50 protein-coding genes and 3 tRNA genes (2 of these 53 cut by a window edge) are annotated in these 57,671 nt (G+C 47.3%); 22 read left to right on the top strand and 31 right to left on the bottom strand.

What is annotated here, in order from left to right:
* The 11 genes from uvrC to ACXAGC_RS09690 form a co-directional block, all read left to right on the top strand.
* On the top strand, positions 1-1,345 hold the 3' portion of the coding sequence (gene uvrC / locus ACXAGC_RS09740; RefSeq protein ID WP_474844228.1) for an excinuclease ABC subunit UvrC. The gene continues 473 nt to the left of window position 1, outside the view; the window shows 1,345 of its 1,818 coding nt (coding positions 474-1,818); the start codon falls outside the window, past its left edge; its stop codon occupies positions 1,343-1,345.
* Positions 1,346-1,419: 74 nt separating this feature from the next.
* Entirely contained in the window at positions 1,420-1,992 is a 573-nt protein-coding gene (gene pgsA / locus ACXAGC_RS09735; RefSeq protein ID WP_119501408.1) for a CDP-diacylglycerol--glycerol-3-phosphate 3-phosphatidyltransferase, read from the top strand.
* Positions 1,993-2,158: 166 nt separating this feature from the next.
* A tRNA-Gly gene (locus ACXAGC_RS09730) sits at positions 2,159-2,234 on the top strand.
* Positions 2,235-2,238: 4 nt separating this feature from the next.
* Positions 2,239-2,312 (top strand) — tRNA-Cys (locus ACXAGC_RS09725).
* A 54-nt stretch (positions 2,313-2,366) separates the two neighbouring features.
* A tRNA-Leu gene (locus ACXAGC_RS09720) sits at positions 2,367-2,453 on the top strand.
* Positions 2,454-2,607: 154 nt separating this feature from the next.
* Entirely contained in the window at positions 2,608-3,441 is an 834-nt protein-coding gene (locus ACXAGC_RS09715) for a sulfurtransferase (RefSeq protein WP_474844227.1), read from the top strand.
* Positions 3,438-4,172: a Sir2 family NAD+-dependent deacetylase gene (cobB, locus tag ACXAGC_RS09710; RefSeq protein ID WP_474844226.1), complete on the top strand. Its 735-nt coding sequence runs from the start codon at positions 3,438-3,440 to the stop codon at positions 4,170-4,172. The genes ACXAGC_RS09715 and cobB overlap by 4 nt, the downstream gene beginning before the upstream one ends.
* Positions 4,173-4,808: a LysE family translocator gene (locus tag ACXAGC_RS09705; RefSeq protein WP_474844225.1), complete on the top strand. Its 636-nt coding sequence runs from the start codon at positions 4,173-4,175 to the stop codon at positions 4,806-4,808.
* A 61-nt stretch (positions 4,809-4,869) separates the two neighbouring features.
* The gene (locus tag ACXAGC_RS09700) at positions 4,870-5,619 is read left to right on the top strand and encodes a hypothetical protein (protein WP_474844224.1); all 750 of its coding nucleotides are present in this window, start codon (positions 4,870-4,872) and stop codon (positions 5,617-5,619) included.
* Entirely contained in the window at positions 5,612-6,397 is a 786-nt protein-coding gene (locus tag ACXAGC_RS09695; protein ID WP_474844223.1) for a glucosaminidase domain-containing protein, read from the top strand. Before ACXAGC_RS09700 ends, ACXAGC_RS09695 begins: the two co-directional genes overlap by 8 nt.
* On the top strand, positions 6,397-7,035 hold the full coding sequence (locus ACXAGC_RS09690) for a DUF2987 domain-containing protein (protein ID WP_474844222.1): 639 nt from the start codon (positions 6,397-6,399) through the stop codon (positions 7,033-7,035). The genes ACXAGC_RS09695 and ACXAGC_RS09690 overlap by 1 nt, the downstream gene beginning before the upstream one ends.
* 33 nt (positions 7,036-7,068) lie before the next feature.
* On the opposite strand, the gene rssA is transcribed toward ACXAGC_RS09690, so the two are convergent.
* The 12 genes from rssA to ccoN all read right to left on the bottom strand — a co-directional run bounded on the left by rssA (position 7,069) and on the right by ccoN (position 17,885).
* On the bottom strand, positions 7,069-8,004 hold the full coding sequence (rssA, locus tag ACXAGC_RS09685) for a patatin-like phospholipase RssA (protein WP_474844221.1): 936 nt from the start codon (positions 8,002-8,004) through the stop codon (positions 7,069-7,071).
* Between the two features lie 3 nt (positions 8,005-8,007).
* The gene (ttcA, locus tag ACXAGC_RS09680; protein WP_474844220.1) at positions 8,008-8,946 is read right to left on the bottom strand and encodes a tRNA 2-thiocytidine(32) synthetase TtcA; all 939 of its coding nucleotides are present in this window, start codon (positions 8,944-8,946) and stop codon (positions 8,008-8,010) included.
* A gap of 91 nt (positions 8,947-9,037) precedes the next feature.
* Positions 9,038-9,958, bottom strand: a complete 921-nt coding sequence (gene uspE, locus ACXAGC_RS09675; protein ID WP_303574687.1) for a universal stress protein UspE — start codon at positions 9,956-9,958, stop codon at positions 9,038-9,040.
* A 103-nt stretch (positions 9,959-10,061) separates the two neighbouring features.
* A complete protein-coding gene (gene fnr, locus ACXAGC_RS09670; protein WP_474844219.1) occupies positions 10,062-10,805 on the bottom strand; it encodes a fumarate/nitrate reduction transcriptional regulator Fnr in 744 nt (247 codons plus the stop codon).
* 21 nt (positions 10,806-10,826) lie between these two features.
* The gene (locus ACXAGC_RS09665; RefSeq protein ID WP_474844218.1) at positions 10,827-11,495 is read right to left on the bottom strand and encodes a sulfite exporter TauE/SafE family protein; all 669 of its coding nucleotides are present in this window, start codon (positions 11,493-11,495) and stop codon (positions 10,827-10,829) included.
* Complete coding sequence (gene ccoS / locus ACXAGC_RS09660; protein ID WP_119501397.1) at positions 11,488-11,679, bottom strand: cbb3-type cytochrome oxidase assembly protein CcoS; 192 nt, start codon at positions 11,677-11,679, stop codon at positions 11,488-11,490. Before ccoS ends, ACXAGC_RS09665 begins: the two co-directional genes overlap by 8 nt.
* A 4-nt stretch (positions 11,680-11,683) precedes the next feature.
* Entirely contained in the window at positions 11,684-14,065 is a 2,382-nt protein-coding gene (locus ACXAGC_RS09655; RefSeq protein ID WP_474844217.1) for a heavy metal translocating P-type ATPase, read from the bottom strand.
* Complete coding sequence (locus tag ACXAGC_RS09650; RefSeq protein WP_474844216.1) at positions 14,062-14,541, bottom strand: FixH family protein; 480 nt, start codon at positions 14,539-14,541, stop codon at positions 14,062-14,064. The genes ACXAGC_RS09655 and ACXAGC_RS09650 overlap by 4 nt, the downstream gene beginning before the upstream one ends.
* 153 nt (positions 14,542-14,694) lie before the next feature.
* On the bottom strand, positions 14,695-15,654 hold the full coding sequence (gene ccoP, locus ACXAGC_RS09645) for a cytochrome-c oxidase, cbb3-type subunit III (protein ID WP_349586571.1): 960 nt from the start codon (positions 15,652-15,654) through the stop codon (positions 14,695-14,697).
* A gap of 4 nt (positions 15,655-15,658) precedes the next feature.
* Entirely contained in the window at positions 15,659-15,832 is a 174-nt protein-coding gene (locus ACXAGC_RS09640) for a cbb3-type cytochrome oxidase subunit 3 (protein ID WP_119501393.1), read from the bottom strand.
* 1 nt (position 15,833) lies between these two features.
* Positions 15,834-16,439 carry a cytochrome-c oxidase, cbb3-type subunit II gene (gene ccoO, locus ACXAGC_RS09635; RefSeq protein ID WP_303574681.1) on the bottom strand — a complete coding sequence of 202 codons (606 nt, stop codon included), beginning with the start codon at positions 16,437-16,439 and terminating at the stop codon, positions 15,834-15,836.
* Between the two features lie 12 nt (positions 16,440-16,451).
* Positions 16,452-17,885: a cytochrome-c oxidase, cbb3-type subunit I gene (gene ccoN / locus ACXAGC_RS09630; protein ID WP_474844215.1), complete on the bottom strand. Its 1,434-nt coding sequence runs from the start codon at positions 17,883-17,885 to the stop codon at positions 16,452-16,454.
* Positions 17,886-18,115: 230 nt separating this feature from the next.
* Between ccoN and ACXAGC_RS09625 the strand changes: the two genes are divergently transcribed.
* On the top strand, positions 18,116-18,568 hold the full coding sequence (locus tag ACXAGC_RS09625) for a hypothetical protein (RefSeq protein WP_474844214.1): 453 nt from the start codon (positions 18,116-18,118) through the stop codon (positions 18,566-18,568).
* Positions 18,569-18,600: 32 nt separating this feature from the next.
* Here ACXAGC_RS09625 and bfr (ACXAGC_RS09620) read toward each other — a convergent pair whose 3' ends face one another.
* The 3 genes from bfr (ACXAGC_RS09620) to ACXAGC_RS09610 form a co-directional block, all read right to left on the bottom strand.
* On the bottom strand, positions 18,601-19,068 hold the full coding sequence (bfr, locus tag ACXAGC_RS09620) for a bacterioferritin (protein ID WP_119501390.1): 468 nt from the start codon (positions 19,066-19,068) through the stop codon (positions 18,601-18,603).
* Positions 19,068-19,544 (bottom strand): bacterioferritin, encoded by a 477-nt coding sequence (gene bfr, locus ACXAGC_RS09615; RefSeq protein ID WP_119501389.1) that lies wholly within the window; start codon positions 19,542-19,544, stop codon positions 19,068-19,070. The genes bfr (ACXAGC_RS09620) and bfr (ACXAGC_RS09615) overlap by 1 nt, the downstream gene beginning before the upstream one ends.
* A 128-nt stretch (positions 19,545-19,672) precedes the next feature.
* Complete coding sequence (locus ACXAGC_RS09610) at positions 19,673-21,250, bottom strand: cation:proton antiporter domain-containing protein (RefSeq protein ID WP_474844213.1); 1,578 nt, start codon at positions 21,248-21,250, stop codon at positions 19,673-19,675.
* 247 nt (positions 21,251-21,497) lie between these two features.
* Between ACXAGC_RS09610 and ACXAGC_RS09605 the strand changes: the two genes are divergently transcribed.
* Both ACXAGC_RS09605 and ACXAGC_RS09600 read left to right on the top strand, forming a co-directional pair.
* A complete protein-coding gene (locus ACXAGC_RS09605; RefSeq protein ID WP_474844212.1) occupies positions 21,498-23,126 on the top strand; it encodes an FMN-binding glutamate synthase family protein in 1,629 nt (542 codons plus the stop codon).
* A 65-nt stretch (positions 23,127-23,191) separates the two neighbouring features.
* Positions 23,192-23,614 (top strand): universal stress protein, encoded by a 423-nt coding sequence (locus ACXAGC_RS09600; RefSeq protein WP_119501386.1) that lies wholly within the window; start codon positions 23,192-23,194, stop codon positions 23,612-23,614.
* A 21-nt stretch (positions 23,615-23,635) separates the two neighbouring features.
* On the opposite strand, the gene ACXAGC_RS09595 is transcribed toward ACXAGC_RS09600, so the two are convergent.
* Positions 23,636-23,992 (bottom strand): hypothetical protein, encoded by a 357-nt coding sequence (locus tag ACXAGC_RS09595; RefSeq protein WP_474844211.1) that lies wholly within the window; start codon positions 23,990-23,992, stop codon positions 23,636-23,638.
* A gap of 471 nt (positions 23,993-24,463) precedes the next feature.
* On the opposite strand from ACXAGC_RS09595, the gene ACXAGC_RS09590 reads away from it, so the two are divergent.
* Complete coding sequence (locus ACXAGC_RS09590; RefSeq protein WP_474844210.1) at positions 24,464-27,448, top strand: TonB-dependent receptor; 2,985 nt, start codon at positions 24,464-24,466, stop codon at positions 27,446-27,448.
* A gap of 58 nt (positions 27,449-27,506) precedes the next feature.
* On the opposite strand, the gene ACXAGC_RS09585 is transcribed toward ACXAGC_RS09590, so the two are convergent.
* The 5 genes from ACXAGC_RS09585 to ACXAGC_RS09565 form a co-directional block, all read right to left on the bottom strand.
* On the bottom strand, positions 27,507-29,027 hold the full coding sequence (locus ACXAGC_RS09585) for a M20/M25/M40 family metallo-hydrolase (protein WP_474844209.1): 1,521 nt from the start codon (positions 29,025-29,027) through the stop codon (positions 27,507-27,509).
* Positions 29,028-29,149: 122 nt separating this feature from the next.
* Positions 29,150-29,518, bottom strand: a complete 369-nt coding sequence (locus tag ACXAGC_RS09580; protein WP_474844208.1) for a hypothetical protein — start codon at positions 29,516-29,518, stop codon at positions 29,150-29,152.
* Between the two features lie 119 nt (positions 29,519-29,637).
* Positions 29,638-31,164 (bottom strand): S9 family peptidase, encoded by a 1,527-nt coding sequence (locus tag ACXAGC_RS09575; protein ID WP_474844207.1) that lies wholly within the window; start codon positions 31,162-31,164, stop codon positions 29,638-29,640.
* Between the two features lie 1,498 nt (positions 31,165-32,662).
* Complete coding sequence (locus ACXAGC_RS09570; RefSeq protein WP_474844206.1) at positions 32,663-35,776, bottom strand: glycoside hydrolase family 2 TIM barrel-domain containing protein; 3,114 nt, start codon at positions 35,774-35,776, stop codon at positions 32,663-32,665.
* Positions 35,777-35,859: 83 nt separating this feature from the next.
* A complete protein-coding gene (locus ACXAGC_RS09565) occupies positions 35,860-38,640 on the bottom strand; it encodes a TonB-dependent receptor (RefSeq protein WP_474844205.1) in 2,781 nt (926 codons plus the stop codon).
* Between the two features lie 626 nt (positions 38,641-39,266).
* Between ACXAGC_RS09565 and ACXAGC_RS09560 the strand changes: the two genes are divergently transcribed.
* Together ACXAGC_RS09560 and ACXAGC_RS09555 are read left to right on the top strand one after the other, a co-directional pair.
* On the top strand, positions 39,267-42,074 hold the full coding sequence (locus ACXAGC_RS09560) for a glycine betaine ABC transporter substrate-binding protein (protein WP_474844204.1): 2,808 nt from the start codon (positions 39,267-39,269) through the stop codon (positions 42,072-42,074).
* Between the two features lie 150 nt (positions 42,075-42,224).
* Positions 42,225-43,286 carry a tyrosine-type recombinase/integrase gene (locus tag ACXAGC_RS09555; RefSeq protein ID WP_474844203.1) on the top strand — a complete coding sequence of 354 codons (1,062 nt, stop codon included), beginning with the start codon at positions 42,225-42,227 and terminating at the stop codon, positions 43,284-43,286.
* A 13-nt stretch (positions 43,287-43,299) separates the two neighbouring features.
* On the opposite strand, the gene ACXAGC_RS09550 is transcribed toward ACXAGC_RS09555, so the two are convergent.
* The 4 genes from ACXAGC_RS09550 to ACXAGC_RS09535 form a co-directional block, all read right to left on the bottom strand.
* Positions 43,300-43,653 carry a HopJ type III effector protein gene (locus ACXAGC_RS09550; protein ID WP_474844202.1) on the bottom strand — a complete coding sequence of 118 codons (354 nt, stop codon included), beginning with the start codon at positions 43,651-43,653 and terminating at the stop codon, positions 43,300-43,302.
* Positions 43,654-43,702: 49 nt separating this feature from the next.
* Complete coding sequence (locus tag ACXAGC_RS09545) at positions 43,703-46,117, bottom strand: glycosyl hydrolase 115 family protein (RefSeq protein WP_474844201.1); 2,415 nt, start codon at positions 46,115-46,117, stop codon at positions 43,703-43,705.
* Between the two features lie 78 nt (positions 46,118-46,195).
* Positions 46,196-48,895 (bottom strand): TonB-dependent receptor, encoded by a 2,700-nt coding sequence (locus ACXAGC_RS09540; protein WP_474844200.1) that lies wholly within the window; start codon positions 48,893-48,895, stop codon positions 46,196-46,198.
* Positions 48,896-49,136: 241 nt separating this feature from the next.
* Complete coding sequence (locus ACXAGC_RS09535) at positions 49,137-49,931, bottom strand: 3-keto-disaccharide hydrolase (RefSeq protein WP_474844199.1); 795 nt, start codon at positions 49,929-49,931, stop codon at positions 49,137-49,139.
* A 263-nt stretch (positions 49,932-50,194) separates the two neighbouring features.
* On the opposite strand from ACXAGC_RS09535, the gene ACXAGC_RS09530 reads away from it, so the two are divergent.
* The gene (locus ACXAGC_RS09530; protein WP_474844198.1) at positions 50,195-50,545 is read left to right on the top strand and encodes a DUF4870 family protein; all 351 of its coding nucleotides are present in this window, start codon (positions 50,195-50,197) and stop codon (positions 50,543-50,545) included.
* 2 nt (positions 50,546-50,547) lie between these two features.
* On the opposite strand, the gene ACXAGC_RS09525 is transcribed toward ACXAGC_RS09530, so the two are convergent.
* Genes ACXAGC_RS09525 through ACXAGC_RS09515 form a run of 3 tightly spaced genes read right to left on the bottom strand, consistent with a single transcriptional unit; the run spans position 50,548 to position 53,649 of the window.
* The gene (locus ACXAGC_RS09525) at positions 50,548-50,694 is read right to left on the bottom strand and encodes a DUF2256 domain-containing protein (protein ID WP_119501371.1); all 147 of its coding nucleotides are present in this window, start codon (positions 50,692-50,694) and stop codon (positions 50,548-50,550) included.
* Positions 50,681-52,222, bottom strand: coding sequence for a cryptochrome/photolyase family protein (locus ACXAGC_RS09520; protein WP_474844197.1), 1,542 nt, complete (start codon positions 52,220-52,222; stop codon positions 50,681-50,683). The genes ACXAGC_RS09525 and ACXAGC_RS09520 overlap by 14 nt, the downstream gene beginning before the upstream one ends.
* 2 nt (positions 52,223-52,224) lie before the next feature.
* Positions 52,225-53,649: a cryptochrome/photolyase family protein gene (locus ACXAGC_RS09515; protein ID WP_474844196.1), complete on the bottom strand. Its 1,425-nt coding sequence runs from the start codon at positions 53,647-53,649 to the stop codon at positions 52,225-52,227.
* Positions 53,650-53,736: 87 nt separating this feature from the next.
* Between ACXAGC_RS09515 and ACXAGC_RS09510 the strand changes: the two genes are divergently transcribed.
* The 3 genes from ACXAGC_RS09510 to ACXAGC_RS09500 are packed head-to-tail and all read left to right on the top strand — an operon-like array spanning position 53,737 to position 55,632.
* Positions 53,737-55,035, top strand: coding sequence for a DASH family cryptochrome (locus ACXAGC_RS09510; RefSeq protein ID WP_474844195.1), 1,299 nt, complete (start codon positions 53,737-53,739; stop codon positions 55,033-55,035).
* Positions 55,023-55,298: a deoxyribodipyrimidine photo-lyase gene (locus tag ACXAGC_RS09505; protein WP_474844194.1), complete on the top strand. Its 276-nt coding sequence runs from the start codon at positions 55,023-55,025 to the stop codon at positions 55,296-55,298. Before ACXAGC_RS09510 ends, ACXAGC_RS09505 begins: the two co-directional genes overlap by 13 nt.
* A complete protein-coding gene (locus ACXAGC_RS09500; protein WP_474844193.1) occupies positions 55,255-55,632 on the top strand; it encodes an FAD-binding domain-containing protein in 378 nt (125 codons plus the stop codon). Before ACXAGC_RS09505 ends, ACXAGC_RS09500 begins: the two co-directional genes overlap by 44 nt.
* Here ACXAGC_RS09500 and ACXAGC_RS09495 read toward each other — a convergent pair.
* A complete protein-coding gene (locus ACXAGC_RS09495; protein ID WP_119501366.1) occupies positions 55,613-55,873 on the bottom strand; it encodes a hypothetical protein in 261 nt (86 codons plus the stop codon). The two genes, ACXAGC_RS09500 and ACXAGC_RS09495, sit on opposite strands and share 20 nt — an antisense overlap.
* Positions 55,874-56,004: 131 nt before the next feature.
* Between ACXAGC_RS09495 and fabA the strand changes: the two genes are divergently transcribed.
* Complete coding sequence (gene fabA, locus ACXAGC_RS09490; RefSeq protein WP_119501365.1) at positions 56,005-56,523, top strand: 3-hydroxyacyl-[acyl-carrier-protein] dehydratase FabA; 519 nt, start codon at positions 56,005-56,007, stop codon at positions 56,521-56,523.
* Positions 56,524-56,583: 60 nt separating this feature from the next.
* Here the strand turns inward: fabA and rmf are convergent, their stop codons facing one another.
* Both rmf and ACXAGC_RS09480 read right to left on the bottom strand, forming a co-directional pair.
* Positions 56,584-56,760, bottom strand: a complete 177-nt coding sequence (rmf, locus tag ACXAGC_RS09485; RefSeq protein WP_070124638.1) for a ribosome modulation factor — start codon at positions 56,758-56,760, stop codon at positions 56,584-56,586.
* Between the two features lie 345 nt (positions 56,761-57,105).
* Positions 57,106-57,671, bottom strand: the 3' end of a protein-coding gene (locus ACXAGC_RS09480; protein WP_474844192.1) for a DUF3466 family protein. The gene runs 1,195 nt beyond the window's last position; 566 of the gene's 1,761 nt are visible here — the last part of the coding sequence; its start codon lies off the right edge, out of view; the stop codon is at positions 57,106-57,108.

Genomic DNA, 57,671 nt, shown 5'->3' with positions numbered 1-57,671 from the left:
CCGTGCCCGCAGCCGTCCCTGCCTGCAATATCAAATGAAGCGTTGCAGCGCCCCTTGTGTGGAAGGCTATGTCAGTGATGAGGAATATCAGGAGCAGGTCCAGCTTGCGCGCTTATTTCTGAACGGGAAAAATCAGCAGGTCATCGGCACGTTGGTTGATAAAATGGAAAAGGCCAGTGAGCAACTGAATTTCGAAGCTGCTGCACGTTACCGTGACCAGATAAATGTACTGCGTAAAGTGCAGGAACAGCAATGGGTGTCCGGTACACAGGATGAAATGGATGTTTTCGGCTTCGCAGTGCGGGGGAATATGGCGTGCATTCAGGTTATGTTTATCCGCGACAGTCAGTTGCTGGGCTCGAAAGCCTATTTCCCTAAAGTGCCTGCATCTGCCAGTGAAGATGAAATCTTTGAGTCCTTCTTTCTGCAGTTTTATCTTTCAGGCAATAAAATTATTCCGAAACAAATTGTGTTGCCACGCGCATTAACCGAAGAAGACAGTATTCTTGATGTGTTATGCGAAGAAGCAAAACGCAAAGTTAAGATATTTAAAGGTGCACGGGAAGAAAAGCGCCGGTATCTGAAGCTGGCTCAAACCAATGCAGAAAACGCACTGGATGCCCAGTACAGTCAGCAGAAGTCTGTGCATGCCAGATACCTCGATCTGGAAGATATTCTTGAACTTGATACGCCGGTACAGCGTATGGAATGTTTCGACATCAGTCATACATCCGGTCAGCAAACCGTGGCGTCCTGTGTGGTGTTTAACCGTGAAGGGCCCCATAAAAGCGACTATCGCCGGTACAATATCGAAGGTATAACGCCGGGTGACGACTACGCCGCGATGGCTCAGGCGCTGAGACGCCGCTATAAGAACGTTAAAGAAGTCAGTAAAATTCCTGACATCCTTTTTATTGATGGCGGTAAAGGGCAACTGGCACAGGCTGAGTCATTTTTTGAAGACTGGCCGGAAGATAAAAAGCCCATGCTTATCGGTGTGGCGAAAGGCACGACCCGGAAACCCGGACTGGAGACGCTTATCCTGGCCGGTTCTCATGAAACCATTCCTATGGAAAGTCACTCACCTGCGCTGCATCTTATACAGCATATCAGGGATGAGTCTCACCGGTTTGCCATTAGCGGGCACAGAAACCGCCGGCAAAAAGTTAAAACGACCTCCAGTCTTGAATCGATTCCCGGTATCGGAGCAAGGCGCAGACAAAGCCTGCTTAAATACATGGGCGGTTTGCAGGGTTTGAAAAAAGCCAGCAAAGACGAGATTGCAAACGTCCCCGGGATCAGTGCTGAGCTGGCGGAAACCATTTACGATCATCTGCATCTTTAAGCAGGTGAATAATCAGGGACGTGTTACCATGCTTACCTGTGTGATGTCATTGATGAAAATTGAGAAGTAATAATATGTGGACGGTACCAAATATCATCACGCTTTTTCGTGTTGTGCTTATTCCTGTATTCGTGGTGGTGTATTTTCTTGACTGGCGCTGGGCAAAAGAAGCCGGTGCATTTGTATTCTGGCTCGCAGCCATAACTGACTGGTTTGACGGTTATCTGGCAAGGAAGCTGAAACAGTCAACACCGTTCGGTGCTTTCCTTGACCCTGTGGCAGATAAGCTCATTGTTGCAACGGCATTGATCATGATTACCCATACCTATGGTTCTTTGTGGATCACGTTGCCGGCTATCGCTTTGATGGTGCGCGAAATTTATATTTCTGCATTACGTGAATGGATGGCACAGCGGGGTTACAGCGATACGGTAAAAGTCAGCTTTATCGGTAAAGCGAAAACCATGGCGCAGATGCTGGCATTAATCGGATTGTTATCAGGCCTGGAAACGTTTATGGGCTTCCCCATTTATTGGGTAACGCTGGGGCATATTCTGCTTTATATAGCGGCAGTTTTGTCTGTCTGGTCCATGCTTGTGTATACCGGCGCGGCCTGGAAGCATCTCTCCGGACGTCATAAGCCATAAGGGTTGGCTGGTTGTTGTGCAATACGAATAAAAAAAAGGCAAACAGACAGCAAATTAGGTATTTAGGTGTATTTTGATGGTTTTTGCTGTTGACAGTTTTGTCCGTGCAGGTAGAATGCACCCCACGTTTCAGAGAGCAGCAGCGAACTGAAACGGTAGCAAAAATGCGGGAATAGCTCAGTTGGTAGAGCACGACCTTGCCAAGGTCGGGGTCGCGAGTTCGAATCTCGTTTCCCGCTCCAAATTGGCGGAATGGCAGAATGGCTATGCAGCGGATTGCAAATCCGTGGATCTCGGTTCGACTCCGGGTTCCGCCTCCATCATCGCAACAGCGATAACAGGTTCCAACCTGTACCAGTCGAAAGACAACCCAAGCCCGGGTGGTGAAATTGGTAGACACAAGGGATTTAAAATCCCTCGCTGGTAACAGCGTGCCGGTTCAAGTCCGGCCCCGGGCACCATTTCTTAATGGCTTCAATTTTTTAGCAATCATCCTTAGTTTAAATCCGTAAATTTTCAAATTTGTGACGATAATTGGCTGTATTTTTAGGATGAATCTTCGTATAGTGATTGAATCGTGCAGTTTTATTTACAGCCGTTCTAAGCAGGGACGTAATGAATCGATTCTTAATCTCAGCCGGTACACTTCGGCAAACTCTTGATGAAAATGCCATTTGCGTACTCCGTGCCATTATGTCGGATCCTGTAAACGGTACTGCTGATATTACCGGTTCACAAATTATACCCGGCGCCCTTGATATTAATCTTGATGAAGAAGGCAGTGACCATTCAGGAGATTTGCCGCATACAAATCTCTCTCCTGATGCGCTGGCGGTATTACTGGGAAGCTTAGGCATTACCGAAAATAGTGATGTTGTGATTTATGATAATCGTGGCATGTTTACGGCACCAAGGCTTTGGTGGATGCTAAAAGCAGCAGGCCATGATAAAGTGACTGTATTAGACGGCGGCTGGCCAGCCTGGCAAGCGGCGGGCTATCCTGATTCCGGAGCGGTCCCGCAAAGCGGGAATGCACTTTACAATCCGTCTTCGCCTGCCCGCAAATGGTTTGTTAATGCTGAAGAAGTCAGCAACGCACTTTCACAAGATATCCAGATTATCGACGCCAGAAGCGAAGCCCGCTTTTATGGCGAAGTAGAAGAGCCCAGACAAGGACTACGTCGGGGTCACATGCCCGGCGCGTTTAATTTGCCTTTTCAATGTGTCTTAGACAACGGATGTTTTAAATCACCGGAAGCACTCAAACAGATTTTTGCAGACAAAGGGATAGACCTTGATAAACCAATCATCTGCAGTTGTGGCTCCGGTGTTACAGCATGTATTACCGGCATGGCCGCTCTGTTATGTGGTGCCACAGACGTATCCGTTTATGATGGCGCATGGGCAGAGTGGGGAGCTAATTCACACTTTCCTGTGGAGGTTAAATGATGAGCAATAAACCACGTGTCGTCGTGTTAACCGGGGCAGGTATTTCAGCGGAATCCGGCTTGAAGACATTCCGCGACAGCAATGGCTTATGGGAAAACCATAAAGTTGAGGATGTTGCGACACCTGAGGCGTTTGCCACAAATCCTGAACTGGTTTACCGCTTTTATAATGCACGGCGGGCACAATTACAGGAACCCGGTGTGTTACCTAATGCTGCACACAGTGCACTGGCCAGACTTGAAAAGCAGCTTGGTAAAGACTTTCTGCTTGTAACCCAGAACGTGGACGACCTTCACGAACGAGCCGGCAGTCAGCGCATGATTCACATGCACGGAAAGTTACTCTCAGCCCGTTGTACTGGTTCCGGCCAGTCTCACTCATGGGATGAGTCTTTTGATGATCAAACCCCTTGCCCGTGTTGCACACCTTCTGCAGGTCTTCGTCCTGACATTGTGTGGTTTGGTGAGATGCCGCTGCAAATGGACGATATAATCCTGGCTTTGACTAAAGCGGATTTGTTTATCTCAGTGGGGACATCAGGTCAGGTTTATCCGGCAGCCGGCTTTGTGCAGGTTGCGAAGGACAGCGGAGCCAGAACTGTGGAGCTGAATCTTCAACCCAGTGATCGCTGCGACATGTTCGATGAGTCATACCACGGCCCGGCGTCTAAAGTTGTTCCTAACTTTGTCGACAGTCTGCTTGAAGAGTTATCATTGACCGCCACGTTGTAAATGTCGCCGTATCTCGATGAATTTATTACTATCGCTCTGGTACACCTTCTGGCAGTAGCCAGCCCGGGGCCTGATTTTGCTGTAGTAGTGCGTAACAGTGTTGCTTATGGTCGCAGGACAGCCATGTTCACCAGTGTGGGTATTGGCCTGGCAATTCTGGTCCATGTGGCTTATTCACTCGTCGGAATTAGCGTACTACTTAAAACCACACCCTGGCTTTATACTGCGTTTACCTATATTGCAGCTGCCTACCTGTTATATCTCGCTTCGGGAGCGTTGAGAAGCGGCCCTGCACAGGCAAACAATGAAGCAGGTGCTGAAATCGCCGCTAAACAGCCGGCTATCAGTGCTAAAAAAGCGTTCATTCAGGGATTTCTTACCAATGGCCTTAACCCTAAGGCCACTTTATTTTTCCTGTCACTGTTCACTGTCATCATTGACTCACAAACGCCTTCAGATATCCGGTTAATGTACGGGCTTTATCTGTCGTTCGCGACGGGGGCGTGGTTTTGTCTGCTTTCCTATTTGCTCAGCACCAGTCGTGTTGCAGGTGCTATCCGGTCAAAAGGCTACTGGCTCGACCGGGCCATGGGCGTTTTACTCATCGGGCTGGCTGTGAAGTTAGTCTTAGCGTAGTAGGCAATCTGGCCCATTGGGGTATAATCGCCACAACTTATTGAATTAAAGAAGTATCTGAGTGCCTGATATGCAACCTGACAACAAAAAAGCCTTGTACAATGACCGTTTTAACCTGTTGAACGGCAAAGGGTTATTTGATTTCAGAAAACTGGCCTCCACATCAGTAAACCTGCTGAAAAGTAACTTCTGGCCGATTTTTCAGGCGTGCGCGCTTATCATACTGGTCGTGTTTGCGTTTGCCATGGTGATCTCCGGTATTTATCCCATAGAGCAACTTACTGCAATGCCCGCTGAACAACAGGGTATTCTTGATATCGCGATGATCCTGATTGTTGCGCCGTTGTCAGCCGGGTTGTCACTGATGGGAGTTAATATCGCCAGGGGTAACAGAATTAAAACCAGTGATGTATTTCGTTATTTGTCCTGGGTTTTACCGCTGGCTCTGGCACAACTGCTGGTTACAATTCTGGTACAAATAGGGCTGACTGTGCTCATCCTGCCCGGTTTATACCTCTTCGTAGCCACCACCTTTACCTTACCTCTGATTGCAGATAAGAAGCTGGGGGTATTGCAGGCCATCATCACATCCTGCAAAGCAGTGAATCAATTTATACTATCGTTTATTGTTCTTTTTGTTATTTTTCTCGTACTGTTCCTGTTAAGTATTTTTACATTCGGGTTAGCCTTTTTAGTGATTATGCCGCTATATTTTGTGGTGACTGGTATGCTGTATACCACACTGTTTGATACTGCGGAAAATCATCAGGTTAACGAATCAGCGGGACAGGAGTCGACGTTCGATGCATAAAAGAGAAACGATGAAAATTGTACTGATCACAGTTGCCGTATTACTGGTAATTGTTATCAATGCCTGGATCATGTCCTCAAGGGAGCCGGATATTCTGGATATTCCGGTGACAGAACAGGCAAGAAAGCCGGTACCGGACTTCAAAGAGATTGAAAATGTGCAGGAGAAAAAGGAAGCTTTCTTCTCGTATCTCAAGCCTGAAGTCGAGAAACAAAACGAATATCTTCTGTCTCTGCGTCATTATATTCAAACATTGCAGCGACAGTTATCGTTGGGTGAAACGTTAAGTGAAGACGACACCAACCGCATAGCGTGGCTGGTCAATGAGTACAAAGTGGACGAAGGCGCAGATTTAACAGAACAACTTCAGGTACTGATGCGCCGTGTAGATATTTTACCGGTATCACTGGTTCTTGCTCAGGCAGCAAATGAATCTGCATGGGGAACCAGCCGCTTTGCTACTGAAGGATATAACTTCTTCGGACTATGGTGTTTCAGAAAAGGATGCGGTTTTGTCCCGTCACGGCGAAGTGACGGACTCGATCATGAAGTGGCCAGGTTCCCGAACCTGTCGAAAGCCACTTATACCTATATGCGAAACATCAACCGCCACTATGCCTACAAGGAACTGCGCGATATTCGAAATACACTGCGCAGCAATCAGCTTCCTGTTACCGGCGTTGCGCTGGCTGAAGGACTGATGAATTACTCGGAACGCGGGGTCGCTTATGTTGAGGAATTACAGGCGATGATCCGTTATAACAAGGATTATATGTAGTGAAAAAGGCTTTACTGGCAGCAAGCTTTCTTTGTCTGAACATGTATCAGGCGTCGGCTGAAACCATTCAGGTTGAGTACAGCCGTTTCTATAGCCATGTTAAAAAGCTCGATGGTGAAGATACGCAAGCTCTGCAATTTGCATTTGGTTTTGTGCGTGTAGGGGAAGGGTATCTGTGTGGTATTAACGATGCGAAAATCATCACAGAAAAACAGGTGATGCCACTTACTGTTTCGCCGGAAAACCGCTTCACCGTGCCTGATGATAAGATACTTAAAATGGCAGAAGCAGTGGTTGAAATTGATTTGGCGGAAGCGGCGAACTTGTGTGATATGTCCGTTCAGCTCGAGACGAAGCCGGCTTATCTTTCCAAAACCTACACGAAAGAAGAACTGGTATTTCTGCTCGAACAATACAAATCATTCTTCAATGCTATGGGCAGTTTTTTGTCATTCATGATGCCTACTGTCGACGGGCTGAATATACAGTTTGCCGATGATAACATCAGTATGCCTCTTAAAGATGCGCCTTCTATCAATATGGGCATCGTGACGTTACCTGCTGACTGGATAGAACAAAGTAAAGGCCTGACTTTGCCGGATGTGCCGATGAGGATAACGGCAAAAGCCGTGCGCTGAGCCGGTAAGCAGAAAATGTAAAGGAACCGCTTCCTATGAAGCGGTGCCGATTGTCGTATTTTCTTCGATATTATCTTCAATGACTAACTGATATTTAATTTCTTCCGCCAGCCGGTTTACTGTTTTTTCCCCTTCCAGACATAATTCACCAGCACGGTGAAACTCCATCAGTCCTACATCTGAAAGATGAGGCTCTATCAGTACGTCAGGCGGATCTCCGGCCAGTCTGGAGCGGGTCACGCGGGCTTGCAGTATTTCAAGAGAACTGCTCATGACACTCAGGATCCCCGGCGGTTCCGGTTTATCTGACCTGGATTCCGGTGAAAACCACTGCCTGACAATATTTGAACCTTTAGAGAAAAAGTCATCGGTTTTTTTCTGGATTTTTTCATGTTCTGCGGCTGGTCTTTCCAGGCGCTGAGGCTTGAAATCAGCGTTGAGATTCACCGCAATCACAAAATCTGCGCCCAGTTGACGGCAAAGGTTTACAGGTACAGGATTGACGACAGCACCATCCACCAGCCACCGGCCATTATATTCAACCGGACTGAACAAGGCAGGAATTGCGCAGGATGCCTGAATACAATTATCAACGGGCCCTTGGTTGAACATGACTTCGCGGCCGGAGTATAAATCCGTGGCAACCACAGCAAAGGGTTTATTCATCTCTTCAAAAGACGGGGCGCAAAATTCTTCCGCCAGTTTGGTAAACACTTTTTGTCCGCTGGCAATGCCACCTTTGCGGATGCCAACACCCATTAAAGACAGGATTTGCCATTCTGTTAACGAGCAAGCCCACTCTTTGAGGTGCTCAAGCTTACCACTTGCATAGGCTGCACCCACATAAGCACCTATCGAGCAACCCGCAACCACATCTATCTTAACGCCCAGCCGTTCAAGTGCTTCAATGATGCCAATATGTGTCCAGCCCCTTGCAGCGCCGGCACCGAGTGCGAGTCCGATTTTCATGGTTTATTCCGTCAGATTAACAATTTGAACAGGGGATTGTGCATCATCACTGACCGCACTGGTAAAATCCGGCTTGTCGAAGGCTGTATCACCGTCTTCTACCGGTGCGCCTGTGGCCTTGATCCCTTTAAAATCATACAAATTGCCATCAGCGAGGTGTGATGGGGCAACGTTCTGAATTGCACGGAACATAGACTCAATGCGACCCGGAAAACGCTTATTCCAGTCCTGCAGCATCATTTTAATATTTTGTCTTTGCAGATTCTCCTGAGAACCGCAAAGATTACAGGGGATGATCGGGAACTCAGTGGCGTCAGCGTATTTCTGAATGTCTTTCTCACTGCAATAAGCCAGCGGGCGAATAACAATGTGTTCACCATTATCACTTACCAGTTTGGGGGGCATGGCTTTTAGCTTTCCGCCATGGAACATGTTCAGAAACAATGTTTCCAACATATCATCACGATGATGACCGAGGGCTATTTTGGTTGCGCCGAGTTCTTTTGCAGTACGGTACAGGATCCCGCGTCTTAATCTTGAACACAGTGAACAGGTGGTTTTCCCTTCAGGGATTTTATCTTTAACAATGGAATAGGTATCTTCTTCTACAATTTTGTAGTCAATACCCAGAGAATTCAGGTATTCAGGTAACACATGCTCCGGAAAGCCGGGCTGCTTCTGGTCGAGGTTAACCGCGACGATATCGAAATTGACCGGTGCAATTTTGCGTAAAAATAGCAGGATATCCAGCAAGGTATAGCTGTCTTTTCCGCCGGATAAGCACACCATGACCTTGTCGCCGTCTTCAATCATATTGAAGTCTTCGATGGCTTTGCCAACATGTCTGCGCAGTCTTTTCTGCAACTTGTTAAAGTTGTATTTTTGTTTACTTTGCGCACTGTGACTGGCGTTCTCAGATGGCGTAGATGTTACTTGATTCATGGCACTTCAGAATTGGCTGGAAAAATAAAAGTACCATTATACAAAAGCAGACGGAATGCTGCTACACAAGCAGCATTCCGTTATCGCGCATTTACTTAACCGGAGACGTAAACCCGTCAGGTTTAACCGCCAGCACATCGCAATTCAGGTTATCAATAACATGCTCTGCAGTATTGCCCAAAAAGGCGGCTGATATGCCTGTACGTCCCACGGTACCGATGACGACGAGTTCTGCATCCAGCTGTTCAGTCACTTTCGGAATAGCTATATCAGGTAATCCCTCAACAACATGGCAATTTGCTACGCCGATCCCAAATTTAGCGCTGTGGTTTTCCATTTCCTGAACATGATGATTGCGCACAGCGTTATGATACGTCTCAGGATTGAAATCGGGGATCTCAATGGCGATATTCAGTGGGGCAGAAGGATAGGCATTAACCAGATGTACCTGACCGCTCAGTAACTCTGCATAATCCTTTGCGATACCGGTCAACTTGTCATTCAGTTGTGCATGTTCTTTGTCTTCTGTACCCACATTGACTGCCGCAACAATATTACCGTGTTCAGGCCAGGCATGAGCTTTGACAAGTAAAACCGGAGCCGGACATTTTCTTAGTAAGTGCCAGTCTGTTGGTGTAAAGAGCACTGATGCAAAATCATCGTGTTTGCGGGTAGCTTTAACGACCAGGTCAACCTGACGGTTAATGGTGTAGCGGGTAATGGCTTCGTAACGTTTATCACTCCACTCAACAGCAACCTTTACATCATAATCATCGTAGCGGGTCAGATTTTTTTCTGCCCAGGCAATGCGGTCTTTGGTTACCGCATCACGCATGGCTTCACGCTCACTGCGGGTGAGCATTGTTGTCATGTCATAAGAAAAGTCGTATACAACAAGCAGTGCGTGTACTTCTGCACCGGTTTTACGGGCAATTTCGATGGCTCTTGAAAGGGCAGGTTGTTCAGGGTTGTCGGCCTGAACGACGGCGAGAATACGTTTGCAGGTGATCATGGCGTCTCTCCTTATTGATGCAGACAATAAATACTGCCTTCATCTTTAGTATAAGACTTACAGCAGGAGAGACCTTGTTTCAGATCAATATTTCAACGGGATATTAATCCACGCAAAGAGTAGGAATGTCCATAGAGTGCAGCTTTTTATCCATAGCCGTAAAATCCAGAACAGTAATGAGCTTCCCGTCTACTTTGATAATGCCTTCTTTCTGGAAGCGGGTCAGCAAGCGGCTGATCGTTTCTACCGTTAATCCGAGATAATTACCGATTTCGTTGCGGGTCATACTCAGATTGAACTGACGGTGAGAAAAACCCCGTTCTTCGAAGCGACCGGACAGATGGGCGATAAAATAAATCAGACGTTCTTCTGCCGTCCGTTTATTCAGCAGCATCATCATTTCATGATCCTGCTTAATTTCAGCACTCATAAAACGCATGATCTGATGGCGCAATTTCGGGAATTGCTCAGACATTTTTTCAAGGGTGGAATAGGGCAGCTCACACACCATGGCAGTTTCCAGCGCCTGAGTGTAACTCTGGTGAGTGTCGTCACGTAAACCGTCAAAACCGATAATATCGCCCGGGAAGTGGAAACTGATAATTTGCTCTTCACCTTCTTTATCGGTGACAAAAGACTTAAATGAACCTGCCCGCACAGCGTACAGAGAGGTAAATTTATCGCCGGCTTCTACCAGGGTGTCGTGTTTATGCAAAGGCTTTTTGCGTTCAATGATGTCATCCAGTGACTCAATCTCAGTTTTATTGAGGGCCACGGGCAGACACAAATGACTGAAACTGCAATTCTGGCAGTGTATAGAAAAATCCGAACGTTTTTGCATGCTCACTTTCCGCTGTTTGCGATAATTCTAATGTATAGTACTTAAAGCCCGCCACAACAGCAATAATGCGTACAACAGCAAACTCAAAGCAATGATTTGACGAACTACGGGTTGTCTGAAACCTGAGGAAAGCCAGTCTGCACCAGCCCGGACAGCCAGCAACGCCGGTAGCGTTCCTAAACCAAAACCGGCCATGATTACAGCACCGGATATTGCCGTCCCTGAAGCCAGTGCCCATGTCAGGGTGGAATAAACCAGTCCACAGGGCAACCATCCCCAAATCATACCATAGGGAAAGGCGCTGGTAGGAGACCTGAAAGGTAAAAACCGTTTCGACAACGGCTGAATTCTTTGCCAGAGTTTACTGCCGAGGGCTTCAACAGCGGTCAGGCCACGCCACCAGTTACCCAGATAGCAGGCCATGGCAATCAGCATAATGCCACTGATGACGGCGAGTACGGGGCCGGTCACGGGTACAGCTTCTTTCGCTATCTGCCCGATGCCGCCGGTCACAGCGCCGGCAAGTATGTAACTGAATATACGACCAAAGTTGTAGCTAAGCGCATAGGGTAAAGGCGATGAGCCTGCCGGCGTGGCGGCAGACAGTGCCAGCGATACGCCGCCGCACATTCCCACACAATGAACGCCTCCGCCCAGCCCGACCAGCAAGGCAGAAAAAAACGACAGATCACTCATTGAGTTTTTTTCGTTCTTCGGCCAGTTTTTTTTCTTCAGGAGATAAATCATCATCGAAAAGAATACTGTAGCCCTGGCGATCCAGGTCTTCAAACTGGTTAGATTTTACTGCCCAAAAAAATACGCCGATGGCAATGGCCACAATGATCACAGCAAGGGGAATAAGGACGTAAATTATACTCATAGCGTTACTTTAACAGTCTCGTCGAATTTGTTACTACCAGAATACTACTCAGACTCATACCAATCACCGCCATCCACGGCGTCAGGATGCCGGACACTGCAAACGGCAGGATAACCAGATTGTAGCCTACGGCCCATCCCATATTCTGCCTGACTGTCGCTTTTACTCTTCTGGCCATCAGAGTAAGGTGTCCGAGTACAGCCAGCTTATCATTTAATAAAATCACATCCGCGGCACTTTTTGCGATATCCGTGGCATTACCCACTGCAATGCCAACATCAGCCGCTGCCATCACCGGCGCGTCGTTAATACCATCCCCCAGCATCATGACATGACGGCCCTGCCGCTGAAGGGCTGTCACGGCATTTAATTTATCTTCAGGGCTGTTCCCGCCTGTGGCTTTGTCTACAGGTAAATTCGCTGCAATGTCGTCAACATTTTGCTGAATATCGCCACTCAGAATTATCCGCTCCAGTTGCGCCAATTTGCTCAGGCTGTCTGCGGCATCCGCTTTAATTTTATCTGCTACACGAAAGGCGGCAACGGGCACACCGTTTTCGGTAAGAAACACGTTAGCGGGAAAGGGCGACAGGCCGGCATCAACACCGGTGAAAGAAGCCGAACCGGCTTTATAACTGCGGCCATTGCATTGCGCGCTGATGCCCATTCCGGCCACAACGTCAACTTGGCTCAGAATTAATCCCTGATTGTTATCAGAAACAAAGGCAGCGGCAACCGGATGTTCTGAACGGGACTCTATTGCTCCCATCAAAGCACGGATTTCATTTTCCCGTGCCGGCTCAGCAAACCAGCTGTTTATCTGAGCAAACTTTCCTTCGGTCAGCGTTCCGGTTTTATCCAGCACCAGGGTATCTACGTGGTTGATTTGCTCCAGTGCATCGGCTCTTTTCAATAAAATGCCATGCCGGTTAAGGTTTGCCATTGCGCAGGTGAGGGCAGATGGCGTAGCCAGCCCCAGCGCACAGGGGCAGGTTGCTACCAGTACCGCGATGCTGATCCAAAAGGCATTATCATTACCCTGCCAGTGCCAGTAAGCCCATGAAGATGCAGCCGTAATCAGTACTACGGCGACAAAATAACTGGAAAAGCGGTCAGCCATAAGAGCGACCCGGGGCTTCGCAGCCATAGCGGTGGATTGCAGACGGATGATCTGATTTACCAGCGCAAATTTTAACGCCCTGGTTACCGTTACCGTTATTACGCCGGTACGGTTTACCGTACCCCCGAACACCGTATCGCCGGTTTGTTTACGCACCGGATTAAACTCGCCGGTAAGCATCGATTCATCGGTTTCACTGGCACCGTCAGTCACAATACCGTCTACGGGAATGGTCTCTCCGGCTTTGACCACAACAACATCGCCGGTTTTGAGCGATTTCGCCAGTACCTGTGTTACGGTGTTATCCGCAGCCACCTGATTAGCGGTTACCGGAATATACTGCAACATATTCGCTGAGATCTGCGCGGCGCGGTGCCTGCTCCGGTGTTCCAGAAAACGACTCAGTAAAAGCAGGAAAATAAACATGCAAACTGATTCAAAATACACTTCGCCGCGACCGGTAACCGTTGCAAACAGACCGGACAGCCAGGTACCCAACACTGCAATACTCACCGGTACATCCATATTCACGGTCCGGGCCGACAAAGCCTTAAGCGCGCCAACGTAAAACGTACTGCCGGAATACAGCACCACCGGTGTGGTCAGAACCAACGCTATCCAGTGAAAATAAGACCGTGTCTGTGCATCCATTGCATCGAATAAATCAAAATACAGGGCCGCCGCCAGCATCATTACCTGCATGGTCATCAGACCTGCGAGGCCGAGTTTTTTCAAAAAGCGCTTATCTTCCGCTTTGTATGAAGCTTCATGCTGGTCCGGTTGAAACGGCAGCGCCGGGTAACCAATACGCCGTAGCGTAGCCATGATGCTGCTGAGCGATACTGCCTCAGGTTGCCATATAACCACTGCGCGTCGCTGTGCTACATTCACCGCAATCTGGCTGACACCGGTGATACGCGACAATTGCTTTTCAATCAGCCAGCCGCAGGCCGCACAGGTTATGCCTTCAAGAGTTAGCTCAATATGCTTGTTATTACCGTTATCAACGACGAACTCTTCCTGTAAGGCAGGCTCGTCATAGACAGACAGTTTATCCAGTGTTTCGCTTAATGCTGCATCACCTTTAGAGGCCGGTTCAGTGCGGAAGCGGTAATAGTCTTCCAGTCCGTTCCCGGTGATGGCCTGAGCCACGGCCTGACAGCCCGGACAGCAAAAATGACGTTCCTGCCCGAGTACAAATGCAGTATACGGCTTACCGGGTATATTAGGCTCGCCACAGTGGTAACAAGAAGAGTCGTCGCTCACGGGTTAAACTTAATGATACCGGAGGCCGGTAATTGGAGTGTATTCTGGATTTTCCATTCTTCATCCAGCGGTGTGAGTGAAACGCGCCATTTACCCGACAAAACGGTATCCGTTGTGCCGCGGTACACGCCACCGGCATCACGGGTAAGTAATAATTCGGTATCCAGTGATTCCAGGGTTACGTGGAAAAAGGTCAGTTTCAGTGCGGCACCGGATTGGGGAATACCGGAATGAAACTTCAGCGCGACGCGGCTTCCTTCAATGGTGAGATCGGTGGTGATATTCAGCTTTTTCGCCCGTTCGACTTTGTCCAGACGCACATTGATGGCTTTTCCTTCTTTGTAATAGTCGTCAATGACCAGACTGTCTTCACCGGAAGTGGCAAAATGGATGAGAAAACCGCTCATAATGACTGTCAGCACAGGTACCGTGATCAGGAACCAGGGCCAGAATTGTTTATACCAGGGCGTCTGCATATCACCACTTATTTAACTGCGCACATCTGAAGGTGCAAGATTACAGGAAATAAAACTTACTATGATGATTTCCATCAAGTTCTGTTTGTATTTTCACACAAAAAAGCCCTGAAAACAGGGCTTTTTGAATGACAGCAGTGTAATTAACCAGGGTCAGTTAGACAGGCTGTACACGTAGGCGGCGACAACGTGAATTTTGTCATCACCAAGGGTTTTCTTGAATGAAGGCATCACGCCATTACGGCCGTAAGTCAGCGTTTCAGTGACCGATTGTTCAGAAGAACCGTACAGCCAGATATTGTCCGTCAGATTCGGCGCACCGAGTAACTGGTTACCTTTACCGTCCATGCCGTGACAGGCAGCACACACCATAAAGCGGGCTTTTCCGTCATCAATCAGCGCAGTCATTTCAGGCTCCTGTTCCCGGCCACTCAAACTGAGTACATAGGCAACCGTCTCTTTGATACCTTGCTCACCCATGGAAGCAATCCATGCAGGCATAGCGGCCTGACGACCCAGTGTAAGGGTTTCAACAATTTTTGCGCCACTGCCTCCGTAAAGCCAGTCGTCGTCGGTGAGGTTAGGGAAGCCCACATTGGCGCCTCTTGCATCAGAACCGTGACACTGTGAACAGTTTTGTAAAAACAGACGCTGTCCTACTTTTACTGCTTCAGGATCATTGGCCAGTTCTTCAACCGGTACTGCCGCGTATTTTTCGAAAATCGGGTCATACAATTCCGCAGCCTGATCCAGCTCGCGGTCGTATTTAACCAGTAATCCGTTCTCTTTCGCATCAGCACGGGCCTGAGCAGATTCTTCCAGTGACTGGATGTTCTGGTTCGAACTTTTCCAGCCAAGGAAACCCTGCCATGCACCTAACCCCGGGAACAAAGCGAGATACACAAAGCCCCAGACGATACAAACGTAAAATAAAATAGTCCACCAGCGGGGTAACTGGTTATTAATTTCTTCGATACCATCGAAGACGTGCCCCATGCCTTCACCTTCTGCTACACCGGTTTTATTAGCCAGTGCCCAGCGTAACAGGATGAAGCAGCCGATAATGGTACCCAGTGTGATCACTGAGATCCAAATTGTCCAAAACGTGCTCATGAGTTCAAGACTCCTGCTTATTCTTTTGAGATTTCTCTTTCACTTCGTCGGCAAAGGGCAGGTTAGCCGCTTCATCGAACCGCTTTTTATTGCGACCGCTGAACGCCCACCAGACCACACCAATGAAGCAAACAAACACTACGACAGTAAAAATGCTGCCCGCTATTCCCTGATCCATATCAGTTCAGATATGTGCCGAGGGATTGAAGGTAAGCAATCAGGGCCTGCATTTCTGTTTTACCCTTTACTGCCGCCTGTGCACCGGCGATATCATCATCGGTGTAAGGCACACCAAAGCCGCGGAACACTTCCATTTTCTTCGCCGTATCTTCACCGCTGAGCGTATTCTCTGCCAGCCACGGGAAACCGGGCATGTTAGACTCCGGTACCACGTTGCGGGGATTAATCAGGTGTACACGGTGCCATTCGTCACTGTAGCGGCCACCAACACGCGCCAGGTCAGGACCGGTGCGTTTTGAACCCCACAGGAAGGGATGCTCCCATACCGACTCACCGGCTACTGAATAGTGGCCGTAACGTTCTGTTTCAGCACGGAACGGACGAATCATCTGGCTGTGACAGCCAACACATCCTTCACGGATGTAGATATCGCGGCCTTCCAGTTGCAGTGCTGTATAAGGTTTTAATCCTTTTACCGGCTCAAGTACCTGCTGCTGGAACATCAACGGCAAAATTTGAACCAGGGCTCCCAGGCTGATGGCAATCAAAATGAGCACAGTCATCAGGCCAATGTTTTTCTCAATTATTTCATGTGGATTCTTCACAACAACGACTCCTTATGCTGCCTGTGCGGCGGGTTCAGCTGCAATGCTGCCCTTGGGCGCACGTACAGTTTTCCAGGTGTTGTAGGCCATCACCAGCATGCCGGCAACCACAAACACACCACCGATAAAGCGCACCACATAGAAGGGTTTGGAGGCTTCCAGTGACTCAACGAAGCTGTAGGTCAGCGTTCCGTCGGCGTTCACTGCACGCCACATGAGACCTTGCAGTACACCGGACATCCACATGGCAACGATGTAAAGCACCACACCAATAGTAGCCAGCCAGAAGTGCACGTTCACCAGTTTGGTGGAGTACATTGCACGTTGTCCGAACAATACAGGAATGAGGTGATATACAGAGCCGATGGACACCATGGCTACCCAGCCCAGTGCGCCTGAGTGAACGTGACCGATAGTCCAGTCTGTATAGTGAGACAGCGCATTGACGGTTTTGATGGCCATCATCGGACCTTCAAAGGTCGACATGCCGTAGAAAGACAACGAAACAATCAGGAAACGCAGCACCGGGTCAGTACGCAGCTTGTGCCATGCACCTGACAACGTCATGATCCCGTTAATCATGCCGCCCCAGGAGGGCACGAACAGGATAACCGACATCACCATACCCAGTGACTGTGTCCAGTCTGGCAGCGCCGTAAAGTGAAGGTGGTGAGGACCGGCCCAGATGTATAGCGAAATCAGAGCCCAGAAGTGAATAATGGATAAGCGGTAAGAGTACACCGGGCGTCCCGCCTGTTTAGGCACGAAGTAGTACATCATGCCAAGGAAACCCGCTGTCAGGAAAAAGCCAACCGCATTGTGTCCATACCACCACTGCATCATAGCATCCACCGCACCTGCATACAGTGAATAAGATTTCGTGAAAGAAACCGGAATCGCCATACTGTTACCGATGTGGAGCACTGCTACGGTAAGCATAAACGCGCCTAGGAACCAGTTTGCTACATAAATGTGCGATACCTTACGAATGATGATGGTACCGAAAAAGTTTATGATGTAAGCAATCCAGACCAGCGCGATAAGGATATCGATAGGCCATTCAAGTTCAGCGTATTCCTTACTGGCAGTAATGCCGAAGGGCAAAGTGACAACAGCAAGAACGATAACGGCCTGCCAGCCCCAAAAGGTAAAGGCAGCAAGTTTGTCGCTGAATAAACGTACCTGACTGGTACGCTGAACAATATAATAAGACGTTGCAAACAGTGCACATCCGCCGAAAGCGAAAATGACTGCGTTGGTGTGTAACGGTCTTAATCGGGAAAACGTCAGCCAGGGTGTATCGAAGTTAAGTGCAGGAGCAAACAATTGCGCAGCAATAAATACTCCCAGCCCCATGCCGATAATACCCCAGACAATTGTCATGATGGTAAATTGCCTGACTACTTTATAGTTGTAATCAGGTTGTGCTTGGCTTATTTCACTCATTTGATTGATATTCCACTTCAATGGTAAATGGGTTTCCAACTGCCGGATTCCGGTTTTGCGCAAGTTGCAGGCTTAACGCTTGACCTTTTTAATTCTGTTGTAATTATAGACAGGTCAGCTGGTACGCGGATAATAAGATTTTTATTTACAAAAAGATACCATAAACTAGTCGGGGTTGATCTCCGTCAAAGGTAGTAATAAACCGTCGCTATTTACAGTATAATTTTCACATGAAAACAACAAAAAAAGCGCAAAAATTCATCATCCCCACACTCATTCTGATCCTGGCGCTGGGTGTGTATCTTTCAAAGCAACAGGTAACAACAACTGACACAGATAACGGTTTAGGCAATCCGTGTACATTTGTCAATTTGACCTGTGAAATTGGCCATGAACAAAATAAGGTTTCTGCCACATTTGAAAGTATACCGGAGGCAGAAGAATCGATAACAGTTAACTTTTCTTTACCCTTTTCTCAACAAATTGAGAGTGTTTGGATTGAAGGGGTAAACATGTATATGGGCAAGGTGCCGGTGCTGGCTGAACGGATAAAAGAAGGTAGCTGGTCCGGATGGTTTATGCTGGGTAGTTGTTCTGAGCCACAGATGCGCTGGAAAATGTTGATCCATGTAAAAGATAAACCGGACCCCTACGTGATGTTCTTCGAAACAAAAATGCCCTGAACAGGTCAGGGCATTTATCGAAACAATCCGGCTTACATCTGCGAGTGCATGTAAAGCTGCAGACCCAGGCGCTTAATCAGGCCCAGTTGCTGTTCCAGCCAGTGAGCGTGATCTACTTCCGTGTCGTCAAGTAATTCAACCAGGATATCACGGGTAACGTAGTCATTTTCCTGTTCACACAAAGCGATAACTTCTTTCAATTTCGCATCGACTTCGTATTCAACGCGTAAGTCACTTTCCAGCATTGATGGTACGTCGTGACCAACCTTATAGCCGGTACGGGTAACCATGTCAGGCGTGCCTTCTAAAAACAGCATGCGTTCAATCAGTTTCGTGGCATGGCCTTTTTCGTCATCAAACTCATGGTTGATGCGCTCGTAAAGCTTGTTCAGGCCCCAGTCCAGATACATCTGAGAGTGAATGAAATACTGATCCATTGCTGCCAGTTCATAAGACAACAGCTCATTCAGCGCGTCATTAATTTTCGCGTTACCTTTCATTAGTCATCTCCCTCAATCTGTTTTAGCAGGTACGTTTCAAGACCCATTGCATCAATCTGATATTCCTGGGTTTCAATCCAGTCGAGATGCTCTTCTTCGTACTCCAGAATATCTTCGAGCAGGTCACGGCTTACGTAATCCTGCTTTTCTTCACAAAGCTTGATGGCATCTTTCAGCAGGGGAATTTGTTCGAGCTGAAAACGACTGTCGCACTTAAGCATCTCTACGGTATCTTCACCGATATACAGCTTGCCCAGTGCCTGCAGGTTCGGAAGTCCTTCTAAAAACAGTACGCGCTCAATGATAGCATCAGCCTGTTTCATGTCTTTGATGGACTTCTTGTAATTCTTTTCGTTGAGCTCGCCGAAGCCCCAGTTTTTAAACATCCGTGCATGCAGAAAATACTGATTAATGGACGTCAGTTCACTGGTCAATACTTCGTTGAGTTTCGCGATGACTTGTTTATCGCCTTTCATAACGGTATTCCTTAAATTAACTACACACAGTATATGGCAACCTTTGCGTTAAATCAAAAAAATCTTTATAAATCAATGATATGCAAATGATAACAATTTCCATGTCGTCCTGTGTTCTTATTAGTCCTCTATTTACCAGATGAATCATTAACATAAGCCAATGATTCTTCGGCAAAACCCAGGCCTGCCTCGGTAAAAAAGTTAAATACCTTGTCTACACCTTTACTTAATAAGGTTTCCACCTCATCTTCATAGCGGGCGATGGCAGCGATTTTACCGGTGTATCCCGAGAACTGAAGCTGTCGGGTAATATTCACCGCGTCCTCAATAGAAGGTAAAGCAAGCAGGATCAGTTTTACATTGGAGGTATCAAGGTTTTCCCACAAGTCCACGTCTTCACCGTCTCCGCAGATAACATTGAGTCCTTCCTGTTGCAGGCGGTTAATTTTAACTCTGTCGGCATCCATTCCCCATACAGCAGAGTCGGCCAGTTTATGCAGAGAGTTAAATGCACCCAGACCTACACGGCCCATACCGATAACAAGGAACTCGGCATTGGTGACCACCGGATAAATGTCTTCTTTGAGGCGGACAGGACTTTCGAATTTCTGAATGCCGTTTTTGATACGCAGATACCGGCTGTGACTGTTCCGGTACATGATACTGGTGATTACAAATGAAATAGAAACGGCCAGCGCAATAATGACCAGCCAGCTTTCGCTCAGCATTCCCAGACTTACTGCTAATGCGGCGACTATGAGGCCGAATTCACTGTAATTTCCCAGCACCAGTGAAGTGAGATAGCTGGTTCTCGCCCGTAAGCGCAGCCAGGTGAATAAACCAAAGAAAAGCGCGGCTTTAACGGCAAGGAATACACACAAAATAAGTGCAGCCATGATCATATTGAAATCCGGCAGGGCCGTGAGGCCGATAGACAGAAAGAAGCCGATGAGAAACAAATCCTTAAAAGCCAGCAATGATTTGGACAACTCTGTGGCTTTGGGGTGTTTAGCCAGAATGATTCCGGTGAGCAGGGCGCCGAGATCCCCTTTAATATTCACCAGGTCAAACAGGTGGTATCCGCCCAGCGCAAGCACAAACCCGGTAAGTGGCAGTAACTCGCCGTGACCTGATTTATCGATAATACGGTTAAGCAGCGGCATCAGCGGAAATACAGCCAGTAAGCCCAGCGCATAAACAGACGGCAGTTTACCCGTTGCAGCGACAAGGAACACCACAGCAAACACATCCTGCATAACAAGTATGCCGATAGCCAGTTTTCCGTGGCGGGTTTTGCTTTCTCCGCTTTCTTCCAGGACTTTTATAACACAAACGGTACTGCTGAAACTTAACGCAAAGGCAATCAGTAGAGCTGATTCAAAAGATATGTCACCAAACCAGAAAGCAGCGACAGCAGCCAGTATGTAGAGCGCTCCGGCAACGATACCAACCCAGATAAGGGTATGGGCGATACTGCCGGCCCAGACTTCACGTTTGCTGAGATCGCGGACATTAAGCTTCAGGCCGATGGTAAACAACATGATGGTGATCCCGAGATCTGCAATATGTTGCAGCTCGCCGGTCATTTGTTGTCCCGCTGCATTCAGCGCGAAACCGGCAACCAGATATCCTACCAGAGGTGGTATGCCTATCATTTTCACTGAGAGTCCACACACGAAAGCAAAGAGAAGAAATGTATATTCCATGAAACCCGCTGTTCTATTCCGGTTTAAAAAAGCCTGATAAAAGGATGCGATAACAGCATCATTTTGTAAATCTTTGATTGTGCTTATTTATCTGATCTGCCTCAACGATAACGATGGTTCTTTACGGTAAGATGGCGGCATAAAATAAATACCCTGTGAGCGAAAAAATGCCTTTCTTTTCATGATCTTTGTTATGGTCTTGCGCTTAAAAGCGTAATACGGCGCAGTTATTACCGGAACAGGCACTATGCACAAACGAATTATTGTAAGTTTAACCCTTATCTTTTTGATTAATGCCGCTCTGGCAGTGATCTGGCATTATCTCTTGTGGTTGCTTCCTCTCACCGGACTTTGTCTTCTCATTGCACTTTATGATCTGACGCAGAATCACCATTCAATTTTGCGGAATTTTCCTTTTATCGGCAGAGGCCGCTGGCTGGTAGAAGGCTTACGTCCTTTCATCCAGCAATATCTGCTTGAGTCTGAAACTGACGGTAAGCCCATCAGTCGCATGCACCGTTCAATTGTGTATCAGCGCGCAAAAAATGCTACAGACAGTTCACCATTCGGTACCCAACTGGACACCTATGAAAATGGGTATGAATGGATTGGGCATTCTCTTTCAGCGATGGAAATTGATGAAATGGAAGAGGATCCCAGAGTAGTAATCGGCTCTTCAGCCTGTAAGCAACCCTATGCATCCAGTGTGCTGAATATTTCAGCCATGAGTTTTGGCGCACTCAGTGCTAACGCTGTACAGGCGCTGAATAAAGGTGCGGCCAAAGGTGGTTTCAGCCACAATACAGGTGAGGGCGGTCTGACACCGTACCATCTGGACAATGGTGGCGATGTGGTATGGCAAATCGGTACAGGATATTTTGGTTGCCGTAATGATGACGGTACCTTTAATGCGAAATTATTTGAAGAGAAAGCCCGTCACCCGAATGTGAAAATGATAGAAATAAAACTGTCTCAGGGGGCTAAGCCGGGCCACGGCGGTATTTTGCCTGCACATAAGAACACACCGGAAATTGCCCGAGTCAGAGGTGTTGAACCCGGCACTCAGGTGGACTCGCCGCCAAGACATACCGCATTCTCAACGCCTCTTGAAATGATGCATTTTATCCGCGATTTACGGGATATGTCAGAGGGGAAGCCGGTGGGGTTTAAACTGCCACTGGGACGAAAGAGCGAGTTTATCGCCATTTGTAAGGCTATGGTGGAAACCGGTATATGTCCGGATTTTATCACCGTAGACGGCGGTGAAGGCGGAACGGGTGCAGCGCCGCTGGAATATGCCAACTCTATCGGCTTTCCGCTGCGTGAAGCTCTGGCATTTGTGGATGACTGTCTCACCGGATTTGATTTAAGGCGGGAAATTAAACTCATTGCCTCAGGGAAAATAATTACTGCATTTGATTTGGTCAAAAACCTGAGCCTGGGAGCAGACTTATGTAACAGTGCCCGGGGAATGATGTTGTCTCTGGGTTGTGTGCAAAGTTTGTCCTGTAATACAAATAAGTGTCCTACCGGCGTAGCCACCCAGGATCCGAAACTGGCAAGAGGGCTGGTTGTTGAAGACAAATACGAGCGCGTGTACCGCTTTCATAAAAAGACGGTTACTGCTTTTATGGATATTCTGTCTTCCACCGGCCATCAGTCTCATTCGTCGTTGAACCGCACGCATATTTTCCGCAGGGTTAACCAGACACAGGTAATGCGCTACGACGAGATTTTTCCGCTGGTAAAACGGGGCAGTTTTTTAACGGATAAAATTGCTGATGCATTCAAACTGCATGTGGCAGAAGCCAGCCCTATGAGTTTTATGCCTGTGAGTCATCTGGCAAAAATAGAAGAAGACACCAAAGCGGTTTAAATTTGATGCGTATCAAGATTGTTGTCTGACTTTGCTCTATAGTGAAAGAAAAACCGGAGACATTTATGGCTGCTTACGACTCAATACTAGTTGCTATCGATATTTATTCTGATTATGAAGGCGTGGTTCACCGGGCTATGCAACTGGCGGGTAACAACGTGAAGCTGAACCTGCTTTATGTTGTCTATCCCCAAACCAGTATCGAGCCTTACGGGCTGTTTCTCGAAAGTGATTTTTCTGATGAGATCTGCCAGCAGGCAAAAGAGAAACTTGAAGGGATCGCGCACCGGCATAACATTCCGGTTTCTCACACTCATGTGGTTGTGGGCGCTGCAGCCGATGAAATCCATGCCGCAGCGGAAAAACTGGGAAGTGACTTAATTGTCATCGGTACACACGGTCGCAGTGGCATGCGGTTACTGTTGGGATCCACAGCGAATGCGGTGTTGCACGGTGTGAAAACAGACGTGCTGGCCGTGAAAGTTTAACGTCAGGACACCCGGGCGGTGTCACATTGACGCCGCCTTCTTTCCTTCTTCCAACTGGCTGTTAACCAGTTCTGTAACTGTGCTTTCAATAAGCTTAAGATGGGAGTGATGCACTTTCGCCTGCTTTTTGTTTTCATTAGACACGGTCTCAAACAACACATCATCTTCTTCACTCGACACTTTCACCAGTACGTCATTATCGTCACCGTTCACCGGCACTACAACGTAGAGCGGTTCATTATGGGATTCAATGTACGTGAATGCCTCTTCAGCAGAATGGAAGGGTGACTTTTTCTCAGGTTGAAGCTTCCAGTGTGACGACTGGGTAAGGACTTCAGCAAGCAACTTAGCGTGTTTTTCTTTGATTTCCGATGACATAGTAATAGCTCCTGTTTGCAGTTACTTTTGCTACGGCATGATAACGAAAACAGATTGATTTCTTGCTGCATTTGCTATTCTTTTTGAATAATTACGTTATAAATAATGCCGGACATAAGGAATAAAAAAATACTTGCGTACTTCCCATTTATACAGATATTCATTTCATTCTAAAGTCTATAACCTCAGGTTATGATTCATGACCGGCTTCATTCATTACCTAAAACGCTGTTTAATACTTAAACCTTCTAAAAATGGCGTGTTGGCTATGGATATGCCGGCGGCTTCTGATTTTTTTGCCTTTCGTTTCAGATCTGATATTTGAATTGTCGTGATAATTTATTACTGCATAATAAATATTTTTGAACAAAGTATTCTTGACTGGGTGCAATCCTGTCTGTTAAATGTTCAGTCATAATAAAAACGTAACGTTCCGGTAATAATAATTCACACATTACAACAGGTGTCACTATGAAAAAGGAAAAAGCACGTTTCGCGGCACGCTATCTCACCAGACAAATCCGGCAAACATGGAAGACCGCATCTTTCGCCGCGCCTTTATGTCTTGCTGTAGCCGCCGTATCTTCACCCGCTTTAGCGCAACAACAAACAGGTAGCATTAAGGGGCAGGTGACCGCCGGCGACGGCAGTACCAGCGTCGCGGGTATTCAGGTAGTAGCCAGCAGTCCCGTCATGCCAAAAGACCGCTCTGCCACAACCCGGGAAGACGGTACATTCACGATGCCATTTCTTGTACCGGGAGAGTACGAGGTCACATTTACGCTTCCCAATGGCGATACCCGGCAGTTCAGCACCAGAGTGTTGCTAGAGCAGGCTTCAGCAATCAACTTCGTTTATTCGCCGGACAACACAGAGGTAATCACCATTACCGGCAGTCCCTTTGTGACTACCGGCGATTCATCTCTCACCAACTCCTTCGGTGCAGAAGTCATTCAGTCTCTGCCGACCGGTCAGACATACCGTGACATGCTGAAAATTCTGCCCGGCGTGGAGTATTCTGAAAACGGTACTCTCGGTCCGTCTGCAGGTGGCTCCGGTGTTGATAACAGTTACGGCTTTGATGGTGTCGACCTTTCAATGCCCATGTTCGGGAACTTGTCCTCAGAACCTTCAACCCATGATATTGCCAGCGTTTCGGTAGATCGCGGGGGCGCAAAAGCTGTTGGCTTTAACCGTTCAGGCGGTTTTGCAGTTAACTCGGTATCCAAATCAGGGACTAACGAATTTCATGGCAGCGTGGAATACCGTATTCAGCCTTCTTCGTTTTCTGCAACGCCCAAAGACGGTGTTATTGAAGATACAGACAGCAGCTGGATTGTTGCTTCTGTGAGCGGACCGCTGATTGAAGATGAATTGTATTTCTACGGGTCTTTTTACCGTCCGGTTGTCGACGGCAGCAGCAAAGAAACAGCCTACGGCGCCACAAAAGATTATAAAAGTGAACGGAATGAATATTTTGGTAAGCTCACCTGGGCACCTACCGCTGATGTGCTGTTAAATGCCAGTATCCGTGATTCTGAAAGGAACGTGTCCGGCTCGTCAATTGGTGAATTCGAAGCAGACAGTGTATCAGTGGGCTCAGACTCTAACCTGAGTATCTACTCGCTGGACGGCTCCTGGCTGATTGGTGATTCCAGCATTTCCTTCAAATACGGTAAATATAAAGAAGACTTCATCGACACGCCGGACACAGAACTAACCGGAGTTACACCGGTTATCGGCGACTCAATTGATATTGATGCACTGGACGAGATAGGATATTTCAGTGTGCCCAGTATCCGGACTGGCGACCTGACTGCTGATGATATTCAGTTTAATGCTGGTGCGTTACCACTGGTGCAACAATACGGCTACGTGGGCGACGACGGTGAAATGACAGGTGGCGGTGGTGTCGGTGCTTATTCACAGTATAACCGGCAGTCTTTCGAACGTGAAAGTTTTGAGCTTGCTTTGGATACTGAGTCCATGTTCGGAAACACTTATCACACCATTCATGCCGGCTTTAAATGGGAGGAAATTTCCGAAGATCTGGCGAGGCTATCTAACGGCTGGGGTTTCATAGAGTACGTTGGTGGTATAGATGCCGAGTATCCCGGTGCCTACTACGTTGCGCAGGTTCAGCAGATGAGTCTTGCGGTAGACGGATCGGTTACTCCGTCCATTGTGTCTTCGGCAGAGTCCTTCAATTTTGAAATCAACGATACCATTGAACACGGTGATTTTACGTATAACGTGGGCTTACTGGTTTCAAAAGATGTACTGTACGGGCAGGGCCTTGCTGAAAACAGTGAGAATATTTCCGGATATGAAGTTGCGCCGGGAAACCCTTATAAAATGTACACTGTAGACTGGAAAGACATGGTGCAGCCCCGGTTAGGCGTAACCTGGGAATACGAAGATGAGAGCACTGTTTTCGCCAACTATGCCAGTTATAACCCCAGTGCCAGCTCCCTGGCCCGTGCCGCGTCCTGGGACAGAAATTCCCGTGCAACGGTTGAGGTTCAGTTTGATGAAAATGGCGATTATCTGGCATCAGGTAACAAAGCCGGCTCATCAGGTAAGTTCTTTGCCGATAACATGCGTCCCCGCAGAATTGATGAGTACACTGTAGGAACGACCCGTGCTGTGAGCAATAATCTGATGTTGCGTTCACACGTACGTTTCCGTTACGGCAGCCATTTCTGGGAAGATATGCCAAACAACGCCCGCCTGTTTGGTGAATATGAAGGTGGCGCAGTACCTGAAGATATCGCCGCGAAAGGGCTATATATCGACAATCTGGATGAGTTACGTGCAGAAGTAGGCGGCTCTTCCTATGTGGTCGCAGAAGTAGACGGTGGCCAGACCAAATACTGGGAATGGAGTACTGAAGCAGAATGGTATGGTGAACGTACTTACCTGAATGCGTCTTATACCTGGAGTCATTACTATGGTAACTTCGACCAGGACAGCACCACCACGACTAACGATGCGAACAACTTCATCGGTTCTTCGTACTACGGTGACGGTGTAGGCCGTATGCCCTGGGACAACCGCTACGGTAAGCTGATAGGCGACAAACCCCATAAAGTGAAAGTGTTCGGTTATTACACCACTGACTGGGATGCCAATATCGGTGCTTACTTTATCTTCCAGTCCGGTGAAGCCTGGACAGCATGGGATGGCACACCTTACGGTTATACATCAGGGGTCAGCCGTTATGCAGAACCTGCGGGAAGCCGCCGTGGTGCAAGCCACTGGCAGCTGGATATGAATTATACGCAAAACTGGGATGTGAGCGACTATACCGTGAAGTTCCGTGCAGATCTGTTCAACGTGTTTAATAAGCAAACCGGTTACAACTATAACCCGTACGTTGTTTCTGAAGAGTTCGGTCAGCCAAGAGATTATTACAATCCGCGCAGACTGCAACTGTCAGTCACCGTACAATTCTGATCTACCGGAAGCAAGGACAGAAAGTAAGACCGCCGGAAGGCGGTCTTTTTTTTATCTGTTAATCCTGCGTCAACGGCGTTGTGAACATTTGATACAGGGTTTCAGTACCGCTGAAGAAGTTGCCCAGCCTGAGGTTTTCATTCGGTGCATGCTGGTTGTTGTCTGCATTCACAAGGGGAAGCAGAATGACCGGTTTTTGCAAACCGGATACCAGCGGTGAGGTAGGTACAGTGCCTCCCATCATGGGAATAATAACCGGTTCAGAATCACTGACATGAGACAAGGCTGTTAATGCCCATTGTCCCAAAGATTCATCAAGGGGCGTTTGCAATGCAGCCGTGCCGGTATGTGAAATAAAGCGGGCAATACGGGGATATTCCGACCGTTCTTTCTCTGTTGGCGCATCTTCAACCAGATGATAGCCCTGTGCGATGACAAAATCTTTAACCAGCTTTATCTGACGTTCTGCTGTCGCTGTTTTCGTTGTACGGATATCCATTGTCACCGTTGCTGTAGCGGGAATAATGGTACGGGTCGCTTCCGTGCTGGCAGCAGAAAGCCCGTTAATATTTAAAGACGGGTAGTTAATTGCCCGCTGGTAGTTTCCGGCCACTTTCTCTGTTGTTGCAATGCCCAGCCGCTTCATTAAAGCCGCTTCATCTGCGGGTACGGCATCCAGTGCGGTGGCATAATCATCATCAAATTTAACTGCATCATAGTAGCCGGGAATCGTCACCCGGCCATCATCATCTTTCATCTTGCCAAGCAAATCAGCCAGCAGGAAAGCCGGATTGGCAGCGTAGTTACCATAATGGCCGCTATGGCTGTCGGATGCCGGACCAAATACAGTCAGTCTCACCATAGATGCACCACGGTGACCAAAAACCAGCGTAGGTTTGTTTGACGGATGCATCGGTCCGTCCAGCATGACGACACCATCGGCCTGAAGCTGTTTTTTATTGCGGTTGATCACGTCGATTAGGGTAGGAGGCCCGCCTTCTTCATGTGAATCAAGCAATACTTTGATATTCACAGCCGGCTTTTTGTTTTCCGCTTTCAATGTATCAATAGCAGCCAGCAACATCATGATGGGCGCTTTATCATCAGAGGCTGAACGGGCAAAAATGCGCCACTCAGGATCCGTTGTGAAGGTGAGGGCAGTCACAGGTTTACTTTGCCAGCTGTCACCTTCGAGGGTTTTAAGCACTGGCCGCCACGGACTTTCCTGATCCCACTGTTCCGGATTTACCGGCTGTCCGTCCATATGTGCATAGAACAGTACGACCGGCGCATCTTCACCTGCTTCCATGTATTCGGCATATACCATAGGTGTCTGACCATCAGGAAGAAGCTTGGCATTCAGCCCGTGTTTCCGGTAAGTATCGCGGGTCCATTCAGCCACCGCTTTAATATCAGACGGCGATTCTTTCGCTACGTTGGGTAATGTCAGGTATTTAAGATATTCAGGAAGAATGTGTTTTACAGCATCTTCGGTGCCGGCAGATACCGGCGCTGAGAAAATACTGACAATCGCCGCACTGAGCAGCGACTTACGCAGAAAAGAAAAAGGTCTGTCCATGATGAAATTCCGGGTTGAATGCGTGTGTGAAATACCATTCTGAACAGAATTACACCATGTTAAAAGGTATCCTAACCGGATTATCTGTGTTTTTGGCTATAAAAAGGATATTTATCCTAACCTTACGACTTTGATCTTCCGTAACAACGCTCTGTAATATGGGTATAGATTTGCGTTTCAAATTCCCGCACTATTTTATAGAACGCATTGGGTTCGTCTCCCTTGTGCATGCCATTTATTGTCATGGCATAGCCGGAAATTTTGCCGCCAAGCGTTTTATTCAGCATACGGGTTTCGTAGCCATCAATATTAAAATGGAACACATCATCAGTGGCTTTAAACCCGGATACAAAAGGTTCACTTTGAATCGTTTCCGCCACACAGGACAGTGTAACCGGGGTAACATAAACGCGGTCTAAACCGGCCATATTATTTTCAGGCTGGCAGGCAAATAAAAAAACAGGCGTTAACAGAGGAAGAAACTTTTTCATAGCAACATCAATGGACAATCAGGCGGCTATAATGCGAAGAAGTCAGCGGGGAGTCAATGCGGAATAAGACAAAAGGCCGCGCCTCTGAAGCAAACGGCCTGTTAATAGAACAATTAGGATTATTTTTCCTGTTTAACAGGTGCCTCCGCTTCCGCGGGGTATTTTTCGAACCAGGCCAGTACATGTTTTACTTTACTGATCATCTGACTCGGACGGTTTGAAATGAAATGATAAGCCCCCGGCATTTCAACCAGCGCGGTATCAATCTTCCGTAAAATCAGGGCGCTGTATAACTGTTTAGCTTCAGACAACGGTGTACGCATATCCGCATCACCAACCATTACCAGCGTCGGTGTCTGAATATTACCGACCAGAGAAACCGGCGAGAACTTCCAATAGGTTTCGGGATTTTCCCACACCTGACCGGGATAGCGGTAATCAGCATAACCATAGTAGTTATCTGCCGTGAGCAACTTGCTTATCCAGTTCATCACCGGCTTCACGACTGCAGCAGCTTCAAAGCGGTTATTCTTACCAATCATCCAGGCTGACATAATGCCACCGGCACTGCCTCCGGTAACGTACAACTGATCTTCACTGGTATAACCGCGTTTAATCATTTCATCAACGCCGTCCATGACATCCTGATAATCTTCACCGGGGTAGTTATTAAACAGCAGGTTTCCGAACTCTTCGCCATAGCTGGTGCTGCCACGGGGATTCGGATAAAACACGACGTAGCCTGCTGACGCATAGAGTTGAATTTCCGGAGAAAAACGATCGCCGTAATTTGAGATAGGACCACCGTGATTTTCAACAATCAACGGATAGGTTTTACCTTCTTCATAGTCAGGTGGAAACGTCACCCATCCCTGAATGTCACGGCCATCGGCAGTAGACTTATACCATACGGTTTCAGTGCGGCCCGGGTTACGGTAGGCCAGAATATCTTCATTTAACCCGGTCACCAGTTCAGGCTTTGCATCTTTCTTAGCAAGAACGGCAACATCAGCAGGACGGTAAGGGGTAGTGTGGGTATAGGCAATGACACCCTTGTTATTTACGCTGAAACTGCCGCCGCCATATGGTCTTGCCACGGTAGTTCCACCCACATTGTCAGCCAGTTTTTTAACTTTGCCGTTTAATCCGGTAACAGCAATTTTCGTGTTGCCATGATCATCATACTGAAAATAGATCCCTTGCTTATTCCAGACCGGATTGCTGACCGAGCGATCCAGTTTTAAGTCAATTTCTTTCTTATCAGAACCGTCGACATTCATTACGTATAATCGGGTAGTCTGATAAGCCATCAATTTATCGGGGTAGCCAAGCCAGGCGATTTTTTTGCCATCAGGCGACCATACGGCATTGCCTTCACTGATATCATCCGTTGTCAGCTTCATGTGCTCAGAGCCGTCAGCATTCATCATCCACAGATTACCGGTACGTGCATCGGACATAACATCCATACCGTTACGGCGGTAAACGATATACTTTCCGTCAGGCGATATCTCAGGCGCAGAAGCCCATTCTAGCTCAAAAACATCCATATCCGAAAATGCAGGTTTGGCAGGCTCAGTGGTGCTGGCTGCTAATGCGCTGCAACTGAGTAAACTGACAAGAGAACAGAGGTGGCGAAGTTTCATTGTTGTTGTGTGCCTTTTATTATTTGTTAGCTGTATCGCTTTTGTAACGTAAAGCAGCAAAAGCATCAGCGGCTTTACGATCATCACCGGTTAAACAGGATAAATGGCAGCGAAATCTATGACCATGAGATGGTCGCTACTGGCGAATGCCACTTAATTTTAGAATCTCTGCCCGCGACAACTTCAACGCATCAATTAGTTATAAATTCTCTGGAAATTCACTGTCACTTAAAACGAGATTAATTTTTCACAGCCTGTTGTTCCGGCTATAGGATTTGCTTCAAGATACTTCTGATAGAACAAGTCGCAGTAAGAATCCTTATTAAGGTGACTATGTTTAAAGAACACAAGTAAGTCATGTGGTAGTCACACAAAAATCTCGTGCTGGCAGAAAATCTCATTTTATGTGGCAGTATTCACAAGGGTTTGATTAACAATAGTATTTCTACACTTTATTTAACATAATATACATTATGCGCAATTAAGTATTGCGTTACTGTGTCGTTTCCGGCTGTTGAGATATTGGCTAATACACAGCCGTGCAGCTTTGTGCTCGTTGGCCTTTCGTTGCGGTTCACATATCTGCCGGAATCATGCGCACCAACAGAAAGCATTTGAAACGAATGCTTCACATGTTCCTTTCGCTTGAATTAGCGACTTACAGTGGCTTAGTTCCATTACCATTGCCGTTACCGTTGACTACGATAAATGAAACTTCTGACACCAGACATCAGCGTTCTTTTGATTCCCTGAAAGCCTTCTATTACTCAGCATGCAGCTTATCTAAATTGATATTCTCCGCATGTGCGGATTTTGGTAAACAAAGTGCTTGATTGTTACGCGACGCTACGTAAAATCTGAGAAAATTGCGACCACAGACCTTGCAGATTTCACGTAGCTCACGATTCGTTTTCAGGCGTTAAACATGACTTTTGAAGTATGAATTTCCATCAGCTTGTCAGAATCTGCGCTGCCGAATTTTAAGAGTTGTACCGGGTTTAATGCCGATAAGAGCTTTCCGGACATTACCAGACTCATACACGGCAAACGCCGTATAAGTAAATCTGATCCATACGATAAACTGTGGATGTGCCAATATATCGGCAAAATGGTGTTATGAGGAATTTACTGTAAAGCTGATATTTTGCGTGTGATGGCCTGATTTGACTTGTTTCAGAAGTTCTTTACTGAATCATTCACCAGACACTTGAACGTTTGTACGAAGCCTGAAATTAGAGATATTCAAAGAATTCCGTGACACTGGATAGATATACAGACTTTTTGCAAACAGATACTTTTCATCTATGAATTCATCACGCATGATAATTCCAGTTATCATGCGTGATGTTTAGAATTATTCATTTTAATCATGTGCTTAAGTGATTTTTAGAACAAGCTCAGCTTATCCGCAGATAAACGAAAGCCCGCTTTAGCGGGCTTAAAATTTTTAGCTGGAGCCTAGAAAACTACTTACATACGCTCTCAATCTACTCGTTTGTTAATTCGCAGAAGGCTTCAGCACAAAACTGTACTGATAATCACGCCATGGCAGCGTGTAGCGATACAGCGGCGACTCTCCCCAGGAGTTAGTGCCGCCTACGCCGCGCTGGCGGTAGTCGATATACAGGAACGTATTTTCAGACTCAGGGATCTGATAGCCGTGAAGCCCCTGCTTTTCGAACTGGTCATAATCAAACAGGTTGTCTTTCGCCAGGTTAAAGCCAAATGTTGGTTCACCGAATACGCTGAAACCTTCCGCATCACTACCGCTGAAGTCTGCCTGATACACAAAGGCACGATGACCATTCTCCTGCGGTCGGGCATAGTCGTGACCTAACTGTTCAACAGAGCGTGAGTAGCGACCAAACACAGCCGAGTGGTTCCGGTCCTGGTAATTTTCGTGGGGCCCTTTACCAAACCAGCTAACCTCGTCGTACTCTCCAATTAACTCCAGACGATAGCCAATGCGCGGCAACTCAGGGTATTTCTTGTGCGCGGCCGCATAGAAATTCACGCTGACTTCCATTGTACCGTCGCCGGCAATGGCATAGCGGGTGAAGTAACGGCTTTCTATTGCTGGTAGTGCATGTTCTGTGTTGATAACAATCCGGTTTCCCTCTTTTCCGGAGGAAATCGAAGTCAGTGTCGCGTCTTCAAACAGCTTCTGATATACCTTTGCTTTTTCTGGATACTTCTCACCAAAATCGTTATCTGTCGGTGCCCGCCAGAACCACGGCACCATAGGGGATGCCAACTGTTTATCACCGTCTGCTTTCCACTGACTCAGCCAGCCGGTTTGCTTATTAAACGTAAAGGCTTGCTTTCCGGCTGTAACAGTAATGGCATCAGACGCCGCGTTCACGGCTGGTAATTTACCTTCGCCGAGAGACGGAGCGGCCGCCATAGCATTGATCGCCAATGGAAGCTGTTCAGTCGCTATCGCAACATCGCTGGCATAAAGCTCGCTGTTCTGCTTTGGATAGAATCGGAACGTCAGATAGTAGCGCTTCCCTTCCCGGGTTTTGCTGGTAAATGCAGGAAGCGTAAACGTGCCTGACTGTTGCGGAGCGATATCTAAATTATCAATGTCGCCCTGAGCCACTGTTTTGCCGTCCTCCTCCAGCGTCCAGTTTAATGAAAGATCATTCAGCGAGGTAAAGTAACGGCGGTTGAACACCCTGACCTGACGCTCGCTGCTACCAGCAAACGATACTTTCACATCCTGATAGACATATTTCACTTCTTCAGCGTGGGGATGCGGTTCGCGATTCGCATTCATTACACCGTTCGCACTGAAGTTTTCATCGTGGTAAACGCCTTCAGGTTCGAAGTCACCGCCGTACCCCAGATAGGTGTTGCCATTCTTATCAGTTGTTTCGATAGTCTGATCAACCCAGTCCCAGATAAAGCCGCCCTGAAGCGCCGGGTATTTACGAATAACCTGCCAGTAATCATAAAGTTCGCCCACCGAGTTGCCCATTGCGTGTTCATACTCACAAAGGATCATCGGACGGGTTGGATCTGACAGCGCATAATTTTCCAGCAGCGGAATAGACGCATACATTTTGGCGTACATGTCGGTGTGAGATTTGGTGCGCGCCTGATCTGACATAACCGGACGATCGGTGCGGGTTTTCAGCCAGTGATAAAGTTGTTCGGTGTTCGGGCCATCACCGGTTTCATTGCCAACAGACAAAATTACCACCGAAGCATGGTTTTTACTGGCTTCATACATGTTGCGAACGCGGTCAAGAAAGGCGTCTTTCCATGCAGGGTTGTTCACGATGTGTTTTTCAGGATCGTAATTACTATCAGTGGCACCGAACGCGTGAGCTTCCTGATTCGCTTCGTCAACCAGGTATAGTCCGAGCTCATCAGCCAGTTCATACCAGGCAGGATTATTCGGATAATGTGAATTCCTGGCGGCATTAATATTGTGTTGCTTCATTAATAATATGTCGCGGCGCATCGATTCACGGGTGATTACGTGACCGGTGCGAGGATCATGCTCATGACGGTTTACGCCTTTAATAAGAACAGGCTCACCATTAATCAACACATTGCCGTTTTTCAGCTCACTGCGTCGGAAGCCGATGCGTTGCCAGGCATATTGTGCTGTTTCACCTTCGCCGGCGATAATTTGCAGATCATACAAATTCGGTGTTTCAGCCGTCCACTTCTGCACATTGGCAAGAGTGGCTGACGCCGAACAGTCAGCACCTTCCCCGTCGCCCTGCCAGACCAGCTTTTCATCGTCCAGCAGACGGTAGCTGACATTACACTGTGACAACGTGACGTCAGAATCGGTTTCTATATCGGTGCTCAGAGAAAGTACACCTTGCTGGTAACTGTCATCCAGTGTGGACACGACTTCAATATCGCGGATATGTTGTTCTTTCGGCGTGCGATACAGATACACATCCCGTTCAATTCCGGATAACCGCCACATGTCCTGCAGTTCCAGATACGTGCCGTCAGACCAACGATGCACTTTCAGCGCAATGAGGTTATCGCCGCTTTTTAATTTGTCAGTAATATCAAATTCGGCGGCGGTTTTTGAATCCTGGGAATAACCCACGTACTCGCCGTTTACCCAGATTGAAAAAGAAGATTTAACTGCGCCGAAATAAGCGACAACACGATCACCGGTCCAGTCATCCGGCAAGGTAACGTGCTTGCGATATAAACCGGTGGAGTTATTTTCGGAAGGGATTTGGCCAGAAGGCGTTTCCGGACCATAATCGAGGCGGATATTCACGTAATTCGGATATCCATAGCCGTTTAGTTCCCAGTTTCCCGGTACAGGGATCTCGCCCCAGCCTTTTTCAGCGTAGTCAGGGCGCATGAAATCATCCGGCGCGGCCTGCGGATTTTCCGCCATTTTAAATTGCCACGTGCCATTAAGAGACAGGTAATCATTGCTATCCCAGGGCGTTGAAACAAATTTCCCGGGATCTTTTGAGAATGCGAAAAAATGCGCCCGTGGCGCGAGACGGTTCTTTTGTAAAACCTGCGGATTTTGCCAGTCAGGGAGGTCAGCGTTTCCGGACTGAGCCAGAACTGCTGCCGATGGCGTCAACACAGTACAAAGTATAAGGAATCTTTTAAACATAGCTATCCTGTCAGAAATGCAGCGTGGAGAAAAACTAAAAAAGGCAAGCGCATTGCTGTGCCTGCCTTTGTCGAGCTGAGAACTTAGAAGCTGGTGCGTACACCCACGGTATAACGTGCTCCGTTATCAATCATCTGAATGAACTGTTCGCTGTAACGACCGTGACGACGTAACTCTTCACCAGTTACATTTATACCTTCAACAAAAACCGTGAAGTTTTCGTTGATATCGTAACTGGCACTGACATCGAACTGACCGTAGGTTTCAGTGAAGCGCGGTTCTGTGCCACCCAGCGGGCTAACCAGATCCTGCATAAAACCTTCTCGGTTGTTGTAAGCCACACGAGCCTGCATTGGACCCTGTTCATAGAACAGGATGATGTTTTGTGAATCACCCAGACCTTCCAGCGCGAACACCTGGCTGTTGTCTTCGCTATCCAGTGATGCATCGCTGTTTACGATAGTGGCGTTAGCCTGAATACCAAAACCGCTGTCGAAGGTGTGCAGCCACGCGATTTCCAGACCATTCACGTCAGCTGTTTCGCCGTTGTCAGGTAGACGAACGGTGAAATCGTAAGCACCACTTGCCAGATTCAGGGTGCGGGTTTCGAACGACGCCACAATGAAGTCTTCCACTTCTTTCTTGAACGCCGCTACAGAAAGGTAGCTGGTATCGGCATAGTACCATTCCAGTGAAAGGTCGAAGTTAGTCGACAGGAAGGGCTTCAGATCAGCGTTACCGGAATCTGCCTGCAGGTTATTCGGACGGGTCACCGAGACATTGAACACCGGCACCAGATCGCTCATGGTTGGACGGGTCAGCGTTTCAGAGAAGCCAACGCGCAGCATCAAATCATCAGTCAGATCCATCTTCGCATTAATGTTAGGCAGCAGATTAGAATAGCTGTTGGACTCTGCAATCGGCACACCTTCGTTGGTGGCATACACATCGCTGTAGTCAGACGGGTCGTTTGGCACAGGCACCACGTCCAGCAGTTCACGACCGTAACCGGTTGTGGTGGTATCGGTTTCGCTGTAGCGCAGGCCGAAGTTAATATCCACTGGCATGTCAGAAATCAACAGGCTGAAATACATCTGTGCGTACAGGCTGATGACTTCTTCATTCACTGAGAATGAATTGCCGGCAAGCGACGGGCTGTTCAGGCCCTCAGCATCAACGATGGCACGTACTTCATCAAAAGTCTGGCCGGTGTTATCCGCTACCTGCTGAATTGCCTCGTCTGACACGGCATAGTCAAAATACGCTTCAGGATCGTAAGCAATCCACTGCTGACTGGCGTTTGAGAAATAGTTTTGTGGTGAGTAGATGTACAGCAAGTCATCCGGAATATCAGTTTGATAACCACAGTACACGTTACACAGGCTGGACGTCAGACTGTTGTTGTCTTTGTTCCGATCCTGATAGTACGCACCGAATTCCATTTTCGAAAACGCATTACCGGAATCAGGTAACCAGGTGAAATCCGCACGATATTCATCGATAGTGTCTTCAATATCGTAACCTTCACGGTTGGTGACGTGCATACGACCGGCCGGAATGTTGGTCAGCGCGTCTGTACCGCCTTCGATATCAATCGTGGGCGTTTCACCGGAAAAGTCCAGGCTGTAAGAGTTGTTGTAGCCCACTACAGTAAAGTAGTTATTACCACCGCTATTGTTTTTCGCCGTCGACGTTGAGATATCGAAGGTTGCTGTGAAGTAGTCATTTACCAGCCATTCATAGTTGATACCGTACGCCTGGATCTCCACGTCACGGGAGTCGCTGCTCTGAATGAAGTCGGTTGCACCACCCACGCCATCTACTAATGTGCTGTCCAGAGAGGTAACGGTGCCGTTTTCATTCACTTCAAGATTATCAAGGTTGCTGTCCGACAGCCAGTGACCAACGGTGTTACGACGGGAGCCTACTTCAAATTTAGAGTAGAGCGCGTCGACTTTGATCATCATGTTGTCTTGCGGCGCATATTGCACCACTACGTTCCCGCTAGTGCGCTGACGATCCGCCAGATCTACAATCTGGTCAAAGTTTTGCGGAACGTATACGCCGTTGAACTGCTCAGAATCTGCATACTGAGGGTCATCAGTTTGAGAACGATTGGTCAGGCTGACATTCGAGCGCCAGTCGCGTACCTGAAGAATATTGGTCTGCGCTTTACGTTTTTGCAGGGAACCGGCTACCAGCACCCCGAGCTTGTCATCCATGAACCGGTTAGTGATCAAACCGGAAATCTGAGGCGAGGTTTCTTCCGAAATCTCTTCATACATGCCCTTCACACTGGCTGCACCGGCAAACCCGTCAAAATCGAATGGATTGGCTGTAGTTACATTAACCGTGGAGCCGATACCACCTGCCTGCAGCGAAGAAACCGGGCTTTTATATACATTAGCGCCGCTAATAAGTTCTGCCGGTAAGGTATCAAAACTGAATTCTCGCCCCTGGTTTTCCGTGGCGATCTGGCGACCGTTGATCAGAACGGTGTTAAACTGCGGACCAAATCCTCGAACAGTAATAAACTGGCCTTCACCACCACTACGGTCGATGGCTACACCGGTAATGCGCTGTAGCGATTCCGCGACGTTCTGATCGGGAAACTTACCCAGGTCTTCTGCCGAAATACCGTCAGATACCACATCTGACGCTTTCTTGTTGAGCATAGACTCTTTCAGCGAGTTTCTGAATCCACGCACTTCAATGACTTCAGTGTTTCCGGCATTCGCTTCTGCTTCATCACTTTGCGCCATAGCCAGAGGCGTGCCCAGAGAAGAAAGTATTGCCAAATATAAAGAACTTTTCAGAAAAACTCTTTTTTTATTATTCTTATTGAATTTTGTATTTGCAGTCATGTATGTCTCCTTCAGAGGGCAAACGTCTGCCCCGCTTCCTCAATGTGTCAAAAATATGTGCAGAATCACTCGAATGCATCACCGCATTTAAATAGGACTCAAGGTTATACGTTTACCCTTGCAAATTAAATTTTTCATTTTTATATATAAAAATGGATTTCATGTCCGGCGTCTGACCTGTCCCGCGAACCGCTTGAATAAATTAGCGGAAACTGGTTTGTATTCTGCAACAATTTATTGATCCCAGTTTGAATTGAGCACTCGAATCTGGGAGCAAAACTAAGGTAAAACGTTAACCCTAGACAAAGGTATAATATGTGAATGAATGGCTAATGTAAACGAAATGTTCAATTTTAAAATATATGCACACAATTGAAGAACAAGCCAAGGTCGGACTTAACATGATTGCAACACCAAAAACGACCATATACACTTCCAGTGAGTTTTAGTTCTTTAAATCCATAAAGTTCTCAGCCCCCGTTTGAACATACACATACACCTTCAATTCAAAGAAATTAGAAAATAAACAAAAGTAAAACATGATACTATTCAACAAATTAAAAGGTCATTGAGTAGATAAACGTCTATCTCCCGCCGCTAAAATACAGGATAAAGGAGCTATCTTCTTGCAGCATCTCGTCATTCAATTTATGCGTTCACCCATAGTGTTAATGTGCGCCTCTATTCTTTTGTGGATGCTTTATCCGCCGGTGGTTAACTACCTGATAGACCGCTCCAGCCCAATCTTTGTCGCTGCTACTTCGCATACGCTGGCTGCTATTTCTACGCTTGTGGTCGTCATGGTCATGTTTGCAAAGCGGCAACAAGGCTTTTTCTCTGATATTGCAGTCCATTTCAAAACACCGGCGCTGCTTGTACCCACGCTGTTTTCCGGTGCCCTTATCTGTGCAAACCATCTGCTTTTATATGCGGCACTGAACATGTCGCAGGAATTTGATGTTATTGCCATTCTCATATTCGAAGCCTGGCCAATTGTATTTTTTTACATAGACAGCACGTTGCGTAAAAAGCACAGAACAACCACGGCGAACGATTATATTTTCTCTGCAGCAGCGTTTGCCGGTTTCATCGTTCTGATGAGCCCGAATCTGGATATTGCAGACTGGCTGCTGCTGGAAAGTCCGATGATAAATACCATTTTACTGGCGGCATCAGGCGGGCTTGCTATGGCAATTAACTGCTATATGCGCATGAAATGCATGGATGCCTGGTCTGCTATCTCAGATAAAAATGCTCTCAACCTCAGTTCATTGAATAAAGCTTTACTGACGGAATCAGGTGTTCGTTGTGTAGCTGCCCCCGGTATGCTCTCCATCCTGTTTTTGTTTGGCGATACGGCAAATCAGTTTGATTATATGGATTATGCGTTGGTGGCCTTTGCCGGTATCGCTATTCTGGCACTGGGAAGTTTGCTCTACGACTTATCCGTGTTTTCAGCGACGAATGCGTCTGTCAGCGTGTTCTGGTATTTCATGCCTGTTGGCGCGGTAGTGATCCTTGCTCTGTTACAGGGCCGATTACTCAATCAATATGAAGCGGTTGCATCCGTTCTTATTGTGTCGGCCAATATTTTTCTCGGGCTGCGCTTTCCTCTGCGTTCATCGCTGCTCATTCTTTTCAGTACCGTATGCATGGTGGGGATATGGGTGTTATTCGCGCCAACTTATCCCATTGACTCGTATTACGATTTACTCGCTGTATCCACGGTCTTTTTTGTTCTGTTGGGTACCTTTGCTCTTGAGCGGACAACATCCCTTAACCGGGAACGGGAACGTTTGCTGGTAGAGTTTAATGATTCGGTGATGCAACTCCCCTCCTCTTCACCGTCCGGCGGCGTATCTGCTGAGAAGTACAAAGCACTGATAAATAATTATATCGTTAAACATTTATACGTGTTCTTACGGGCTTTTAACGGCGCAAAGGATATGCGCAATGCTCAGCTGGAAATTCAGGACATTAAGAAAGTACTGATTGCCGGTACTGAAAATACTCCGATATATCGAGAGCGTTTGCTGGATAATTTCCAGGTGGGTCAGAAACTGATGACCATGGAAAGTGACAGAATTCCACCGGAAGAACTGGTCATTCTCATCTTGCTTGGCGCAACGAACGTCTTCTTCTCACTCATATTTCGTCCTGAAAGTTTCTCCACGGCATTGTTTGCGCTCATTCTGGCTACTTCGGTTATATTTCTCATTCTGGTTATTAATGAACGGAATCAGTATATCCAGATACGCCACGATCACGCGCTGGTGTGCCGTGACTTACTGGAATATGCAGACGAATTTAAGCAGAAATCAGACGCCCCGGAGTTTGACGTGCAGCATGAAGCTGTAGAGCGTACTTTGAGCCTGAAAACGGTCGGTCCCGAAACCGTGAGTCACAGTTACTGGATTTTCAGTATTTTTGTGTTTTTGTTTTGTGGATTCGGCTACGGCTTTTTATATGAAACGCTGGATGATGTGAAACGGGATGAGTCAGCGCCCATTCTGTCGAAGCGCGATTTAAATAACGCAGAACTGAATATTGCCTTACTGGACTGGCCGACCGCTCAAGTTAAAGCTCATATTCTTGCCACGATTATTAATGAACACACAGAGTCGCGGGCACAGCTCATCAACGTTACTCATGAGCAAGCCTTTAAACAGATGGGCCAACACGACGGCGACATTGATGTGCATCCGGATATCTGGCTGGCTAACAATGCCGACCTGATCCGCCGGTATGTGCGGGCGTTCGAAACTGTTAAATTGGGTGAAAGCGCCGGCATGGGAAAACAAGGCCTCTGCTATACCGATTTTACAGCGCCGGCAACGTTAGCAGTAAACGATCTGGTTACTCCGGAAAACGCTTCACGTTTTGACTTGTCCGGTAATGGACGTGGTGATATTTGGGTGGGAGCCAAAGGCTGGGCATCAGTGGCAATTGAGGAGCGACGTCTCAACGCCTATGGTCTGGATGCGTATTATGACTATCACGTGTTTGACCTGGACTTACTGGAGCAGCTGATTAACCGCAACAATCAGAATGAACAGCCAGGCTTATTCTTCTGCTATTACCCTGATGCATTGTTTGGAAACCGCCATGTACATTTCGTTGAAGAGCCTGCACATGACGCCGCAATATGGCAAGCCATTTTCAAAGCTCAGGGACTCAATAAACTCAGCACAGGTACCTCCTGGCCGCAAAGTGAAATCAAACTGGGTTTTCGTTCACAACTGGAAGAGCGTTCCCCCGAGCTGCTGAAGCTGTTAAACCGGTTTGTGATTGATGACGCGGAACTGGTGACAATGCTCTCCGCTGTAGAAAATGGTGAGGATATTGAAACCGTGTCTCAACAATGGGCTGACAATCATAAAGATTTGATCCTTGAATGGCTGACGGGTTTTACTTTACGGGATAGCGCTGAATAGGCTTTCCCTGCCCGAAACACACAAAAGCTGTATTTATATACAGCAAATATCAATTTAGATATACTACCGGCATCGTACTCCCACGTATGCCGGCTTTTACCCTTCATGCGTGCCATCCGTTTAAATACCTGTATATTTTAAGGAGCTGACATGAAGTTGCCGGCATCTCAGCAGTTACAGTTTACAGACTGTTACCGCGATGCTGTGAATCAGTACTTCAATGATATTTTCTCACGGTTACCCCGTAACACGCAGCGTGCTTACATCAGCGATTTCAACGAGTTTGTTATATTCTGTGAGCAATCCGGATTGAGCGGATTCAATGCTTCATTTGAAAATAACGAACTCTGTGTCAAACGTTATGTAGAGATGTTATGTCAGTCACCACTGGCTTACCGCACCATCAAACGCAGGCTCAGTGCGTTGAGTAAATTCCTGGGTATTGCCAAATTACCGAACCCCATTGTGCAGTCTGTCTATCTTAAAGACTTCATCCGGCTGTCGCTGGCTGAAAATGAGAAATACCAGTTCAGTCACCATCAGGCGGTACCGCTGACACTGGATTTGCTGGAAAAAATTAATGATCGGGTGATCCCGGACACACTGCTGGAAATGCGCGATCTGGCCATGATTAATCTGATGTTCGACGCGCTGCTCAGGGCCGATGAAGTCGTTCGCGTTTGTATATCTGACATTAATAAGCGTACTAACGCCCTGCTCGTCTTAACATCAAAAAGTGACCAGACCGGCAAAGGCCAGTACAGGTACATTTCTCCCAATACGCTGGATATGATTGACGAGTATGTTGCTGAAGCGAATTATGACGCTCAGCAAAAAGTTGAGCGAAGTGAAGATGATCCGCGAAGGATAAACAAAGGCGTGTTGTTCCGCCGCGTCTCAAACAGAGGCCACGCTCTGTTGCCTTATGATGAAAGTGAGAATTTCAAACAGGCCCCGAAGCTGGAATACTCGAGCATTTATCGCACCTGGAAACGCATTGCTGCACTTGCTGGTATTCAGGAAAATATCACCCCTCACAGCGGTCGTGTGGGAGCGGCGGTTTCACTGGCAGAAAATGGCGCCACGCTACCTGAAATGCAGCTTGCCGGAGGCTGGCGCTCTCCGGAAATGCCCGGTCACTATGGCCAGCAGGCGGCTGTTAAACAAGGCGGCATGGCCAGACTAACCGAGGGACAAAAGCGCCGGGGTTAGATAAACAGGCGCTTTATTTTTCCGCTAAGGGAAACGTATCAAACTGCAAACCGTCGAATCCTGAGACCATGAAATTGCGAATATTTGCGTGGTCGGTACCTTCAGGATGCTTAAGCACATCATCACGGTAGTAACTGCCAAAAAGTGCGAGTGTCTGCGCCTGTGTTAACCCTAATAGCTGGCCGAGGGCCAACAGTTTACAGGACCCGTTATTTTGATTCGTTTCATTGTTTACTGTGCCATTACTAAAAGCCGAAGGCGTGAAAATGTAGTTATCGTCAACAAACGAAATCACATCGCTGAATACAATTTCATCCGGTGCGCTGGCCAGTTGAGAGGTTAACGCTTCAACACTACTGAAAGACATAAGAACTCCGCTATTTGAAAAACAGCCGGCATTGTGCCCTATTCTCTTATTAAGAACCACGTTCAGATAGCCAGACCTCATCAATAACAATACCGTTTTGATTCACTGAAAGGGTCACATTGTGCGTTCCCTTACTCAGCCTTCCCAGATTGACACTATTGTGAATGCGGTTATTTAATACGCCCTGCTTCCACTGCTCGCTTCGTCCTTTGGTGTTCAGCGTGAATATCGTCACTGGCTTTTGTGCCAGAGATATTGCGATCTCATGAGAAAAATCATTGGAATGCACGGGTAACGTAGCGACGTTTAACGTTACCTCCTGTGCAATATCAAGGTTGAACTGGTAGGTAACAGCGGCCTTTTCTGAGAAGTATTGTTGCTTCAGCGGATAAAGTGTTAATGCTTTGCCGGAATAGCCGAGATCTCTCACTTCCTGCCAGCTGTAACCCTCAGGTGAAATGAACTTTACTGATGCCGGTTTGATTTGCTTACTTTGTGATCCGTTGTTGACTCTTTCTCGCTTTTGTTTTTCGTCATCCGTCAACGTAATCAGTTCCGGCTTGCTAAAAACCGGCAGTTTGCGCGGTGCAGCATCCATCATGCCGGCCCATTTGCCGTCAGACAATCTGTTATATTGCTGAGTTAGCCCGTCGATAGTGTTATGTGCATCCAGTGCTTTTTCCATCAGCTTATCAGCTACAGATTGTGAGACTGTAAAAGCAGCTTTGTGTCTGAACAGCCACTTTTTATTGATTTCTGAGGCCGCCTGCACCGGATAGCTCATAAGTTGAAACCAGGCTGATTGCTCTTCTGGCTGAATGCCTTTGCCCAGTTCAAAAATGGATGTCTCAAGCTTTTGGTATTGCTGAAGACGATTTTCAATGGTTTTGCCGTCCCAGCCGGATAATTGGGTTTGTGTCGTGGGTTCGGTTTGACTCCATCCCATGAATTCCGGGCGACGGATAAAGGCCAGATGGTAATAGTCAAATAATAGCTCTGCGGCATATCGGGGTTCAGAAATCGCAAAGTCTCTGCCCAACTGATAAGAAGCGAACATCTTTGCGTCAGACACTTTATCCGGCCCGTACCACCCGAGATGTAAGAACCATTCCATATTGTATTCAAGGGGTTTGATGTCACCCACATTGGCTATCCAGATACGGTCAGCACCATTTTCAAATGCACGTTGCATTTCAAACTGTATTAACGCGGGGTGGGTACTGCTCAGCCATAAATAATCATGGGGTCTGCCCCAATAGCTTAAATGGTAGTACACCCCTGCTCCGCCTGACCGTGTTTGTTCAGCATGGTTGCTGTGCCGGCGGATATAACCGTAGTTATCATCAGGCCACACCAGTGTGACATCGTCAGGCACAGATAATCCCATTTCGTACAGTGAGAGTACTTCTTTGTAAGGCGTAAACATTTGCGTAAGCGTTTCAGCGGGCTTTCCAAAAACCGCTTCAAGTTGTGCACGCTGGGTATTGATAGCCTGCTGTAAAGTGTCTTTGGCTTGCTGCTGTGAATTGGTACCTTCCATTCCGCTGTCATGAATGCCACGCATACCCAGGGTAAACATCGCCAGATCAGACATATCACTGACCTGCACAACACGGCTTCGCCAGTATTCATTGACCCTTGCCGCATTATTGGTGTAATTGAAATCACCTGATTGCTGCTTGTCCCATTCATCCACATTGTTTCTTAACATGGGTTCGGCATGAGAACTGCCCACATGAATGTGGTAGCGCTGCGCCATCTCCTTGTTGCCCGGCACAGTGAAGAAGGCACGGGTACCCGGATGCATGGCAGGCCAGATGGTATTGGCTTTTAATCTGAGCAGTAACTGAAAAATTTTTTCATAAGTCCGGGGCCCTATATTGGCAGTATCCGGCTCGAATGTACGAGACGCCCATGGAAGTAAGCCCCAGTCTTCATCGTTAATGAAAATACCGCGGTACTTCACAGCAGGACCTTCAACAACCGGTAACTTGTCCAGCGTTAGCGGCACGTTGGCTTTTTTCACCGGCACATCCGCCCACCATTGCCACGGTGAAATACCCATTTTTTCGGCTAACGTAAACAGACCGTATACCGTGCCCCTAACATCAGCACCGGTGATCACCAGAGTGTCCTGGTTTGTGTGAATGGCAAATGCTTCATGATTACCATGAGGAAATGCACTGGCATTGAGTAGCGGTAATGAGCCATCAACGTTTATGCGAATAAATGGTGTTGAAGCTGTCTCGTCATCGCTTTTGACCACAACAAAAGTCGAACCGGTGCGGGCAGATAAATCATCCGCCACATCTTTGGCGGCCCATTCAATGAGCGGATCACGGCTTTGTACAACAATAAAACGCACAGACGGTTCATCGACCGAAATAGTGAACCGCTCTCCCGAAGAAAATACGGCATGTGACGCAGACAACAGAACAACGAAGAGAAAGCAACGTGTGAGCATAGTGAGCCTGGCCTGAATAAAGTGTTGCGGGGTAAGGATAGGGTCATAAGAACTTATGACCCCGTAACGTAAAGCTGCCTAGTTGTGATATCGCACGCCAAGGAAGAACTGTCTTCCCGTGTTGTTATATTCCCGCACCATGTCCAGCGAACCGTCGCCGGTGACGAACAGCCGTGAATACTCATCCGTCAGGTTGATGACTTCAAAGGAGAACGTCAGCTTTTCAGACCAGTTATAGAACGAGGAAAAGTCGATATTTGTGGGACCCGTTACCCCATTTTCAGCATTGCCGGTGATGCCGGGTACTTCGATAAAGTAGTCATCCCTGCTGTTTGCCGACAGGCGGGCACCATACTTCTCTGTTTCGTAGTACAAGGTGAAATTGTAAGAATTCTCGGAAACACCCACGATTTCACCGGAACTGACACGGGTATAGTTCGCCACTGTCCCCAAATTATCGAAGGGCGCGGGCAGGAAGTTAAATGGCTGCTGGTAGCTGATTTCAAAGCCGTTTATGGTTGTACCGTCGCCATTGTCATAGGAATAATGGGTATAAGGTTCGCTGAACGGATTAACCGTTATCGCGGGATCATAAACCGGATCGTTATTGATTGCCGTGTAATAAATACTGTCGACCAGTTTTTCTTCCTGTGTGCTGCGAATATAGGTTTCTATGTCTTTATAAAACAGTGTGGCAGACAATAACGATTCTTCGTCAAAATACCACTCTACGCCAAAGTCCACATTGTTAGACACGTAAGGGTCAAGGTACGGATTACCCACCGTCACGAAACCTTCAATGTAGCGAAAAGCAGGATTGCCCGGGTTCAGCGTATTTAAGCTGGGGCGTGTCATTGACCGCGTCAGTCCTAAGCGCACGATGAGATCATCTGCAGGCTCCAGTGCCAGATTCAGAGCCGGTAAAAAGTTCTTATAGTCATGTTCAGCGACGATGGTTTCTACAGAATTTTCCAGCCGGATATATCCCGTTGACGTGGCGGTGGTATCGACATATCGCATACCAAAGTTGGTACGCAAAATCATATCAGCGATATCGAAGTCTGTATTAAACTCCAGATAAACGGCCATGGTCTCTTCTTCTACCTGCGTGTTTTTCTGATCCTGAGATTGCCAGTTGAGGGGGCCGATAGCGTCTTTTACTGCATCAAAATCAGCCACTACAAAATGAAACAAATTTCCGTCAAAGCCGTCGCCAAAATTACTGATGGGCAGCATTTCTGTTAAGCCTTCTGCAGATCCCGTAGAAAAAGTTGGCAGACCGAAATATTGGCGGGAGACTTTGCGGTTGTTGTAGGCCACACCGGCCTTAACTTCGACCATATCCGCCACATATTTTCCATCAAATTTAGCGGTCAGGTTTTCTTTATCAGTCTGATCCTGAAAATCATAAGAGGACAAGTTGTACAAGGCAGGATCATTATAATCGAACTGGAAGTCGAGCAGCGCAGCATTGGGGTTACCCGTAAAATCGAAACCGAAACTATGCGGCTCAGTGCTGTCCATAATGTGACGAAATTCATCACGGGAAAAATCAATTTCTGCATACCCCACCATAGCATCCACAATGAGACGATCTGTTAAGCCAAACTCTCCCGATAACACATACTGATTAAATGCTGTATCACTGGTGGTCTCACGGCTCTCAACCCGGTTAGTTATGCCATCAAATTCGCCGGCAATAATTTGCTGGCCATTGGGCGCTACGGTAACCGATGTTGGCGTGATTTGATTGAAGTAATTTCTGAACATTGCGTACATGTGATAGTACGAGCGCTCATTTTCCAGTTGTGAATGTAAGTAGTCGAAGGTAAGTAACACATTATCAGACGGTGCATACTGAAATGAAGAAGTAATACCCAGGCGGGTCTGTTCGTTACCGAAATAATCCGGCCGCGGGATCCGGGGGGCATATAAACAATTGATGGCGTCCACATCCGCACCATTTAACTGACAATCACCACCCGACGGCGACCCGGTAACGTTTGTACTGCTGGTGTCCGCGTAAGTCATATTATTGTTAACGGGCGTTTGCCAGCCTACGGTTCCGAAGCCTTGCTGGTTAACGTTCCGGGTCGAATAAGCCAGTGAGAAAAGGACACCAAACTTATCATCGTCAAAGGTATTGCTCACCATTACCGCCGTGCGGGGGGTGGTCTCTTCGGAGACATCGTTGTAGTTCGCCTGCGCTGAACCGGCATAATGAAATCCGGGATTATCAAAAGGCTTGGCGGTATACAGATTTACAGAACCCGCGATACCACCTTCTTCCATTGATGCAGTGGGAGATTTTTGCACGTCCACGCGATTAAATAATTCAGACGCAAACACGTTGAAGTCAAATGCACGCCCGCCGCTCAGAGCAGAAATTGACGAGTCCAGCTGATCGGTTTCCGCCGGTATTTCCATACCGTTCAGTGTTGCACGGGTAAAGTCCGGGCCGAGGCCCCGCAGTGTGATACGTCTGCCCTCGCCGCCTTCGCGGCTGATTGAGACACCTGAAATGCGTTGCAACGATTCGGCTAAGTTTAGATCAGGGAACTTACCAATATCTTCGGCGGATATGGACTCCATGGAATTCACGTTAGCGCGTTTTGTAAGCAGGGATTTGTTCAGTGAGCTTCGAAAGCCTTTTACTTCGATAACTTCTAACTGATCGCCGGTAGCGCTCTCCTGTGTGTTGTCCTGAGCGAGCGCATTTGTAGTTAAGCCGGCATGCAATACGGTAATAATGGAGAGTGACAGTTTCTTCAATTTCATAACGGATCCTTTGAAGAGTGAAACGTCACACATTCAAGCTGCATGACTTTTCACTATTTATTTACAATAAATTCACGTTAAATTTGAAGATATTCAGGGTCAATCAAAAACAATTATATGACGTCATTTTGTGTCACCGGGTTTCAATTATGAATAATTTCCCGCTGACAAAACTATTTTACAACGCAGGAAACGCTTCAGGCAGTGACCGGTGAGAGTGAGCTTTGAATAGGCTGACCATTCACAGTATTTTTAAGTAAATATTCTTAAAATCAATGGGCTGCCCTTCACTTTGAAATGCAATATAACCTGACTTCAGGTTTTTCATCTGTTCCCATGTCGCCGGGTTTTCACCGGTGACCAGATCGTCTTTTTTAGCGAGAGCTAAATCATATTCAAGAACCACATCATCATTGATAAGTTGAGTAACGTGCCCGTCTTTAACGATCAATTCGCCTCTCACCCATTCACCGGCGGGGAACGTGGGCGATGACGAGTTAAGGCAGTGTTCAGGATAAATGTCGCCCTGATAATAAATTTCTGTACCGGGCGAACACATATTTCCTGTAGGTCTTACTACACCGGCTTCACGCTCAGCCAACAGCTGCATTTCCACCGAAACCGGCCAGTTTTGATCCGTGAGGATGGAATCAGCAGACTGACTGGCAAACATTACACCACTGTTTAATCGTGCGTAGCCCGGGGCGCTTTCGAGAAAGTCTCCGGTAAAGCGGTACTCAAATTTGAGATGAAAGCTGGTTAATTCAGCTTCATAGAAAAGATGGCCGAATTGTTCGTTGAAGTCATCATAGCTATCATAACGTACAAGCAGCATATCTCCTGAAAACCGGAATGTGTTGGCAAAATTTACCCCTGAAGGATGATGATTAATTTTTGCAGTCCAGTTTTTCTGTTCTGCCGGCGACAGTAAATTTTGCCAGTCATCATTGTTGTTTTGAGTCGTTGAGCAGGCAGAAAGTGTCAGCAAGCTACTAAGCAGAATAGCAGAATTAGAAACAGGTAATTTTGTGATCATAGGGATACCAGTGATGTCGGTTGAACTGACTTGTCTATCACTGTCCCGGTACACAGCCAATGTAAACCGTAGTTTTTCTGTAATAAGTTTCAATTGTAAAACTCAAAAAAAGCAAAACTTAATCACAGGAACTTGCCATCAATCTATACAGAGCATTGCATTTTGTCCGGTTTCATCGCACTATTTCATGACTATTTATCAAGCCGCCTTTCTAACCGACTGAAAATAGTATGGAAAAATAACTTTAAAAAAGGATAAATAAAATGAGCGAAATTCCCGCGAACACGAATGCATCAGGCAGCACTGCCAAAATTGTCTATATCCTGTATCTGGTAGGCATTTTATTTGGTATCACCGGCCTTGTGGGTGTTGTGATGGCCTACATAAATAAATCAGATGCACCGGAATGGCTGCAAAGCCACTACCGTTTCCAAATCCGTACTTTCTGGATAGGTTTCCTCTATCTGGTGATCGGCTCGGTTCTGTCTGTTGTGCTGATAGGCTGGCTGGTTATTCTTTTCTGGGTTGTCTGGCTGATTGTTCGTTGTGTGAAAGGCATGAAATATCTTGATAACAATCAGGCCCATCCGGATCCTGCGGGCTGGATGTTCTGATATCAACGGTCGTGCCGGCTTTGTTTATTGCCGGCACATCTTTTAGAGCAATATTTTACCGCTTCCCAGTTCCGTTCCCACTTTTTGCGCCATGTAAATGGCCGCTGGCAAACCGGACACATCTTCTGCGGTAAATCAGACTTCTTCATTTTTACTCAGTTTTGTCAGAAAGCGTTGACCGTCATCCCGCATTGCCGCTATTTTCTCTTCCGCCATTCTGTCGTAGCTTTTATAGACAAGCGCCATTCTCGGGTTCTTCCGTAACTTGTCCTGATGGGCATCGAGAAAGCGCCAGTACAGGTAGTTGAACGGACAGGCTCCTTCCCCGGTCTTTTTCGATACACTGTAACCACAATGTTTGCAGTAATCAGACATCTTATTAATGTAGCTGCCACTTGCTACATAAGGTTTGCTTGCGAGATTGCCGCCATCGGCGAATAAAATCATGCCGGACACATTAGGTAACTCTACCCACTCGTAGGCATCTGCGTACACCAGCAGATACCATTCCTGTACTTCAGCGGGTGATAACTCACACAATAATGAAAAATTACCTAACACCATCAAACGCTGAATATGGTGTGCGTAGGCATGTTTTTTAGTGTCAGTAATACACTGACGCAGACAATTCATATTGGTGTAGCCGTCCCAGAAAAAGTCGGGCAAGGTTCTTTTTGCATTGAAATAATTATCTGACTGTAACCCCGGCATGAAATGCCAGTAAAACCCCCGCACAAATTCACGCCAGCCAATGATCTGCCTTATGAAGCCTTCTACGGAATTCAGTGGTGCTTCACCGGCATGCCAGGCGGCTTCTGCCTGCTGAACCACCTCCCGGGGACTCAGCAAACCGCAATTGATGTAAAAGGACAGATGGGAGTGAAACAACCAGGGCATGTTGTGACGCATGGCGTCCTGATAGCGACCAAAGTCCGGTAGCCGTTCGTCAATAAAGCGGTTTAATACCTCAAGTGCGCCGGCACGATCGGTGGCATAATGAAAATCATCTAATTCACCGAAGTGATCACCGAACTCTTTTTCAACCAGACTGATCACGTCCCGTGTAATCACATCGGGTTCAAATTTTACCGGTGGTGGCGGAGTGACACTGGCGGGCATGGACTCACGGTTTTTCGCATCGTAGTTCCAGTCTCCCCCCGCCGGCGCACCATTTTCCATAAGAATGCCGGTTTCTTTGCGCATTTCCCGGTACCAGAATTCCATACGAAGGGTTTTCCGTCCTTCAGCCCATTCAGCAAACCTGGCTTTACTGGCGTAGAACCGTTCGTCGGGTAACAGCTCCACAGGCACACCGAGCTGACTTTCCCACTGCTGCATACTCTTCAGTAAACGGTATTCACCCGGTTCAGTTACAACGATATTATCAACATCGTATTTGCTCACCAGCGCTTTTACTTCATTCAGCAAGCTCCCCTGATTGTCAGGGTCATCGTACTTCCTGTAGTGCACCTTAAAGCCGTCATCTTTCAGTTCTTCTGCGAAATGCCGCATAGCTGAAAATAAAAATGCAATCTTCTTTTTATGGTGCTTCACATATGTGGCTTCTTCTTTCACCTCTGCCATCAATAAAATATCGCGGGTTTTCACCGCGTCAGTGATCACCGGTAAAGTGGCGGTGAGCTGGTCGCCAAGTATCAATCGCAGAGTACAGCCCATGGTTACCCCTTAATTTCATTAAAGGCGTCCAGTGCCCGTTGCCGTGACGCTTTTAAATCTACCAGAGGTTCAGGATATTGCTCTCCGAGCACGACACCAGCCTGTTTGAGTGTTGCCTTGTCCGCCTCCCAGGGCTTATGAATATATTTGTTGGGCAATTTTTTCAGTTCGGGACACCAGGTACGTACGTATTCGCCCTGCTTGTCGAATTTCTCCCCCTGCAACACCGGGTTAAACACCCGAAAATAGGGCGCGGCGTCAGCACCCGACCCCGCCACCCACTGCCATCCGGCGGTGTTATTCGCACCATCAGCATCAGCCAGACAATCCCAGAACCAGGCTTCTCCCTCACGCCAGTCGGTAAGCAAGTTCTTCACCAGAAATGATCCGGTTATCATCCGTACACGGTTGTGCATATAGCCGGTGTGCCATAATTGCCGCATGCCTGCATCGACAATAGGGATACCCGTGCGGCCCTTTTGCCACGCTTGCAAATCTTTCTGGCTCCGGCGCCATGGAAATTTATCGAACTTGTCATTGAAGTTCTTATCGGGGAAGTCAGGAAAATGATAGATAAGGTGATGGGCAAATTCCCGCCATCCCAGTTCACTCAGATAGATATCGATATTCTTATCATCACTGTTGCCAAAGGCATCCTTAATGGCATACCAGATTTGATTAGGAGATATTTCTCCGGCATGAAGATGCGGGCTGAGCAACGATGTGCCCTGCACTGCAGGAATATCCCGGTCGGTTTTATAATTCGCTGCGGCTTCGTCTATGAAGGTAGCAAGCCGGTCGGCTGCACCGTCTTCTCCCGGTGTCCACATTTTTTCAATGCCATCGTACCACTGAATATCAGGCATCAACCCGAGTTCATCAATTAACGTGCCTGCATTGTCCACGTCCGCGTAAGTGATTCTGGCTACCGGCGCCTGGGGAAAACGTGGCTCAGCGGCCTGTAAGCATCCTTTACGGTAAAACGGCGTAAATACCTTATAGGGTGATCCTGATTTATTCTCAATGTCCCAGGGCTCCCACAACAACGAACCATTGAAACTCTTCACCGTTATGCCGTCATCTTTCAGAGCCTGCTTCAATTTTTTGTCTCTGGCCACATGCCAGGGCTCATACAACCGGTTCCAGAAGATATGCTGCACATCGAACCGTGTCATGAGTTCAGGAATGAGTTCTGCCGGATCGCCGCTGAATACCTGCAGATGACCGTTAAGACGATCATTAAGGGAGTTTAATGATTGATGTAACCACCATTTAGTTACACTACCGGGAAGTCGTTTTTCCGGTACAGACGTATCTGCAATATATACTGGGATAATTTTTCCAAGGTCGCAGGCGGCGTTAAGCGCGGGATTATCTTTCACGCGCAAGTCCTGGCGGAACCACATAATGCTGACGGGTACCGGCACGTTGTTATCCTTTTTATTCAGAATGATGCAATAGATACGGCATTGTAATAAATCTGATTACAAACGGGTGAAAATTAAGGTTTTGTAATGAAAACATCGCACTATACAAAAAGCAGTTATCCGGCCCGTGTGAAGGGCATTTTCTGGTTCCGTCAGGATTTACGGCTTGACGATATGCCGGCACTGGAAGAGATGTGTCAGAACGTCACGGAGTTGCTGCTGGTGTATGTCAGAGATAGCCGGCTGTCAGAAACCACACCTTTCGGCACACAACGCACCGGCGCAATCAGGGAACAGTTTATCGCTGAATGTCTGGATGAACTGGATGATGCCCTGGTACCTCTTGGCCAGAGGTTACTTATCCTTGAAGGTAACCCGGCTGTTATCATTGCAGAACTGATAAAAAAATACGATGTAAGCTGGCTTGGCGCACATGTGAATCCGGGTTTTTACGAATTGCAGGACTGGCAACATGTGGTTGATGCTTGTGACGGTATTAATACGGTGTATAAAGATGCCGGATCCCTGTTTAATCAGTCTTCGCTCCCCTTTTCTCTTAACGAAATGCCCGGGCAATTTACACAATTCCGCAAGCAAACAGAGAGGAACACAATACCGGAGTTACCATTAGATCCTCCGGTATCATACCCACCGCCCTTCGCCACCGAAGTGCAATCTGTGACGGCTGTACATGAGAAAAGCAAAACACCTCCTCTTTTTCGTGGCGGAGAAAATGCTGCGCTGGAACGGCTGAATGTGTATTTATTCAAACAACGGCATGTGCTGCGTTATAAAGAAACCAGAAATGCGCTGGATGACGAAACGGCCAGTACACGTTTCTCGCCATGGCTTGCGGCAGGCGCTTTGTCTCCCCGCCGGGTATATTTTGAGCTCAGGCGTTTTGAAGATGAAGTGGAAGCCAATGAGTCCACATACTGGGTTTATTTTGAATTATTGTGGCGGGAGTTTTTTCATTTTGCCCAGCTTAAGCCCGGCAAAGACTGGTATCTACAAGCAGGACTGCGGGATGAAAAACGTCCCTGTCACTACGATGCGGACAAAATAATCCGTTGGCAACATGGAAGAACCGGCTACCCGATTGTTGATGCCTGCATGCGGCAACTGACGCAAACCGGTTTCATGTCTAACCGCGGCAGACAACTGGTTGCCAGTTGTCTGGTCCATGAGCTGGGACAAAACTGGCAATACGGGGCGGCCTGGTTTGAACAATGTCTGGTAGATTACGACCCCGGCAGTAACTGGGGTAACTGGCTCTACCTTGGAGGAGTGGGTCATGATCCCCGTGGTCACCGCCAGTTTGACCTTGAAAAGCAGACGAATATGTATGATCCGGACCGGACATTTATCAACAAATGGCTGAGCTGAAGCCCGATATTGCGGTGGGATGGCTCAAACGGGATTTGCGTCTGCGCGATCATGCCCCCCTGAAAGAAGCCGTCCGGAGCGGTTTGCCGGTGCTGTTAGTATTCTGTTATGAGCCGGAACTCATGCAGGATCCGCACATGAGTGACAGACACTGGCGCTTCATCTGTCAGAGTATCACCGATATCAACGACCAGCTGACGGGATCTGCCGCAGATTCAGATGCAGGCCAGTATTACCGGTATACACATCGTCAGGTTATATAATCCTGCAACCCAGTCGGCCAGGCTCGATCCTGAAGCTGTGCTTATAAAAAAATGGGTAGCGGAAATAAAAAATCTGCCGGCAGCGCTGTGTCATAATCCGGCAGATATTCCGCCGCTGGAAGCAGCGATGCTGGATTTTGATATACAACGGGATTACATGCTGCCGGTGATTGATATCAGACAGCACAATAAACAAACCGCAGAGCGGCTGTGGTCTTACAGGGAAAGAGAAGAGGTGCTCAGAGAGTCAGCCCGGATCGTCAGAAAGCACACGACATCCGCGAGTCCTTCCCGGCGCTGGTTAAAATCCGGGGCTAGCGCTTCTGATCTTTAAGCCACTGATTCAAAAGACGGATTTGACCACACTTGTAGGCTGCATAGGTTATGCGTAACGCATTGGACAGTACTTCACTGTCACTCCATCCGGTTTTATCGCTGATTTCTTTATAGCACTGCATGGCTTCGGGGCTGACATAGCCACGAACCATTTTTTTTCCTGCTGCTTTTTGTCTTTCGCGGAAACGACGCTGTTTTTCAGCATTGGCGGAAGGGTTGGCTTTTTTCTTTTCAGTCATACCGTTGTCATCTCGTGGTTACGTGCACAGTGTAACATGTAAATTTTCACAATAAATGACTGTTCAGAGTTGTTTAGCGTACAAGTGTTCGCTAAATTACCACGCTGAAAATCTAACAACAAAGGGATATCATGTCCGACAAACAAAATAGTTTTAACCGTGAAGACTTGCTGGCCTGTAGCCGCGGTGAAATGTTCGGGCCGGGTAATAGTCAATTACCGGCTCCTAATATGCTGATGATGGACCGTATCAGTCATATCAGTGAAGAAGGCGGTGAGTACGATAAAGGCGAAATCATTGCCGAACTGGATATCACGCCTGATCTGTGGTTCTTTGACTGCCACTTCCCGGGTGACCCTGTAATGCCTGGCTGTCTGGGTCTGGATGCCATGTGGCAGCTGGTGGGTTTCTTCCTTGGCTGGAGCGGTGGCCCCGGTAAAGGTCGTGCTCTTGGCGTAGGTGAAGTGAAATTTACCGGTCAAATTCTGCCTACGGCTAAAAAGGTAACCTACCGCATCAACATGAAGCGTGTAGTTAAACGTAAACTGTTTATGGGTCTGGCTGATGGTCAGGTTGAAGTAGACGGCCGTGTTATTTATACCGCAAAAGATTTGAAAGTCGGTCTGTTCCAGGACACGTCTAAATTCTGATTTTTTTCAGGTATAAAAAAGCCCCGTTAAATCGGGGCTTACCTATACTGAAAGAGATGCTTAACGCACGTTGAATCCTAATTGTCTGTCTTCAACGGCTTCCCTCCAGCCTCCGAGCCATTGTGACCTGGCGTCAAAAGCCTGAAATGGACAGTTCTCCTTTGAACGACCGCTGATACCAGCTTGATACCCTTTTGCGTGTGCACGCGTCAATTTATCTCTTTTTTGTCGTTTCATTGATAAGCCTCTTTTGATTATTTAACTGTGCCGTGATTGACTATCGGGCTCTCCTGTCAGTATGGGTTGATGGTGCCTTCAAGTTTTTTCACGCACATATATGTGATAGTGCAGAGGCAGGCTTGGTTCAACTTAATTAAATTTTTTTTGGTATTGACAAATAGTAAGTTAATGAAAATTTGTCTAATTTAATGTTACATTTTTTTGTCATAAATATTACGTTTTTTAAAACGTCAAACTATATGTACAAAAAAACCGCACATTGGTGCGGTTTTTGATAGGCTCGCTGTACATATTTAGCACAGTTTACGTGCTATGCAGCGGCTAAACAGTGCTCATTTCACATTACTGTTTACGTCGTCTGAACGCGAGTAAGCCGCCTGTTAATAACAGCCACCATGGAGAAATTGCCGCACCTTTACGCTCGTAAGCCACATCGTCAATTTCATCTTCAGGAATGTCACAGGTCTCTACTTCACCGTTTTCCAGCGGCGTGAGTTTCACTGCAATAATGGTATCGTCGATGGGCGTTTCGCCTTCATCGTCAATCACTTCCACACCCGTTACATAACGTTCACCGGTACGGTAGCGGGCATTTGCAATAATCTCATTGCTGTCATTGATACCAATGGCGTCGACAATGGTGTATACACTGTCACAAGGTAACAGATCGTTCAGATCCGTCATTTCTTTCGCTTCAATGTCGTACATGAAGCCGTGGGTTTCACGGTTTGTATCAACAGTGGAGTCGTATTCTGACGAGCCAACCACAATGTTGTTATTGTTGATGCCTTTACCTTCTGCGCCGGCATTGGTAAAGAAGCCTTCCGGATAAAGAGCTTCACCTGTGTCCAGGTTGTAGACGAACACACGGTTACGGGCAGTATCATTAGGGGCACGTAGTACGTAAC

The sequence above is a fragment of the Alteromonas sp. AWJ4_197 genome (genome assembly GCF_056160285.1).
This window is presented reverse-complemented; position numbering and strand designations above follow the sequence as displayed.

Excerpts from the sequence above, each read along its gene's own strand:
- pgsA (WP_119501408.1), top strand. The coding sequence starts at position 1,420 with ATGTGGACGGTACCAAATATCATCACGCTTTTTCGTGTTGTGCTTATT.
- ACXAGC_RS09715 (WP_474844227.1), top strand. The coding sequence starts at position 2,608 with ATGAATCGATTCTTAATCTCAGCCGGTACACTTCGGCAAACTCTTGAT.
- cobB (WP_474844226.1), top strand. The coding sequence starts at position 3,438 with ATGATGAGCAATAAACCACGTGTCGTCGTGTTAACCGGGGCAGGTATT.
- ACXAGC_RS09705 (WP_474844225.1), top strand. The coding sequence starts at position 4,173 with ATGTCGCCGTATCTCGATGAATTTATTACTATCGCTCTGGTACACCTT.
- ACXAGC_RS09695 (WP_474844223.1), top strand. The coding sequence starts at position 5,612 with ATGCATAAAAGAGAAACGATGAAAATTGTACTGATCACAGTTGCCGTA.
- rssA (WP_474844221.1), bottom strand. The coding sequence starts at position 8,004 with ATGAAAATCGGACTCGCACTCGGTGCCGGCGCTGCAAGGGGCTGGACA.
- ttcA (WP_474844220.1), bottom strand. The coding sequence starts at position 8,946 with ATGAATCAAGTAACATCTACGCCATCTGAGAACGCCAGTCACAGTGCG.
- uspE (WP_303574687.1), bottom strand. The coding sequence starts at position 9,958 with ATGATCACCTGCAAACGTATTCTCGCCGTCGTTCAGGCCGACAACCCT.
- ACXAGC_RS09665 (WP_474844218.1), bottom strand. The coding sequence starts at position 11,495 with ATGAGTGATCTGTCGTTTTTTTCTGCCTTGCTGGTCGGGCTGGGCGGA.
- ccoS (WP_119501397.1), bottom strand. The coding sequence starts at position 11,679 with ATGAGTATAATTTACGTCCTTATTCCCCTTGCTGTGATCATTGTGGCC.
- ACXAGC_RS09650 (WP_474844216.1), bottom strand. The coding sequence starts at position 14,541 with ATGCAGACGCCCTGGTATAAACAATTCTGGCCCTGGTTCCTGATCACG.
- ccoP (WP_349586571.1), bottom strand. The coding sequence starts at position 15,654 with ATGAGCACGTTTTGGACAATTTGGATCTCAGTGATCACACTGGGTACC.
- ACXAGC_RS09640 (WP_119501393.1), bottom strand. The coding sequence starts at position 15,832 with ATGGATCAGGGAATAGCGGGCAGCATTTTTACTGTCGTAGTGTTTGTT.
- ccoN (WP_474844215.1), bottom strand. The coding sequence starts at position 17,885 with ATGAGTGAAATAAGCCAAGCACAACCTGATTACAACTATAAAGTAGTC.
- ACXAGC_RS09625 (WP_474844214.1), top strand. The coding sequence starts at position 18,116 with ATGAAAACAACAAAAAAAGCGCAAAAATTCATCATCCCCACACTCATT.
- bfr (WP_119501390.1), bottom strand. The coding sequence starts at position 19,068 with ATGAAAGGTAACGCGAAAATTAATGACGCGCTGAATGAGCTGTTGTCT.
- bfr (WP_119501389.1), bottom strand. The coding sequence starts at position 19,544 with ATGAAAGGCGATAAACAAGTCATCGCGAAACTCAACGAAGTATTGACC.
- ACXAGC_RS09610 (WP_474844213.1), bottom strand. The coding sequence starts at position 21,250 with ATGGAATATACATTTCTTCTCTTTGCTTTCGTGTGTGGACTCTCAGTG.
- ACXAGC_RS09605 (WP_474844212.1), top strand. The coding sequence starts at position 21,498 with ATGCACAAACGAATTATTGTAAGTTTAACCCTTATCTTTTTGATTAAT.
- ACXAGC_RS09600 (WP_119501386.1), top strand. The coding sequence starts at position 23,192 with ATGGCTGCTTACGACTCAATACTAGTTGCTATCGATATTTATTCTGAT.
- ACXAGC_RS09595 (WP_474844211.1), bottom strand. The coding sequence starts at position 23,992 with ATGTCATCGGAAATCAAAGAAAAACACGCTAAGTTGCTTGCTGAAGTC.
- ACXAGC_RS09590 (WP_474844210.1), top strand. The coding sequence starts at position 24,464 with ATGAAAAAGGAAAAAGCACGTTTCGCGGCACGCTATCTCACCAGACAA.
- ACXAGC_RS09585 (WP_474844209.1), bottom strand. The coding sequence starts at position 29,027 with ATGGACAGACCTTTTTCTTTTCTGCGTAAGTCGCTGCTCAGTGCGGCG.
- ACXAGC_RS09580 (WP_474844208.1), bottom strand. The coding sequence starts at position 29,518 with ATGAAAAAGTTTCTTCCTCTGTTAACGCCTGTTTTTTTATTTGCCTGC.
- ACXAGC_RS09575 (WP_474844207.1), bottom strand. The coding sequence starts at position 31,164 with ATGAAACTTCGCCACCTCTGTTCTCTTGTCAGTTTACTCAGTTGCAGC.
- ACXAGC_RS09570 (WP_474844206.1), bottom strand. The coding sequence starts at position 35,776 with ATGTTTAAAAGATTCCTTATACTTTGTACTGTGTTGACGCCATCGGCA.
- ACXAGC_RS09565 (WP_474844205.1), bottom strand. The coding sequence starts at position 38,640 with ATGACTGCAAATACAAAATTCAATAAGAATAATAAAAAAAGAGTTTTT.
- ACXAGC_RS09555 (WP_474844203.1), top strand. The coding sequence starts at position 42,225 with ATGAAGTTGCCGGCATCTCAGCAGTTACAGTTTACAGACTGTTACCGC.
- ACXAGC_RS09550 (WP_474844202.1), bottom strand. The coding sequence starts at position 43,653 with ATGTCTTTCAGTAGTGTTGAAGCGTTAACCTCTCAACTGGCCAGCGCA.
- ACXAGC_RS09545 (WP_474844201.1), bottom strand. The coding sequence starts at position 46,117 with ATGCTCACACGTTGCTTTCTCTTCGTTGTTCTGTTGTCTGCGTCACAT.
- ACXAGC_RS09540 (WP_474844200.1), bottom strand. The coding sequence starts at position 48,895 with ATGAAATTGAAGAAACTGTCACTCTCCATTATTACCGTATTGCATGCC.
- ACXAGC_RS09535 (WP_474844199.1), bottom strand. The coding sequence starts at position 49,931 with ATGATCACAAAATTACCTGTTTCTAATTCTGCTATTCTGCTTAGTAGC.
- ACXAGC_RS09530 (WP_474844198.1), top strand. The coding sequence starts at position 50,195 with ATGAGCGAAATTCCCGCGAACACGAATGCATCAGGCAGCACTGCCAAA.
- ACXAGC_RS09525 (WP_119501371.1), bottom strand. The coding sequence starts at position 50,694 with ATGAAGAAGTCTGATTTACCGCAGAAGATGTGTCCGGTTTGCCAGCGG.
- ACXAGC_RS09520 (WP_474844197.1), bottom strand. The coding sequence starts at position 52,222 with ATGGGCTGTACTCTGCGATTGATACTTGGCGACCAGCTCACCGCCACT.
- ACXAGC_RS09510 (WP_474844195.1), top strand. The coding sequence starts at position 53,737 with ATGAAAACATCGCACTATACAAAAAGCAGTTATCCGGCCCGTGTGAAG.
- ACXAGC_RS09505 (WP_474844194.1), top strand. The coding sequence starts at position 55,023 with ATGGCTGAGCTGAAGCCCGATATTGCGGTGGGATGGCTCAAACGGGAT.
- ACXAGC_RS09500 (WP_474844193.1), top strand. The coding sequence starts at position 55,255 with ATGCAGGCCAGTATTACCGGTATACACATCGTCAGGTTATATAATCCT.
- ACXAGC_RS09495 (WP_119501366.1), bottom strand. The coding sequence starts at position 55,873 with ATGACTGAAAAGAAAAAAGCCAACCCTTCCGCCAATGCTGAAAAACAG.
- fabA (WP_119501365.1), top strand. The coding sequence starts at position 56,005 with ATGTCCGACAAACAAAATAGTTTTAACCGTGAAGACTTGCTGGCCTGT.
- rmf (WP_070124638.1), bottom strand. The coding sequence starts at position 56,760 with ATGAAACGACAAAAAAGAGATAAATTGACGCGTGCACACGCAAAAGGG.